Source organism: Micromonospora sp. M42, assembly GCF_000568915.1.
Taxonomy (GTDB): domain Bacteria; phylum Actinomycetota; class Actinomycetes; order Mycobacteriales; family Micromonosporaceae; genus Micromonospora; species Micromonospora chalcea.
On the sequence record NZ_KK037233.1, the window covers coordinates 1,972,635 to 2,030,305 of the forward strand.

48 protein-coding genes (1 of these 48 only partly in view) are annotated in these 57,671 nt (G+C 72.6%); 29 read left to right on the top strand and 19 right to left on the bottom strand.

The annotated features are described in order from the left end of the window. Positions 1–79: 79 nt before the first annotated feature. Both MCBG_RS32955 and MCBG_RS08915 read right to left on the bottom strand, forming a co-directional pair. The gene (locus tag MCBG_RS32955) at positions 80–226 is read right to left on the bottom strand and encodes a hypothetical protein (protein WP_166456378.1); all 147 of its coding nucleotides are present in this window, start codon (positions 224–226) and stop codon (positions 80–82) included. Positions 227–319: 93 nt separating this feature from the next. Continuing rightward, a complete protein-coding gene (locus MCBG_RS08915) occupies positions 320–1,165 on the bottom strand; it encodes a hypothetical protein (RefSeq protein WP_043325064.1) in 846 nt (281 codons plus the stop codon). Positions 1,166–1,558: 393 nt separating this feature from the next. On the opposite strand from MCBG_RS08915, the gene MCBG_RS08920 reads away from it, so the two are divergent. The 3 genes from MCBG_RS08920 to MCBG_RS08930 are packed head-to-tail and all read left to right on the top strand — an operon-like array spanning position 1,559 to position 3,654. Continuing rightward, positions 1,559–2,479, top strand: coding sequence for a proteasome assembly chaperone family protein (locus MCBG_RS08920; RefSeq protein WP_043325065.1), 921 nt, complete (start codon positions 1,559–1,561; stop codon positions 2,477–2,479). Positions 2,480–2,516: 37 nt separating this feature from the next. Beyond that, positions 2,517–3,314, top strand: coding sequence for an exodeoxyribonuclease III (locus tag MCBG_RS08925; RefSeq protein WP_043325066.1), 798 nt, complete (start codon positions 2,517–2,519; stop codon positions 3,312–3,314). 25 nt (positions 3,315–3,339) lie between these two features. Next, on the top strand, positions 3,340–3,654 hold the full coding sequence (locus tag MCBG_RS08930) for an antibiotic biosynthesis monooxygenase family protein (RefSeq protein ID WP_043325067.1): 315 nt from the start codon (positions 3,340–3,342) through the stop codon (positions 3,652–3,654). A gap of 104 nt (positions 3,655–3,758) precedes the next feature. Here the strand turns inward: MCBG_RS08930 and MCBG_RS08935 are convergent, their stop codons facing one another. Both MCBG_RS08935 and MCBG_RS08940 read right to left on the bottom strand, forming a co-directional pair. Beyond that, positions 3,759–4,466, bottom strand: coding sequence for a class F sortase (locus tag MCBG_RS08935; RefSeq protein ID WP_223201427.1), 708 nt, complete (start codon positions 4,464–4,466; stop codon positions 3,759–3,761). Positions 4,467–4,798: 332 nt separating this feature from the next. Beyond that, positions 4,799–5,380: a hypothetical protein gene (locus MCBG_RS08940; protein ID WP_043325069.1), complete on the bottom strand. Its 582-nt coding sequence runs from the start codon at positions 5,378–5,380 to the stop codon at positions 4,799–4,801. A 79-nt stretch (positions 5,381–5,459) separates the two neighbouring features. Between MCBG_RS08940 and trmB the strand changes: the two genes are divergently transcribed. The 4 genes from trmB to MCBG_RS08960 all read left to right on the top strand — a co-directional run bounded on the left by trmB (position 5,460) and on the right by MCBG_RS08960 (position 11,005). After that, a complete protein-coding gene (gene trmB / locus MCBG_RS08945; RefSeq protein ID WP_043325070.1) occupies positions 5,460–6,146 on the top strand; it encodes a tRNA (guanosine(46)-N7)-methyltransferase TrmB in 687 nt (228 codons plus the stop codon). Between the two features lie 61 nt (positions 6,147–6,207). After that, positions 6,208–8,712, top strand: a complete 2,505-nt coding sequence (locus MCBG_RS08950) for a DEAD/DEAH box helicase (protein ID WP_043325071.1) — start codon at positions 6,208–6,210, stop codon at positions 8,710–8,712. 119 nt (positions 8,713–8,831) lie between these two features. Further along, positions 8,832–9,479: a hypothetical protein gene (locus MCBG_RS08955; protein ID WP_043325072.1), complete on the top strand. Its 648-nt coding sequence runs from the start codon at positions 8,832–8,834 to the stop codon at positions 9,477–9,479. A gap of 266 nt (positions 9,480–9,745) precedes the next feature. Then, positions 9,746–11,005: an Nramp family divalent metal transporter gene (locus tag MCBG_RS08960; RefSeq protein ID WP_043325073.1), complete on the top strand. Its 1,260-nt coding sequence runs from the start codon at positions 9,746–9,748 to the stop codon at positions 11,003–11,005. 56 nt (positions 11,006–11,061) lie between these two features. Here MCBG_RS08960 and MCBG_RS08965 read toward each other — a convergent pair whose 3' ends face one another. From MCBG_RS08965 to MCBG_RS08980, 4 genes are all read right to left on the bottom strand, one after another. Continuing rightward, positions 11,062–12,006 carry an ABC transporter substrate-binding protein gene (locus MCBG_RS08965; protein ID WP_043325074.1) on the bottom strand — a complete coding sequence of 315 codons (945 nt, stop codon included), beginning with the start codon at positions 12,004–12,006 and terminating at the stop codon, positions 11,062–11,064. Between the two features lie 32 nt (positions 12,007–12,038). Then, positions 12,039–12,881: an ABC transporter ATP-binding protein gene (locus tag MCBG_RS08970; RefSeq protein ID WP_043325075.1), complete on the bottom strand. Its 843-nt coding sequence runs from the start codon at positions 12,879–12,881 to the stop codon at positions 12,039–12,041. Continuing rightward, on the bottom strand, positions 12,878–13,867 hold the full coding sequence (locus MCBG_RS08975; protein ID WP_223201136.1) for a FecCD family ABC transporter permease: 990 nt from the start codon (positions 13,865–13,867) through the stop codon (positions 12,878–12,880). The genes MCBG_RS08970 and MCBG_RS08975 overlap by 4 nt, the downstream gene beginning before the upstream one ends. Before the next feature lie 152 nt (positions 13,868–14,019). Continuing rightward, positions 14,020–15,066, bottom strand: coding sequence for a FecCD family ABC transporter permease (locus MCBG_RS08980; RefSeq protein ID WP_043325076.1), 1,047 nt, complete (start codon positions 15,064–15,066; stop codon positions 14,020–14,022). Positions 15,067–15,168: 102 nt separating this feature from the next. On the opposite strand from MCBG_RS08980, the gene MCBG_RS08985 reads away from it, so the two are divergent. Continuing rightward, positions 15,169–15,528, top strand: a complete 360-nt coding sequence (locus MCBG_RS08985) for a YciI family protein (RefSeq protein ID WP_013285335.1) — start codon at positions 15,169–15,171, stop codon at positions 15,526–15,528. A gap of 35 nt (positions 15,529–15,563) precedes the next feature. Here MCBG_RS08985 and MCBG_RS08990 read toward each other — a convergent pair whose 3' ends face one another. Next, complete coding sequence (locus tag MCBG_RS08990; RefSeq protein ID WP_043325077.1) at positions 15,564–16,037, bottom strand: cytidine deaminase family protein; 474 nt, start codon at positions 16,035–16,037, stop codon at positions 15,564–15,566. 136 nt (positions 16,038–16,173) lie between these two features. On the opposite strand from MCBG_RS08990, the gene hrpA reads away from it, so the two are divergent. Then, positions 16,174–20,169 carry an ATP-dependent RNA helicase HrpA gene (gene hrpA / locus MCBG_RS08995; protein WP_043325078.1) on the top strand — a complete coding sequence of 1,332 codons (3,996 nt, stop codon included), beginning with the start codon at positions 16,174–16,176 and terminating at the stop codon, positions 20,167–20,169. A gap of 36 nt (positions 20,170–20,205) precedes the next feature. Here the strand turns inward: hrpA and MCBG_RS31110 are convergent, their stop codons facing one another. Together MCBG_RS31110 and MCBG_RS09005 are read right to left on the bottom strand one after the other, a co-directional pair. After that, the gene (locus MCBG_RS31110) at positions 20,206–21,861 is read right to left on the bottom strand and encodes a D-glucuronyl C5-epimerase family protein (RefSeq protein ID WP_051611076.1); all 1,656 of its coding nucleotides are present in this window, start codon (positions 21,859–21,861) and stop codon (positions 20,206–20,208) included. Between the two features lie 101 nt (positions 21,862–21,962). Then, entirely contained in the window at positions 21,963–22,901 is a 939-nt protein-coding gene (locus MCBG_RS09005; RefSeq protein WP_043325079.1) for a LysR family transcriptional regulator, read from the bottom strand. A gap of 35 nt (positions 22,902–22,936) precedes the next feature. Between MCBG_RS09005 and MCBG_RS09010 the strand changes: the two genes are divergently transcribed. The 6 genes from MCBG_RS09010 (at position 22,937) to MCBG_RS09035 (ending at position 29,850) form a co-directional block, all read left to right on the top strand. Next, positions 22,937–23,668 (top strand): succinate dehydrogenase cytochrome b subunit, encoded by a 732-nt coding sequence (locus tag MCBG_RS09010; RefSeq protein WP_176722908.1) that lies wholly within the window; start codon positions 22,937–22,939, stop codon positions 23,666–23,668. Between the two features lies 1 nt (position 23,669). After that, the gene (locus MCBG_RS09015; protein WP_043325081.1) at positions 23,670–25,607 is read left to right on the top strand and encodes a fumarate reductase/succinate dehydrogenase flavoprotein subunit; all 1,938 of its coding nucleotides are present in this window, start codon (positions 23,670–23,672) and stop codon (positions 25,605–25,607) included. Then, positions 25,604–26,356: a succinate dehydrogenase/fumarate reductase iron-sulfur subunit gene (locus tag MCBG_RS09020; RefSeq protein WP_030499798.1), complete on the top strand. Its 753-nt coding sequence runs from the start codon at positions 25,604–25,606 to the stop codon at positions 26,354–26,356. Before MCBG_RS09015 ends, MCBG_RS09020 begins: the two co-directional genes overlap by 4 nt. Before the next feature lie 143 nt (positions 26,357–26,499). Further along, a complete protein-coding gene (locus MCBG_RS09025) occupies positions 26,500–27,684 on the top strand; it encodes a zinc-dependent alcohol dehydrogenase (protein ID WP_043325082.1) in 1,185 nt (394 codons plus the stop codon). Continuing rightward, positions 27,681–28,622, top strand: a complete 942-nt coding sequence (locus MCBG_RS09030; RefSeq protein WP_043325083.1) for an SDR family NAD(P)-dependent oxidoreductase — start codon at positions 27,681–27,683, stop codon at positions 28,620–28,622. Before MCBG_RS09025 ends, MCBG_RS09030 begins: the two co-directional genes overlap by 4 nt. Positions 28,623–28,704: 82 nt before the next feature. Then, the gene (locus MCBG_RS09035; RefSeq protein ID WP_043325084.1) at positions 28,705–29,850 is read left to right on the top strand and encodes an MBL fold metallo-hydrolase; all 1,146 of its coding nucleotides are present in this window, start codon (positions 28,705–28,707) and stop codon (positions 29,848–29,850) included. A 34-nt stretch (positions 29,851–29,884) separates the two neighbouring features. Here MCBG_RS09035 and MCBG_RS09040 read toward each other — a convergent pair whose 3' ends face one another. Beyond that, complete coding sequence (locus tag MCBG_RS09040; protein WP_043330360.1) at positions 29,885–31,396, bottom strand: deoxyguanosinetriphosphate triphosphohydrolase family protein; 1,512 nt, start codon at positions 31,394–31,396, stop codon at positions 29,885–29,887. A 62-nt stretch (positions 31,397–31,458) separates the two neighbouring features. Between MCBG_RS09040 and MCBG_RS09045 the strand changes: the two genes are divergently transcribed. Both MCBG_RS09045 and MCBG_RS09050 read left to right on the top strand, forming a co-directional pair. Continuing rightward, entirely contained in the window at positions 31,459–33,924 is a 2,466-nt protein-coding gene (locus MCBG_RS09045; RefSeq protein WP_084789467.1) for a Tex family protein, read from the top strand. Between the two features lie 430 nt (positions 33,925–34,354). Further along, positions 34,355–34,789, top strand: coding sequence for a hypothetical protein (locus tag MCBG_RS09050; protein WP_043325086.1), 435 nt, complete (start codon positions 34,355–34,357; stop codon positions 34,787–34,789). Here MCBG_RS09050 and MCBG_RS09055 read toward each other — a convergent pair. Further along, positions 34,752–35,762 (bottom strand): DUF389 domain-containing protein, encoded by a 1,011-nt coding sequence (locus MCBG_RS09055; protein WP_043325087.1) that lies wholly within the window; start codon positions 35,760–35,762, stop codon positions 34,752–34,754. The genes MCBG_RS09050 and MCBG_RS09055 overlap by 38 nt on opposite strands. A gap of 116 nt (positions 35,763–35,878) precedes the next feature. Here MCBG_RS09055 and MCBG_RS09060 point away from each other — a divergent pair, with 116 nt between their 5' ends. The 4 genes from MCBG_RS09060 to MCBG_RS09075 all read left to right on the top strand — a co-directional run bounded on the left by MCBG_RS09060 (position 35,879) and on the right by MCBG_RS09075 (position 39,938). Further along, positions 35,879–37,315 (top strand): D-glucuronyl C5-epimerase family protein, encoded by a 1,437-nt coding sequence (locus MCBG_RS09060; RefSeq protein ID WP_181373701.1) that lies wholly within the window; start codon positions 35,879–35,881, stop codon positions 37,313–37,315. 142 nt (positions 37,316–37,457) lie between these two features. Beyond that, positions 37,458–38,159 (top strand): sugar transferase, encoded by a 702-nt coding sequence (locus MCBG_RS09065; protein WP_051611081.1) that lies wholly within the window; start codon positions 37,458–37,460, stop codon positions 38,157–38,159. Then, positions 38,156–39,295, top strand: a complete 1,140-nt coding sequence (locus tag MCBG_RS09070) for a DegT/DnrJ/EryC1/StrS family aminotransferase (RefSeq protein WP_043325088.1) — start codon at positions 38,156–38,158, stop codon at positions 39,293–39,295. The genes MCBG_RS09065 and MCBG_RS09070 overlap by 4 nt, the downstream gene beginning before the upstream one ends. A 4-nt stretch (positions 39,296–39,299) precedes the next feature. Beyond that, positions 39,300–39,938: an acetyltransferase gene (locus MCBG_RS09075; protein ID WP_043325089.1), complete on the top strand. Its 639-nt coding sequence runs from the start codon at positions 39,300–39,302 to the stop codon at positions 39,936–39,938. A gap of 49 nt (positions 39,939–39,987) precedes the next feature. Here MCBG_RS09075 and wecB read toward each other — a convergent pair whose 3' ends face one another. After that, positions 39,988–41,112 (bottom strand): non-hydrolyzing UDP-N-acetylglucosamine 2-epimerase, encoded by a 1,125-nt coding sequence (wecB, locus tag MCBG_RS09080; RefSeq protein ID WP_043325090.1) that lies wholly within the window; start codon positions 41,110–41,112, stop codon positions 39,988–39,990. A gap of 211 nt (positions 41,113–41,323) precedes the next feature. On the opposite strand from wecB, the gene MCBG_RS09085 reads away from it, so the two are divergent. Genes MCBG_RS09085 through MCBG_RS09095 form a run of 3 tightly spaced genes read left to right on the top strand, consistent with a single transcriptional unit; the run spans position 41,324 to position 44,576 of the window. After that, positions 41,324–42,373, top strand: coding sequence for a polysaccharide biosynthesis protein (locus MCBG_RS09085; RefSeq protein ID WP_043325091.1), 1,050 nt, complete (start codon positions 41,324–41,326; stop codon positions 42,371–42,373). Further along, positions 42,370–43,674, top strand: a complete 1,305-nt coding sequence (locus tag MCBG_RS09090) for a glycosyltransferase family 4 protein (protein WP_051611083.1) — start codon at positions 42,370–42,372, stop codon at positions 43,672–43,674. Before MCBG_RS09085 ends, MCBG_RS09090 begins: the two co-directional genes overlap by 4 nt. Further along, positions 43,671–44,576: a dTDP-4-dehydrorhamnose reductase family protein gene (locus MCBG_RS09095; RefSeq protein WP_051611085.1), complete on the top strand. Its 906-nt coding sequence runs from the start codon at positions 43,671–43,673 to the stop codon at positions 44,574–44,576. The genes MCBG_RS09090 and MCBG_RS09095 overlap by 4 nt, the downstream gene beginning before the upstream one ends. A 40-nt stretch (positions 44,577–44,616) precedes the next feature. Here MCBG_RS09095 and MCBG_RS09100 read toward each other — a convergent pair whose 3' ends face one another. From MCBG_RS09100 to MCBG_RS09110, 3 genes are all read right to left on the bottom strand, one after another. Continuing rightward, on the bottom strand, positions 44,617–45,918 hold the full coding sequence (locus MCBG_RS09100; RefSeq protein ID WP_051611087.1) for a glycosyltransferase: 1,302 nt from the start codon (positions 45,916–45,918) through the stop codon (positions 44,617–44,619). A 95-nt stretch (positions 45,919–46,013) separates the two neighbouring features. Then, a complete protein-coding gene (locus MCBG_RS09105) occupies positions 46,014–47,378 on the bottom strand; it encodes a lipopolysaccharide biosynthesis protein (protein ID WP_043325092.1) in 1,365 nt (454 codons plus the stop codon). 3 nt (positions 47,379–47,381) lie between these two features. Then, a complete protein-coding gene (locus MCBG_RS09110; protein ID WP_043325093.1) occupies positions 47,382–48,791 on the bottom strand; it encodes an O-antigen polymerase in 1,410 nt (469 codons plus the stop codon). A 197-nt stretch (positions 48,792–48,988) separates the two neighbouring features. On the opposite strand from MCBG_RS09110, the gene MCBG_RS09115 reads away from it, so the two are divergent. After that, positions 48,989–49,918 carry an NAD(+)/NADH kinase gene (locus tag MCBG_RS09115; RefSeq protein WP_043325094.1) on the top strand — a complete coding sequence of 310 codons (930 nt, stop codon included), beginning with the start codon at positions 48,989–48,991 and terminating at the stop codon, positions 49,916–49,918. Between the two features lie 3 nt (positions 49,919–49,921). Here the strand turns inward: MCBG_RS09115 and pgm are convergent, their stop codons facing one another. Both pgm and glgC read right to left on the bottom strand, forming a co-directional pair. After that, entirely contained in the window at positions 49,922–51,565 is a 1,644-nt protein-coding gene (gene pgm / locus MCBG_RS09120; protein ID WP_043325095.1) for a phosphoglucomutase (alpha-D-glucose-1,6-bisphosphate-dependent), read from the bottom strand. Positions 51,566–51,598: 33 nt separating this feature from the next. Next, the gene (gene glgC / locus MCBG_RS09125) at positions 51,599–52,831 is read right to left on the bottom strand and encodes a glucose-1-phosphate adenylyltransferase (RefSeq protein ID WP_043325096.1); all 1,233 of its coding nucleotides are present in this window, start codon (positions 52,829–52,831) and stop codon (positions 51,599–51,601) included. A gap of 94 nt (positions 52,832–52,925) precedes the next feature. Between glgC and glgA the strand changes: the two genes are divergently transcribed. The 4 genes from glgA to glgB form a co-directional block, all read left to right on the top strand. Then, positions 52,926–54,119 (top strand): glycogen synthase, encoded by a 1,194-nt coding sequence (gene glgA, locus MCBG_RS09130; protein WP_043325097.1) that lies wholly within the window; start codon positions 52,926–52,928, stop codon positions 54,117–54,119. A gap of 89 nt (positions 54,120–54,208) precedes the next feature. After that, positions 54,209–54,937, top strand: coding sequence for a class I SAM-dependent methyltransferase (locus MCBG_RS09135; protein WP_043325098.1), 729 nt, complete (start codon positions 54,209–54,211; stop codon positions 54,935–54,937). A gap of 297 nt (positions 54,938–55,234) precedes the next feature. Next, a complete protein-coding gene (locus MCBG_RS09140; RefSeq protein WP_043325099.1) occupies positions 55,235–57,331 on the top strand; it encodes an alpha-1,4-glucan--maltose-1-phosphate maltosyltransferase in 2,097 nt (698 codons plus the stop codon). Beyond that, positions 57,319–57,671: the beginning of a 1,4-alpha-glucan branching protein GlgB gene (gene glgB / locus MCBG_RS09145; protein WP_043325100.1), read on the top strand. The gene runs 1,756 nt beyond the window's last position; only the first 353 of its 2,109 coding nucleotides appear in the window; it begins with the start codon at positions 57,319–57,321; its stop codon lies beyond the right edge, outside the window. The genes MCBG_RS09140 and glgB overlap by 13 nt, the downstream gene beginning before the upstream one ends.

Genomic DNA, 57,671 nt, shown 5'->3' on the forward strand with positions numbered 1-57,671 from the left:
GGACGGCGTCGGGCTCCCCGACGGGGGCGGGGTCGGTCACGAAGGGCTCCGGGGGCTCGTGCGGCGGGGGTGACGCGGGTCAGCGCCGGCGCGACTGCAGCCGGGTCGCGATCTGCCGCAGCCGGGCCTGGTTCTCCGGCTTGGACATCTCACGCCGGCCGCGGTCGACCAACTGCTGGCCCCGCGGCGACCGCAGGAAGGCGGTGATCCGTTGCATCAGCGACATGGTGTCCTCCGTCCCGCGGTCCCCTTCATGTGTACCTGGGACCGGCAAGCCCCGTGATACCCGAATCGGCCCTTCGGCAACCACTCGTCCGGCTCAGCCCAGGATCTCGGCCACCACCTCGCCGGCCCGCCACTCATGCTGGGCGTACGCGTCCGGGAACGCCGAGATCTGCACCGCCTGGGCGGCCACCGACAGCGGCAGGTCCTGCCAGCCGGGGATCTCCTCCAGCGCGGACAGGAAGGCCTTCGTCGCGTACTCCGGGTCCATGAGCTGCTCGACGGTGCCCCAGCCGCTGCTCGGCCGCTGCTGGAACAGCCCGACCGAGTCGTGGTCCCAGCCGATGGCCTGGTGCGGGTAGTTCTGCGACTCGGTCAGCACGCCGCTGGCGTAGTTGAGCAGCGTGCTCTCCTGCATCGCGGTCGCCACCGCGATGACCAGGGCCCGGCGCGGCACGCCCATCTCCTTGCCGGCCTGCACGATCTTCTTGGCGTTGTTCATCTGGGTCCGGTCCAGGCCGGCGACCGGGACGATCTGCCGGACCGTCTTCGTCGGCTTCGGCTTGGGCTTGGCGGTCGCCTTCGGGCTCGCCGTCGCGGACGGGGCGGCGGTGGTCGGCGCGGTGGTCGGGCGGGCGCTCGCGCGGGAGGCGACGTCGGCCTCCGCGCGCTCGGCGACCTCCGCCGAGGGCGCCGGGGCGGCGGCGCGCTCCGGCGCGCCGAAGCCGGCCTGGCTGACGCCGACCAGGCCGAGGCAGCAGGCCGCGCCGGTGGCGACCGCGAGCTTGGTCCGGCCGGGCCGGGGGTTCATGGGGGCCCAGAAGCGGGTACGCCGGAAGAGTCCCTGGAGCCTCGTCGAACGGTTGGTGGAGGGGGTATCGTCCGAACGGTCAGCCGGGCGGCCGGGGCCGAACGGGTCGTCGAGGGTGCCGTCGCTACGCATCCGACGAGGCTAGGCGGGGCAAACCGGGATCACCCAGGCCTGTTGAGTGGCCCTCGCCACACTTCGGCCGACCCGGGCCGGACACTCGCGGCCTGCCGCGCCCAGCCGACGACAGACCTCGGGAACCCGGCGAATCACCCGCCGGCCACGCGCCGAAACTCTCCCGGCACGAACCTCGTAGATGTCCCGCTCCCGCCCGGTGATCGACTAACTCGTCCGTTCGGACGATCCGGATGTCGGCCGCCGGACCGGGGCGTAGCCGAATCGTGATCACCATCCGGGCATCAGAGGTGTCCGTAACGGAATGGACCACACCCCCCGGTACGTTTGCCGAACCGGGGAGACCGCACGTTCGGCGCTCCCCCGTACGCGTCGACAGGGAGGACCCCACCGGTGCTCGATCCACACGAGCTCTACGAACTCACCGACGAGCTGCCCGAGCTCGGCCAGCCGGTGCTGATCCAGGCGCTCACCGGCTTCGTCGACGCCGGCAACGCCACCCGGCTCGCCCGGGAACAGCTGCTCACCTCGCTCGACGCCCGGACGATCGCCCGCTTCGACGTCGACCAGATCTTCGACTACCGCTCGCGCCGCCCGGTGATGACGTTCGTCGAGGACCACTGGGCCGACTACGACGCCCCGGCGCTGGAGCTGCACCTCCTGCGCGACGACGACGAGACCCCGTTCCTGCTGCTCACCGGCCCCGAGCCGGACCTGCAGTGGGAGCGTTTCGTGGCCGCCGTCGCCGGCCTCTGCGCCCGCCTCGACGTCCGGCTCACCGTCGGGCTCAACTCGATCCCGATGGCGGTGCCGCACACCCGGCCCAGCGGCGTCACCGCGCACGCCACGCGCAAGGACCTGATCGCCGGCCACGAGCCGTGGCTGCAGAAGGTGCAGGTGCCGGCCAGCGTCGGTCACCTGCTGGAGTACCGCCTCGGCGAGCAGGGCCGCGACGCCCTCGGGTTCGCCGCGCACGTGCCGCACTACGTGGCCCAGGCCGAGTACCCGGCCGCCGCCGAGGCGCTGCTGTCCGCCGTGTCCCGCAGCACCGGCCTGCTGCTGCCGGTCGAGGACCTGCGCACCGCCGCCGAGGCGGTCCGGGTGGAGATCGACCGCCAGGTCACCCAGACCGAGGAGGCGGCCACGCTGGTGCAGGCGCTGGAGGAGCAGTACGACGCGTTCGCCCGCGGCCGGGGCGAGAAGAGCCTGCTCGCCGGCGAGACCGGTCCGCTGCCCACGGCCGACGAGCTCGGCGCCGAGCTGGAGCGCTTCCTGGCCGAGCAGACCCGCCCCGGCGACACCCCGGAGCGCTGAGGCGGCGGGACGGGCGGCGATGCGGCAGGCTGGGGCCATGCGCCTGGCGACCTGGAACGTCAACTCGGTGAAGGCCCGCCTGCCCCGGCTGCTCGACTGGCTGGCCACCACGAAACCCGACGTCGTGTGCCTGCAGGAGACCAAGTGCCCCGACGGGGCGTTCCCGGTCGCCGAGGTGGGCGAGCTGGGCTACGAGGTGGCCAGCCACAGCGACGGCCGGTGGAACGGTGTCGCCGTCCTGTCCCGGGTCGGGCTCGCCGACGTGGCGGTCGGCTTCCCGGGCGAGCCCGGCTTCCCCGAGCCCGAGGCCCGCGCCATCTCGGCCACCTGCGACGGGCTGCGGGTCTGGTCGGTGTACGTGCCGAACGGCCGCACGCCGGACGACCCGCACTACGCGTACAAGCTGGCCTGGTTCGCGGCGCTGCGCGACGCCCTGGAACCGGAGGTCGCCGGGCCCCTGCCGGTGGCCGTCTGCGGCGACTTCAACGTCGCGCCCACCGACGCCGACGTCTGGGACCCCGCGCTGTTCGCCACCTCCACCCACGTCACCCCGGCCGAACGGGCCGCCCTGGCCGCGCTGCGTGACCTCGGGCTGGAGGACGTGGTGCCGACGCCGATGAAGGGGCCGCACCCGTTCACGTACTGGGACTACCGGGCCGGGATGTTCCACCAGAACAAGGGCATGCGGATCGACCTGGTGTACGCGAGCGCGCCGTTCGCCCGCGCGGTCCGCTCCGCGTACGTGGACCGGGAGGCCCGCAAGGGCAAGGGTCCCTCGGACCACGCCCCGGTCGTGGTCGACGCCGACCTGACGCCGGCCGTCGAGACGTTCTGAGTCCGAGGCTCGTTAGGGTGGACGTATGGCAGTCGTGAAGATCAACGCGATCGACGTCCCGCCCGGCGCCGGCGAGGAGCTGGAGAAGCGGTTCGCGGCCCGGGCCGGCGCGGTGGAGAACTCCCCCGGTTTCCTCGGCTTCGAGCTGCTGCGCCCGGTCGCCGGGGAGAGCCGCTACTTCGTGTACACCCGCTGGGAGAGCGAGGAGGCGTACCAGGCGTGGGCGCAGGGCCCGTCCCGGGCCGCGCACGCCGAGGGCGGCGAGCCGCGCAAGCCGGTCGCCACCGGCGCGAACCTGCTGGAGTTCGAGGTGGTCCAGCAGGTCCCCGCCAAGCCCTGACCCCTTCCCCCTCCCCATCCCCCTTCTCCGTCGATCATGAAGTTAGCGGCGCTCGACGTCCGTTTTGTCACCGCCAACCTCATGATCGACGGGGCGGTGGCCCGTCAGGATGCCAGGGACGCGAAGACGATCACGTTGTCCTGGTAGCCGGTACGGCCGCCGACCCACTCGCCGCCGCAGGTGATCAGGCGCAGCTCGGCCGGACCTGAGTCGCCGTAGACCCGCGCGGCGGGCAGGTTCGCCTTGTCGAAGTACTCGACGCTGTCCACCTTGAACGTCACCACGCTGCGGTCCGCGCGGGTCACCTGGATCCGCGCGCCGGTTTTGAGCGAGCGCAGCCGGTAGAACACGGCCGGGCCGCTCTTGGTGTCGACGTGGCCCACGATGATCGCCCGACCCGGGTCGCCGGGCACCGCTCCCCTGTCGTACCAGCCGGTCTGGTCGTGCTCGGTCAGCGGCGGCACGTCCACCGAGCCGTCCTTCGCCTGCCCGACCGGGGTGACCGGCGCGTTGACCTTGATGGCCGGCACCGCCAGGCGTACCGGCCGGCTCGCCGGCTTCCGGGCCGGAGCGGCAGCGCTCGCCGGGGCCGCCGCCGCGCCCGAACCGCCCGATCCGCTCGACTCGGTCGACGCGTCGGCGAAGTCGAACGGCCCGGCTGTGCGCCCCAGCCCGGCCCCGGTGGCGAACACACCGACCAGCACCAGCACCACTGCCAGCGGCTTCGACCAGGAGCCCCGGCCCCGGCCCCGCCCGCCCGGCGATGCCGGTGGCGGCTCGACAGGCGGCGGCCCGGCGGGGCGTGGGCGCAGGGCCGGCGGATCGGCCGACGGCGGATACCACGGTCGCGACGCGGCGGGCGGCGGCATCCACGGCCGCGACCCGGAGACCGGCACGGCAGACGATCCGGTCCCGGCGGACGGACCCGTCCCGGCGGCAGACCCACTCCCCGAGCGCGGGCCGGTCCGGGGCGCGGCGGCCGGATCAGCCCTGGAGAACCGGGCGGCGTCGGCGGGCGGCCCGGCCCGGGACGGCCGGGCCGAGCCCGTGGGCGGCGCGGCGGGCGGGGGCAGAGCCACGAACGGCCAGCCGGAGCGCCGGGATGCGGCGGGCGGCGGGACGAAGTGCTCGGCCATGGCGGGCCTCAGCGTCCGGCGGCGCCACGGGCGTGGCGGCGGGACGCGGCCACACCGAGCCCGGCGCCGACCATGGTCACTGCCAGTCCGACCGGCACCAGCAGGCCGCCGAGGCCGGGACCGGCCGTGCCGCCGAACCCGGTCGCCGGGCCGCGGCTGGGCAGGTGACTGGGCGGGTGGGTCGGCTGCCGGGTGGGCTGCCCCTGCTTGACCACCTGGAGCATGGTGGAGGCGGTCTCCCCGCCCGGGCACTCCAGCTTGACCCGGTAGTTGCCGGGCCGGGTGCGCTCGTGCACCATCGGCGTGGCGGTGAGCAGGCCGCGCTGCGGCTGCACCTGGATCTTGCCGAACGCGTCCGAGGTGACGATCGCCGGCACGGTGTTGTTCCGGCAGCTCGCCCGGATGCCGACCAGGTAGCCGGGCGACACGGTGCCCGGGGTGACCTCCACGAAGATCACGTCGGCCGGGGGCTGTTCCGGCACCGGCTCGGCGGCGCGCGGCGCGGCCTGGGCGGGCAGCGCGCCGACCAGCGGGGCGGCGCACGCGGCGACCGCGACCAGCAGCGCCTCACGTACCCTGAACGACCCCATGACCCCTCCCGGCGTACGGGATGAATCCTCTCACCCCCGGCCGCACATCACATCCGATCCGGGCTAGGCTCGGCTCGTTGTGACCCTCACCGACCTTCCCGCCGCCCGCATCCGCACCTTCCATCCGCGTCGCGGGCGGATGAGCGACCGGCAGCGCGACGCGCTGGACCGGCTCTGGCCCGCGTACGGCCTCAGGATCGCCGCCCTCGACGGGCCGTGCGATCCGGCGGCGCTGTTCGGACGGCGGGCGCCGCTGGTGCTGGAGATCGGCTCCGGCATGGGCGACGCCACCGCCGCCATGGCGGCGGCCGACCGGGACCGACACTATCTGGCGGTCGAGGTCCATACGCCGGGAATCGCCAACCTGCTCGACCTGGTGGAACGCCACGGTCTGGACAACGTACGGGTGGCCGAGGGCGACGCGCTGGACCTGGTCCGTGCCATGCCGGAGGGCTGCCTGGACGCGGTGCACGTCTTCTTCCCGGACCCGTGGCCGAAGACACGCCACCACAAGCGGCGGATCATTCAGCCGGCGCACGTGGCGCTGCTGCGCTCCCGGCTGGCCCCGGGCGGCACGTTGCACTGCGCGACGGACTGGGCCGAGTACGCCGGGTCGATGCGCGAGACGCTCACCGCCGACCCGGAGCTGGTCGACGTACACGGCGGCTACGCGCCGCGTCCGGCGCACCGGCCGGTGACGAAGTTCGAGCGCCGCGCGCTGACCGCGGGCCGGGAGGTCTTCGACCTGATCCACCGGCGGCGCTGAACCCGTTGCGCTGAACCCGGTTGGCGCGGCGCGGTGTGATCCAGGCACGATGGGAGCCGCCATGACTCTCACCGCCGCGCTGCCGAAGACCGCCGATCCCGACACCCTCTACGACGCGTTCGCCTCCTGGGCGTCCGAGCGCGGCCTGAATCTCTATCCCCATCAGGAGGAGGCGGTCATCGAGATCGTCTCCGGCGCGAACGTGATCATGAATACGCCGACCGGCTCGGGCAAGAGCCTGGTGGCGATCGCGGCGCACTTCGCGGCGCTGGCCGACGACCGCACGACCTTCTACACCGCGCCGATCAAGGCGCTGGTCTCGGAGAAGTTCTTCGCGCTCTGCGAGGTCTTCGGCGCCGAGAACGTCGGCATGCTCACCGGCGACGCCAGCGTCAACGCGGACGCGCCGATCATCTGCTGCACCGCGGAGATCCTGGCCAACCTGGCGCTGCGCGAGGGCCGCCGCGCCGACGTCGGCCAGGTAGTCATGGACGAGTTCCACTTCTACGCCGAGCCGGACCGGGGCTGGGCGTGGCAGGTGCCGCTGATCGAGCTGCCGCAGGCCCAGTTCGTGCTGATGTCGGCCACGCTCGGCGACACCACCCGCTTCGTCGACGACCTGAGCCGGCGCACCGGGCGGCCGACCGCCGTCGTCCGCTCGGCCGAGCGGCCGGTCCCGCTCCTCTTCTCGTACGCGACCACGCCGCTGCACGAGACGCTCGAGGAACTGCTGGAGACCAAGCAGGCCCCGGTGTACGTGGTGCACTTCACGCAGGCCGCCGCGCTGGAACGCGCCCAGGCGCTGATGAGCGTGAACGTCTGCACCCGCGCGGAGAAGGACATGATCGCGCAGGCGATCGGCAACTTCCGGTTCACCTCCGGCTTCGGCAAGACGCTGTCCCGGCTGGTCCGCCACGGCATCGGCGTGCACCACGCCGGCATGCTCCCGAAGTACCGCCGCCTGGTCGAGACGCTCGCCCAGGCCGGCCTGCTCAAGGTCATCTGCGGTACGGACACGCTCGGCGTCGGCATCAACGTGCCGATCCGCACCGTGCTGTTCACCGGTCTCTCGAAGTACGACGGGGTGCGGACGCGCCTGCTGAAGGCCCGCGAGTTCCACCAGATCGCCGGCCGGGCCGGACGGGCCGGGTTCGACACGCTGGGCCGGGTCGTGGTGCAGGCCCCCGAGCACGTGATCGAGAACGAGAAGGCCCTCGCGAAGGCCGGTGACGACCCGAAGAAGCGTCGCAAGGTGGTGAAGAAGAAGCCGCCGGAGGGCTCGATCGGCTGGGGTGAGCCGACGTTCCAGCGCCTGGTCGAGGCCGAGCCGGAGCCGCTCACGTCCAGCTTCCAGGTCAGCCACTCGATGCTGCTCAACGTGATCGGCCGTCCCGGCGACGCGTTCGCCTCGATGCGGCACCTGCTCACCGACAACCACGAGGACCCGGCCGCGCAGCGCCGGCACATCCGCCGGGCCATCGCCATCTACCGCGCGCTGCGGGCCGGCGGCGTGGTCGAGGAGCTGCCCGAGCCGGACGAGACCGGCCGCCGGGTACGCCTCACCGTCGACCTCCAGCTCGACTTCGCGCTCAACCAGCCGCTGTCACCGCTGGCGCTGGCCACAGTGGAACTGCTCGACCGGGAGTCACCGTCGTACGCGCTCGACGTGCTCAGTGTGATCGAGTCGATCCTGGACGACCCGCGCCAGGTGCTGTCCGCGCAGCAGTTCAAGGCCCGCGGCGAGGCGGTCGCCGCGATGAAGGCCGAAGGCATCGAGTACGAGGCACGCCTCGAACTGCTCGACGAGGTGACCTGGCCCAAGCCGCTGGCGGAGCTGCTGGAGTCCGCGTACGAGATGTACCGGCAGGGCCACCCCTGGGTCGCCGACCACCAGCTCTCCCCCAAGTCGGTGGTCCGCGACATGTACGAGCGGGCCATGACGTTCCCCGAGTACGTGCAGTTCTACGGGCTGTCCCGCTCCGAGGGGCTGGTGCTGCGCTATCTCGCCGACGCGTACAAGACGCTGCGGCAGACCGTCCCGGAGGACGCGAAGACCGAGGAGCTGGTCGACCTCATCGAGTGGCTGGGCGAGCTGGTCCGCCAGGTCGACTCCAGCCTGATCGACGAGTGGGAGCGGCTGCGCAACCCGTCGGACGTGGCCGAGGTGGCCGCCTCGCTGGACGACCGGCCGCCGGCGGTCACCCGCAACGCTCGGGCGTTCCGGGTGCTGGTGCGCAACGCGATGTTCCGTCGCGTCGAGCTGGCCGCGCTGCGCCGCTGGGACCTGCTCGGCGAGCTGGACGCCGGCGACGGCTGGAACGCCGACGCCTGGGCCGACGCGCTGGAGCCGTACTTCGAGACGTACGACGCGATCGGGGTGGGGCCGGACGCGCGCGGGCCGGCGCTGCTGATGATCGAGCAGGGCCGCGAGAAGTGGACCGTACGGCAGATCCTGGACGACCCGGACGGCGACCACGACTGGGGCATCAGCGCCGAGATCGACCTCGCCGCCTCCGACGAGACCGGCGCGGCGGCGGTCCGGATCACCGACGTCGGCCAGCTGTAGGACTACGCGAAAAAGGGCCGCCCGGGATGTCCGGGCGGCCCTTTTCGTGCCCTGGGCGATGTCAGACCCGTCGATTAGAATGTATGTACTAATCGAGCTGTTGACCTGGGAGGATGCTCGTGACTGCGCCCACCTCCGCGACCCCTGTCACCCCCTACGCCACCCTCCTCGGATTCACCCGGTACGTCGACCGCACCGGGCCCACCAAGGCCACCTTCGTCGGCGGGCTGCGCCGGCAGCGGGCCAGCCGGCACGGCTTCAACCCGCACGGCCAGTTCGTCAAGGCGCTCAAGGCCGACGTCGCGTTCCACACCGGCGGAACCCACCTCGCGCAGGTCGCCGACCTGGTCAAGCCGCGCTGGCGCCCGCTCTACGAGGCGCTGGTTCCGGGCGCGACCCGCTGGCTGCAGTCGCTGGGCGAGCCGGCCGGCGTCGACCTGGCGCAGACCCGCGACGCGCTGGCGATGCTGGGTGACCTGCCCGTGAAGATCAACCCGCAATTCGGTGTGCGGTACGCCGACGGCCGGGCCGAGGCGATCCGGCTGCACTTCGACGAGGCGCCGCCGAGCGAGGAGGCGACCCTGGCCACGCTGCACCTGATGGCCCGGCACATGGACGCGGTACTGCCGCACGCCGAGCCGGTCCTGGTCGACGTGCGGCGAGGCGAGGCGCACCGGATGCCCGCCGACGTCAAGCCCGAGCAGATCGAGCAGTGGCTGGCCGGTGAGGCAGCCGCGTTCCGCGCCATCTGGTCCACCGCCGCCTGACCGACCGATCCGATCCGGCTCACCGCCGCCCCACCGAACGGCCGTCCCGCACCCGGGACGGCCGTTCGGCGTGCTGCGCCCGGGGCGATCGACCGGGCCGGAGCAGCCGCCGCGGCGGGGCGACACCGTCCCTCGTGTGCGCTTTCCCCTCTGGGCTCAGGTTAGTGGCATATGTGAGTAATAGTCGGGAACAACCCGCCTGACTCCGCCTCGCCCCCGCCGGTCGTCGTCTCGTCCCGCCGCCCGTCGTCCGTCGAGGAGCACCAGTGGTAACAAACGACTCGCCTGTCGTACCCCCACTGCGGACCGCCCGCGCCGCGCGCCCGGTACGCGGACGCCTCATCCTGCTCGGGCCCGCGTTCGTAGCGGCGGTCGCCTACGTCGACCCCGGCAACTTCGCCACCAACTCCACCGCCGGGGCCCGGTACGGCTATCTGCTGGTCTGGGTGGTGGTGGCGGCGAACCTGGCCGCCATGCTGGTGCAGACGCTCACCGCCAAGCTCGGCCTGGCCACCGGGCGCAGCCTGCCCGAACTGTGCCGGGAGCACCTGCCCCGGCCGCTGAACCGGGTCATGTGGGCGCAGGCCGAACTGGTAGCCATGGCCACCGACCTGGCCGAGGTGATCGGCGGGGCGGTCGCGCTGTACCTGCTGTTCGGCGTCCCGCTGCTGCCCGGCGGCCTGATCGTCGGCGCCGCCTCGTCCGCCATCCTGGCGCTGCGCTCCAGAGGTTTCCGGACGTTCGAGATCGCCATCGCGGTGCTGCTCGGGGTGATCGTGCTGGCGTTCGCGGTCAACCTGGTCACCGCGCAGCCGGACGTGTCCGACGCCGCGGCCGGCCTGCTGCCCCGCATGCAGGGCACCGACAGCATGCTGCTCGCCGCCGGCATCCTGGGCGCGACGGTGATGCCGCACGTCATCTACGTGCATTCGGCGCTGACGCCGAACCGCCTGCCCGCTGAGGGCGAGGCGCAGCGACGGGTGATCGCCAAGGGCCTGCGGGTCGACGTGCTGATCGCGCTCGGCGTCGCCGGGGCGGTCAACCTGGCCATGCTGCTGGTGGCGGCGAGCAGCTTCCACGGCACGTCGATCCCGGGCACCGACACCCTCGAAGGTGTGCACGCCGGGCTCGCCACCACGCTCGGTACGGCCGCGGCGGTCGGCTTCGCGGTCGCGCTGCTCCTGTCCGGCCTCGCCTCCACGAGCGTCGGCACGTACGCCGGTGAGATCATCATGCAGGGCTTCCTGCGCCGCCGGATCCCGCTGCTGATCCGCCGGATGATCACGCTGCTGCCCGCGCTGGCGGTGCTCGCGATCGGCGTCAACCCGACCCGGGCGCTGGTGCTGTCGCAGGTGGTGCTGAGCTTCGGCATCCCGTTCGCGCTGATCCCGGTGGTGATGTTCACCCGGCGCCGGGACCTGATGGGCAGCCTGGTCAACCGGCGGGCCACCACCGCCGCGGCGGTGGCGATCACGGCGTTCGTGGTGGCGCTCAACGCGTTCCTGCTCTGGCAGGTGGCCGCCTGAAACACGCCAGCGCCCGTCCGGCCTCGTGCGGCTGGACGGGCGCTGGTGATCGGGACTCAGGCGGCCAGGTACTTCTCCAGGTCGTCCAGGATCTTGTTGGCGGCGCCCACGCCGATGCCGGTCATCCAGATCTCGTCGGAGACCACGTGCGCCTTGCCGGCCTTGACCGCGGACAGGCCCTTCCACAGCGTGCCGCCGGTGACCTTGGCCTGCTCGGCGGCGGCCTTCTCGCCGTACGCGGTCACGAACACCACGTCGCCGTCGGCCTCGGCGATGCGCTCCGGGCTGACCCGGTCCATCCGCTTGTCCTCCTTGCCGGCGAGCATCTGCCGCTCGGGGCGGCCCAGCCCGGTGTCGCCGACGACGATGCCGGAGAACGAGTCCGGCCCGTACAGGCGGATCTCGGTCGGCATGAAGCGCACGATGGAGACCTTGCGGGACGCGGCGTCGCCGAGCTTCGCGCCGAAGTCCTTCGCCCGCTTCTCGTACTCGGCCAGCAGGTCCTTGGCCTGCTGCTCCTTGCCCAGCGCCGCGCCGTCGAGGAGGAAGTTCTCCTTCCAGGTGATGCCGACCTTCTCGGTGAACACGGTCGGGGCGATCTTGGACAGCTCGTCGTAGAACTTCTCCTGGCGGAACTTGCTGCCCAGGATGAGGTCCGGGTTGAGCGCGTTGATCGCCTCCAGGTCCGGCTCGGTGAGCACGCCGACCTCGGTGATGCCGGCGAGCTTGTCCGCGCCGAAGTAGGTGGGCCAGCTCTTCGCCTCACCGGCGGTGGCCGCGCCGACCGGGGTGACGCCGAGCGACAGCGCGGTGTCGATCTTGTCGGTGTCGAGCACGACCACGCGCTTCGGCTCGGCCGGCACCTTCGTGGTGCCCATGGCGTGGGTGATCTCCCGGGTCTCCCCGGTGCCGGCGCCGCCGACGGGATCGCTCTCCCCGCAGGCGGTGAGACCGACGCCGAGGGCGAGCGCGGCGGTGAGTGCGACGGCGAGACGACGCATGGTGTTCCTTTCGGTGGTGCGGGTCGGCGCGCTCAGGCGTCGCCGACGGGGGCGCCGGCCGTGGCCGGCGTGGCGGCCGGAACGGCCGAGGTCTGGGTGAGGGCCGGCACCACGAGCGGGGCGCCGCTGACCGGGCAGGGCACGACCACGCAGTCCAGCCCGAACACGTCGCGGACCAGGTCGGCGGTGAGGATCTCGCGCGGCTCGCCGGCGGCGACCACCGCGCCGTCGCGCATGGCGATCAGGTGACCGGCGTACCGGGCCGCCTGGTTGAGGTCGTGCAGCACGGCCACCACGGTCCGGCCCCGCTCGGCGCGCAGCCGGTGCAGCAGGTCCAGCACCTCCACCTGGTGGGCCAGGTCGAGGTACGTGGTGGGCTCGTCCAGCAGCAGCGCGTCGGTGTCCTGGGCCAGCGTCATGGCGATCCACACCCGCTGGCGCTGGCCGCCGGAGAGCGTGTCCACCGCCCGGTCGGCCAGCCCGGCGACATCGGCCAGCCGCATGGCTTCCTCGACCGCCCGGCCGTCCTCGGCCGACCACTGCCGCCACCAGCGCTGGTAGGGCTGCCGGCCGCGCCCGACCAGGTCGGCCACGGTGATCCCCTCGGGCACCAGCGGGCTCTGCGGCAGCACGCCGAGTCGCCGGGCCACGTCCCGGGTGGGCAGGTCCCGGATCGCCGCGCCGTCGAGCAGCACCGCGCCCCGCCGGGGCGTGAGCAGCCGGGCCATGGTGCGCAGCAGCGTCGACTTGCCGCAGGCGTTCGGGCCGACGATCACGGTGAACGTGTCGGCCGGCAGGTCGAGGTCCAGTCCGTCCAGCACGGTCCGGCCCTCGTAGCCGACGACCAGGTCGCGGGTGGACAGCAGCGCGGTCACGAGCGCCTCCCTCGGGTGCGCAGCAGCACGAAGATCAGGTACGGCCCGCCGATCGCCGCGGTCAGCACGCCGGCCGGCAGTTGGGTGGGCGCCAGCAGCCGCCGGGCGCCCAGGTCGGCGAGCACCAGCAGCAACGCGCCCAGCAGCGCGGCGCAGAGCAGCGGCGGTCGCTCGGTCCGGGCCAGCCGGCGGGCCACCTGCGGGGCCACGAGCGCCACGAAGTCCACCGCGCCCACCTGGGCGGTGACCATCGCGGCGGCCAGCACGCCGGTGCCGGCCAGGCCGATGCGCCGGGCCACCGGCCGCAGGCCGATCCCCCGCGCGGTGTCGTCGTCGAGCGTGCTGCTGCGCAGCGCCCAGCCGGCCCAGAGCAGCACCGGCAGCAGCACGGCGAGCGTGCCGGCGATCCAGGCCGCCTCGCTCCACCCCTTGCCGGCGAGCGTGCCGATGAGCCAGATCTGCGCGCGCAGCCCGTCGATCGGGTCGGCGGTGAGCATGACGACCTCGATCAGCGCCCGGAACGCGAACGCCACCGCCACGCCGGCGAGCACGAACCGCTGGGCGGCCAGGCCGTGCCGGGCGCCGAGCGCGAACACCAGCACCGCCGCGGCCAGGCCGCCGAGCAGCGCCGCCGGCGCCACCAGCACCGCCGCCGCCCCGCTGGTCAGCGCGATCGTGGCGGCCAGCCCGGCGCCCTGGGTGACGCCGATGACGTCGGGGCTGGCCAGGGGGTTGCGGGCCACGCTCTGGATCAGCGTGCCGGCCACGCCGAAGGCCGCACCGGCCACCGCCGCGAGGACGGCGCGGGGCAGTCGCAGGTCGCGCACCACGAGGTCGTACGGGGTGCCCGCGCCGGAGAGCGACCGCACCACGTCGACGGGGGCCACGTACGGCGTCCCCAGCGACAGGCTGATCACCACCGCGAGGCAGAGCAGCACGAACAGCACCAGCGCCAGAACGACAGGACGCCACCGGAACGGCACCACCACCGCCGCCCCGACCCGCAGAACCCCGCGCCCGGCCCCCAGCGGCCCACGTCGTTGATCTTGCACTTGCTGCCCCGACCGCGCCGGGATCGCCCCTTTCGCCGGGGCGGCAAGTGCAAGATCGCGGGAGTCTGTGCGGGGGACCGGGGTGGTCATGTCGTCACCGTTTTGGCTCGGTGGACCAGGTAGGCCAGCAGCGGGGCGCCCAGCAGGGCGGTGATGATGCCCGCGGGGATCTCGCCGGGCGGGGCGACCAGGCGGCCCGTCACGTCGGCCGCCAGCACCAGCGCGGGGCCGAGCAGCGCGGCGACCAGCAGCGTCCACCTGTGGTCGGCGCCCACGAGCGCCCGGGCCAGGTGCGGCACCGCCAGCCCGACGAACGCGATCGGCCCGGCTGCGGCCACCGCGGCGCCGGTGAGCAGCACGCCACCGCCACCGGCGGCCAGCCGGACCAGGGCGACCCGGTGGCCGAGCCCCCGGGCCACGTCGTCGCCGAGGGCCAGCGCGTCCAGGCCACGGGCGGCCAGCAGGGCCAGCAGCACCCCGGCCGCCACGAACGGAAGCACCTGACCGGCCACGCCGACGCCCCGGCCGGTCAGCCCGCCGACCACCCAGAAGCGGTACTCCTCGAACGTGCGGGCGTCGATGCTGAGCAGCGCGTACACGATGGCGCCGAGACCGGCGTCGAGGGCCGCGCCGACGAGCGCGAGGGTGACCGGGCTGGCGCCGTCGCGGGCGCGGTTGGCGACCGCGAACACGAGCAGCCCGGTGAGCAGCGCGCCGGCGATACCGAACCAGACGTACCCGGCGAGCGTGCCGACCCCGAACACGGCGATGGCCAGCACCACGCCGAACGAGGCCCCGGCGCTGATGCCGAGGATGCGCGGCTCGGCCAGCGGATTGCGGGTGACCGCCTGGAACAGCACCCCGGCCAGCGCCAGCGCGAGGCCGACGACCAGCCCGAGGACGGTACGCGGCAGCCGCATGTCCCGGACGACAGTGGTCGCGTCGCCACCGTCCGGTGACACCAACGCGTGCCACACCTGGTCGACCGGGATGTGCCGGCTGCCGAGCGCCAGGCTGGCCAGCAGCGCCAGCAGGAGCAGGAGCGCCGCCGCCACGGTGACCGCGACGCGGCGGGGTGCGCCACGGCGGGCGGGGGCCCCGGCCCGCGCGGGCCGGACGGCGACGGTGGTCACGGGGTGGCACGCCTTCCGGTTAGGTACGCCTCACCTTAGCTGACCTGGTAAGGCGCACCTAACCCGCCGGTGTCGATGCCCGGCAACCCCTAGCCTGAGGACATGCGATTCGACAGGCACACGGTGGTGCTCCTGGTCCGTCCGGACGACGCGCCGGACCTGCCGCAGGACGCGCTCGACCGGATCCAGGACGCCCACCTGGCGCACCAGGCCGGGCTGGTGGAGCAGGGCGCGGTGCTCGCGGCCGGGCCGTTCCTGGACGGCGACGACGGACGCGTCCGCGGTTTCGTGGTGCTGTCGGTGGACCCGCAGATGGCCCGCGAGCTGTACGCGAACGACCCGGCGGTCCGCGCGGGCCGGCTCGTCGCGCAGGTCAGCAGCTGGATGGTGCCGGAGGGTCAGGTCCGCTTCGAGCAGGTGCCGGTACCCCGCTCGATGCTGGAGGCCGCGGCCGGCGACTGAGCGTTGCGGCTCAGCGCGCCGGACCGGAGCGCCGGTCAGTCCTCGGCGGCCTGCCGGACGCCCGGCACCACCGGGGTCGGCCACAGCGGGGCACGCGGTCCGGCCGGCACCTCGACCTGCTGGTCGGACCAGACGTACGTCTCGGGGAGCAGGTCGGCGATCGGGACCGCGCGCAGCCCGTCGGGCGGCCCGACGATCACCCGGATCGCCGGGAAGTAGTCGAGCAGCACCTGACGGCAGCGCCCGCACGGCGGGATGACCCCCCGGCCCCGGTCCCCCACCGCGACGATCGTCTCCAGCTCGCCGGCGCCCTGGGTCGCGGCGGCCCCGATCGCCACCACCTCGGCGCACGGGCCGCCGGTGAAGTGGTAGACGTTGACGCCGCTGAACACCCGGCCGTCGGTGCTGCGTACGGCGGCGGCGACGGTGTGGTTGTCGCTGCGGCAGCGCAGCTTCGCCACGGCGGTGGCGGCCTGCACGAGCGCCCGGTCGGTGTCCCGCATGATCATCCCCGCCCCTCGTCGGCCTCGTCGGCCCCCGTCGGCGGCAACTTTATCCCCGCCGGGCGGCCCGCCGGTGACGGCGCGCCCGTCGCCGGTAACCCGGGGGCGGTCCGCCGCGCGGCTGCCTATCCTTGGCGACGACATGCAGAAGCCAGCCGTACCCGCCGCCCCTGACACCGCCCGCGACCTGCACCGCCGCCTCGCCCCGCTGATGTTCCGCGACCAGCGCCGGCTCCAGCGGCGGCTCGACGGCGTGCGCCGGCTGCGTGACCCGCAGCGGCGGGACGCGGCGCTGGCCGAGATCGGGGCCGAGGTGACCCGGGCGGAGGCCCGGCTGGAGTCGCGCCGCGCGGCCGTGCCGGCGATCACCTACCCGGCGCAGTTGCCGGTGAGTGAGCGCAAGGACGACATCGCCGCCGCGATCCGCGACCACCAGGTGGTGATCGTGGCCGGTGAGACCGGCTCCGGGAAGACCACCCAGCTCCCAAAGATCTGCCTGGAGCTGGGGCGCGGGATCACCGGCCTGATCGGGCACACCCAGCCCCGGCGGCTGGCGGCCCGTACGGTCGCCGACCGGATCGCCGACGAGCTCGGCACCGAGCTGGGCGACGTGGTCGGCTACAAGGTGCGCTTCACCGACCAGGTGGGCGAGAACAGCCTGGTCAAGCTGATGACCGACGGCATCCTGCTGGCCGAGTTGCAGACCGACCGGATGCTGCGGCAGTACGACACGCTGATCATCGACGAGGCACACGAGCGCAGCCTCAACATCGACTTCATCCTCGGTTACCTCAGGCAGCTCCTGCCCCGCCGGCCCGACCTCAAGGTGGTCATCACCTCGGCGACCATCGAGACCGACCGGTTCGCGAAGCACTTCGCCGACGCCGAGGGCAACCCGGCGCCGGTGGTCGAGGTGTCCGGACGCACCTATCCGGTGGAGGTCCGCTACCGGCCGCTGGTCGAGGTGACCGAGGCCGAGGAGGAGGACGAGGCCGACGAGGAGAACGTCCGGGACCAGATCCAGGCCATCGGCGACGCGGTCGAGGAGCTGGCCGCCGAGGGGCCGGGCGACATCCTGGTGTTCCTCAGCGGCGAGCGGGAGATCCGCGACACCGCCGACGCGCTGGGCAAGCTGGTCCAGAAGAAGCGGTCGCTGCTCGGCACCGAGATCCTGCCGCTGTACGCCCGGCTGTCCACCGCCGAGCAGCACCGGGTCTTCGCCGCGCACTCCAACCGCCGGGTGGTGCTGGCCACCAACGTCGCGGAGACCTCGCTGACCGTGCCCGGCATCAAGTACGTGGTGGACCCGGGCACCGCCCGGATCTCCCGCTACTCCAGCCGGCTGAAGGTGCAGCGGCTGCCGATCGAGCCGGTCTCGCAGGCCAGCGCCAATCAGCGCAAGGGCCGCTGCGGGCGTACCTCGGACGGCATCTGCATCCGCCTCTACGACGAGCAGGACTTCGACTCCCGCCCGGAGTTCACCGACCCGGAGATCCTGCGCACCAACCTGGCCTCGGTCATCCTGCAGATGACGGCGATCGGGCTCGGCGACGTCGCCGCGTTCCCGTTCATCGACCCGCCGGACCGGCGCAACATCACCGACGGCGTGAACCTGCTGCACGAGCTGGGCGCGCTCGACCCGGCCGAGACCGACCCGGCGAAACGGCTCACCGCGCTGGGCCGGCGGCTGGCACAGCTCCCGGTCGACCCCCGGCTGGCCCGGATGGTCCTGGAGGGCGAACGCAACGGCTGCGCCACCGAGGTGGTGGTGATCGCCGCCGCGCTGTCCATCCAGGACCCGCGCGAACGCCCGGCCGACAAGCAGGCCCAGGCCGACCAGGCGCACGCCCGGTTCGCCGACAAGGAATCCGACTTCGTCGCGTACCTGAACCTGTGGCGCTACCTGCGGGAGAAGCAGCGGGAGCTGTCCTCCAGCGCGTTCCGCCGGATGTGCAAGGCCGAATACCTCAACTACCTCCGGGTACGGGAGTGGCAGGACATCGTCAGCCAGTTGCGCCAGGTGCTGCGAACCTCGGACAAGGGTGAGGGCCGGCGCGGCGCCGGCGCCGACCTGCCGGAGGAGATCGACACCCCGAAGGTGCACCAGTCGCTGCTGCCCGGCCTGCTGTCGCACCTCGGCCTCAAGGACGCGCAGAAGCACGAATACCTGGGCGCGCGGGGCGCGAAGTTCGGGATCTTCCCCGGGTCGGCGCTGTTCAAGAAGCCGCCGCGCTGGGTGATGGCCGCCGAGCTGGTGGAGACGTCCCGGCTGTGGGGGCGGGTGGCCGGGCGGGTCGAGCCCGAGTGGGTCGAGCCGCTGGCCCAGCACCTGGTCAAGCGCAGCTACAGCGAGCCGCACTGGGAGAAGAAGCAGGCCGCGGTGATGGCCTACGAGAAGGTCACGCTGTACGGCATCCCGCTCGTCACCTCGCGCAAGGTGAACTTCGGGCGGATCGACCCGGTGCTCAGCCGGGAGCTGTTCATCAGGCACGCCCTGGTGGAGGGCGACTGGCAGACCCACCACCACTTCTGGCGGGACAACCAGAAGCTGCTGACCGAGATCGAGGAGCTGGAGAACCGGGCCCGGCGCCGCGACATCCTGGTCGACGACGAGACCATCTTCGCCTTCTACGACCAGCGCATCCCCGCCGACGTGGTCTCCGGCCGGCACTTCGACTCGTGGTGGAAGAAGACCCGCCGGGAGCGGCCGGACCTGCTCACGTTCACCCGCGAGCTGCTCGTCAACGACGGCCGGGGCGGGGTGGACGAGGAGGACTTCCCGGACGAGTGGCGGGCCGACGGCGTGACGCTGCCGCTGACGTACACGTTCGACCCGACCGCGCCGACCGACGGCGTCACTGTGGACATCCCGCTGCCGCTGCTCAACCAGGTGCCGGCGGAGAGCTTCGACTGGCAGGTGCCCGGGCTGCGCGAGGAGCTGGTGATCGCGCTGATCCGGTCGCTGCCCAAGCCGGTGCGGCGCAACTTCGTGCCGGTGCCCGACTACGCGCGCGCCGCGCTGGCCGCGATCACGCCGGGCGAGGAGCCGCTGCTGGCCGCGCTGACCCGGCAGCTCCGCCGGATGACCGGCGTGACAGTGCCGCCGGACGCCTGGGACCCGGGGAAGCTGCCGCCGCACCTGCGGGTCACGTTCCGGGTGCTCGGCGAGGACGACAAACCGGTCGCCGAGGGCAAGGACCTGCCGGCGCTGCAACGCGAGCTGCGCCAGGAGGTACGGCAGGTCGTGGCCGCCGCCGCGCCGGACGTGGCCCGTTCCGGGCTGACCGAGTGGTCGATCGGCGCGCTGCCGCGCACCATCGAGCAGGTCCGCGCCGGCTTCGCGGTGACCGCGTACCCGGCGCTGGTGGACGAGGGCGCCACCGTCGGGGTGAAGGTGTTCGACTCGGCCGCCGAGCAGGAGGCCGCGCACTGGGCGGGCACCCGCCGGCTGCTGCGGCTGACGCTGCCGTCGCCGGCGAAGTTCCTCCAGGGGCGGCTGAGCAACGAGGCGAAGCTGGCGCTGTCCCGCAACCCGCACGGCAGCGTGCCGGAGCTGATCGAGGACGCGGCCGGGGCGGCGATCGACAAGCTGATCGGCGACGCGGGCGGCCCGGCCTGGGACGCCGAGGGCTTCGCCGCGCTGCGCGACAAGGTGCGGGCCGACCTGGTGGACACCGTGGTCGAGGTGATGGACCGGGTCCGCCGGGTGCTGGCCGCCGCGTACACGGTGGAGCAGCGGCTCGGCGCGACCCGCAACTTGGCGGTGGTGGCCGCGCTGGCCGACATCCGTGCCCAGCTCACCGGCCTGGTGCACAAGGGCTTCATCACCGAGACCGGCTACGCGCGCCTGCCCGACCTGCTGCGCTACCTGACCGCGATCGAGCGGCGGCTGGACCGGCTGCCCGGCAACCCGCAGCGCGACAAACAGCAGCAGGACCGGATCGCGGTGGTGCAGAAGGAGTACCAGGACATGCTCGCCGCGCTGCCCCCGCCGCGGCGCGCGACCCCGGCGGCCCGCCAGATCCGCTGGATGATCGAGGAGCTGCGGGTGAACGTGTTCGCCCAGGCCCTCGGCACCCCGTACCCGGTCTCCGAGCAGCGCATCTACCGGGCCATGGACGACGCCGAGGGCCGCTGAGCCGCCGCGCCGGCCGACGCCGGCGCGGCGGTCCGGTCAGCGGCGGATCACCGCGCCGAAGCCGAGCCAGCGACCGGCGTACGGCCCCTCCACGAGGCGGACGTGCTCGCGGCCGTTGAGCACCGAGCGGCCGTCGATGGCCACCGCGTCACCGACCCGGTAGGTGGTGGGCACCGACTTCATCAGCCCGGCGGCGTCGATCGAGTACGCCGGTGGCGCGTCGACGGCTATCGTGCCGGGCCGGTGCAGCTTGTAGCCGAACCCGGCGCAGATGCCGACCTGGTACCGGTAGGGCGAGTACTCCTGCACGTAGTAGCCGGCCAGGGTGCCGGCGGTGATCGCGTACCAGATCCCGGTCTGCCGCATGATCTTCACGCGGTCGCCGGAGGGCGCGGCGCTGGCGCGGGCCAGCGTCATCTTCGTCCGCGCGGTCACCGTGCCGGCGCTGTTGAACTTGTACGCGGTGTGCGTGCCGGAGGAGAACCGGATGTTGCCCTTCACGCCGTAGGGCGGGTAGTCGGTGTACCAGAGGTCGGCGAGCTGGGCCAGGTACGTGTCACCGGTGATGGCGTACTGCTGGACGAACTGGAACATGTGGGTGGAGTGGTACTGGCCGGCGTCGATGCCGTGGGTCAGGCAGTAGCGGCTGCGCCAGTGCCGCACCCGGGTCTTCTCCCACACGTCCCGGTAGGTGGTGATCGCGCCCTGCAGCATCAGCTTGGCGTCGGCGTTGCGGGTGAGCACCCAGTAGTCGTACAGGCCGTACGCGGAGAACATGTGCCCGTTGTAGGTGCGGTCGCCGCGGACCGCCTTCGGGTGCGGGTACTCCTCCAGCCACAGCAGACCGTCCACCACGTACACGCCCCACGGCTGGCCGGCCGCCGCGGGCAGCAGGTACGAGGCGAAGGTGGCGTCCGCGGCGCCCTTCCACTTCGTCTCGCCGGTGCGCTGGTAGAGCCGGGTGAACAGGCTCAGCGCCTGCCCCTGGGCCATCATCGAGTACCAGGGCGCCGGGTAGAGGTCGGGGCCGCCGTGCAGCCGGTGGTCGAACGGGTACGGATAGAACCACGCGCCGGAGCGCAGCGTGCGGCGGTCGATCAGGCGCTGCGCCTGCCGCTTCGCCCGGTCCAGGTATGTCAGGTTCCCGGTGATCCGGTGGGCCTCCATCAGGTGCAGGCCGTACTGCGCCTGCGCGACCGGGTGGTCGTAGAGCCGGCCGCCGAGGCGCACCATGCGCACCCCGGTGGAGTCGTGCACACCGGGATCGACGAGCGGGACCGGCGAGGTCATGTGGTAGGGCTCGATGCCGATCGGCAGTTCCCGGATCTCGAAGTCGTCGTACCGGAACTGGAACGGCACCGACGCCGCGCCGGCGTACCGGCGGGTCGGTCCGCCGACGCGGCCGGCGCCCGGGGTGGAGGCCGCGCGCGGGGCCAGCCGGGGCATGTCCCGGGCCGGGATCGCGGACAGATTCGGCAGTGGCTCGACCGGCCCCGGCGGGCCGATCTCCAGGGCCGGGTCGATGACCGGGTCCGCCGGCGCCAGGAGCGAGGTCGCCGGGGACGCCGCGGCCCAGGCGGGGCCACCGCCGAGCAGCGGGACCGAGGCGGCGGCCAGGGAGCCGGCGACGACGGCACGCCGGCTCAGTGCAGGTGTCGGGCCGGCGGCCCCGGACGGGTCTTGATGGCGCATGCGAACCTCCCGTGTCTTCACATGCCGGGCATCAGCCTTCCCATGCTGTTCCGGTCGGCCGGGACGAGCAAGGACATTCGTCGCGACATGTCGGAGATCCGTCAAATGGCGGCAAGCGGCTCGACACCGGCGGGGAGCTGGTCGGCGGCGGTGGCGTCGTGGACGTACTCCAGGAGGATGCGGCGCAGCTCGCGCCCGGCGTGGGTGGGGACCACGTCGCGGCGGCGGGCCACCGCGATGGTCCGGCGGACCCCGGGCGGTACGAGCCGGGTGACCCGGATGCCGGCGCGGCGGGCCACCACGATGCCGGGCACCAGCGCGACGCCGAGCCCGGCCTCGACGAAGCTGAGCACGGCGTCCATCTCTCCGCCGTCGACGGACAGGGTCGGCTCGAACCCGGCCGCCCGGCACGCCTGGAGCGTGGCGTCGCGCAGGTCGTAGCCCTCGCGGAACATGACCAGCGGCTGGTCGCGCAGGTCGGTGATGCGCAGCTCCCCGGCTTCCGAGGCGCCCGGCAGCGGGTCGACCGAGGCGACCACCAGGCTCTCGCGCAGGATCGGGTCGGCGCGCAGCCCCGGGTCGGTGCCGGCCGACGGCATGATGATCAGGGCGAGGTCGAGGTCGCCGCGGAGCAGGTCCCGGACGAGATCCTGCGAGCCGCCCTCCTCCACGCGCAGGTCGATCGTGGGGTGCGCGTCGCGGAACCGGCGCAGCACCGGCGGGGCAAGCGAGGTGGCCAGGCTGGGCGTGGCGCCGAGCCGGACCCGGCCCCGGCGCAGCCCCACCAGTTCCTGCACCTCGCGGGTGGCGGTCTCCACGTCGGCGAGGATCCGCTTGGCCAGCGGCAGCAGCACCTCGCCGGCCGCGGTGAGGGTGATGTTGCCCCTTACCCGTTCGAACAGCGGGGCCCCCAGGTCGGCCTCCAGCGCGTGAATTTGCTTACTCAACGAGGGCTGGGTTATGCCGACAAGATCGGCCGCCTGGGTGAAATGTCGTACTTCGGCGACCGCCACGAAGTACCGAAGCTGATGGAGCTGCATCTACATAGCCTACGGCTATCAACGCTGCGATTTCGATGCATTGGACGCCTGATCGAAGTGCTCCTAGCGTCGTTCGCGTGGTAATCACGAAAACTCGGTCGCCCATCCGCTCCAATGTCGGCCTCAAGGCCGTCATGGCGGTGACGGGCATCATTCTGGTGCTGTTCCTGATCGCGCACATGCTCGGCAACCTGAAGATCTTCACGGGCGAGACCTCGTTCGACCACTACGCGCACTGGCTGCGCGACATCGGCACGCCACTGCTGCCGACGACGTGGTTCCTGTGGATCCAGCGCACCGTGCTCACCGTCGCCGTGCTGGGGCACATCGGCGCGGCCACGCTGCTCGCGATGCGGTCCCGGGCCGCCCGCCCGGTGCGGTACGCGCACCGCCGCAAGATCCACGTGAACTACGCGGCCCGCACGATGCGCTGGGGTGGTGTGATCATCCTGCTCTTCGTGATCTACCACATCCTCGACCTGACCACGGGTCACCTGAACCCGCAGGGCGACCCGGCCAACCCGTACGGCAACGTCGTCGCCGACTTCGCGCCGGAGCGGTGGTACGTCACGCTCTTCTACACCCTCGCGCTGGTGACCCTCGGCTTCCACCTGCGCCACGGCGCGTTCAGCGCGTTCCGCAGCCTCGGCCAGCAGACCCCGAAGGGCGAGCGCCGGGCCAGGATCGCCGCGCTCGTCTTCGCCGTCGCGCTCGTCGGCGGCTACCTGCTGGTCCCGTTCGCCGTGATCACCGGATTGGTGTCCTGACATGGATCTGTACCGCGAAGGCGACCCGATCGCCGACACCCGGGCCCCGGACGGCCCGATCGAGACGCGGTGGGAGCGCCACCGCTTCGAGATGAAGCTGGTCAACCCGGCCAACCGCCGCAAGATGACGGTGATCGTGGTCGGCACCGGCCTGGCCGGCGGTTCCGCCGCCGCCACGCTGGCCGAGCAGGGCTACCAGGTGCGGTCCTACTGCTACCAGGACAGCCCGCGCCGGGCCCACTCGATCGCCGCGCAGGGCGGCATCAACGCCGCCAAGAACTACCGCAACGACGGCGACTCGGTGCACCGCCTCTTCTACGACACGGTCAAGGGCGGTGACTTCCGCTCCCGGGAGTCGAACGTGCACCGGCTGGCCGAGGTGTCGGTCAACATCATCGACCAGTGCGTGGCGCAGGGCGTGCCGTTCGCCCGCGAGTACGGCGGCCTGCTGGACACCCGCTCCTTCGGCGGCGCGCAGGTGCAGCGCACCTTCTACGCCCGGGGCCAGACGGGCCAGCAGCTGCTGCTCGGCGCGTACCAGGCGCTGGAGCGGCAGATCGGCCTGGGCAACGTGGAGATGAACGCCCGCCACGAGATGCTCGAACTGGTGATCGTCGACGGCCGGGCGCGCGGCATCGTGGTCCGCGACATGGTCACCGGCGAGATCAGCACCGAGATGGCCGACGCGGTGGTGCTCGCCACCGGCGGCTACGGCAACGTCTTCTACCTCTCCACGAACGCCAAGGGCTGCAACGTCACCGCCTCCTGGCGGGCGCACCGCAAGGGCGCGTACTTCGCCAACCCCTGCTACACGCAGATCCACCCGACCTGCATCCCGGTCTCCGGCGACCACCAGTCGAAGCTGACCCTGATGAGCGAGTCGCTGCGCAACGACGGCCGGGTGTGGGTGCCCAAGGCCAAGGGCGACCAGCGCAGCCCCCGGGAGATCCCCGAGGACGAGCGGGACTACTACCTGGAGCGGATCTACCCGTCCTTCGGCAACCTGGTCCCCCGCGACATCGCCTCCCGCGCCGCGAAGAACGTCTGTGACGAGGGACGCGGCGTCGGCCCGACCGGCCTCGGCGTCTACCTCGACTTCGCCGACGCGATCAACCGGCTCGGCCGCAAGGCCATCGAGGCCAAGTACGGCAACCTCTTCGAGATGTACGAGCGGATCACCGGCGAGGACCCGTACGAGGTCCCGATGCGGATCTACCCCGCCGTGCACTACACGATGGGTGGCCTCTGGGTCGACTACGACCTGCAGTCGAGCATCCCCGGCCTGTTCGTGATCGGTGAGGCCAACTTCTCCGACCACGGCGCGAACCGGCTCGGCGCCTCGGCGCTGATGCAGGGCCTCGCGGACGGCTACTTCGTGCTGCCGAACACGCTCGCCAACTACCTGGCCTCCTCCGGCCCGCTGGACAAGGTCGACGCGAGCCACCCCGAGGCGGTCGCGGCGCGTACCGACGTCGAGGACCGGATCAAGCGGCTGCTCGCGATCAACGGCGACCGCACCGTGGACTCGTTCCACCGTGAGCTGGGCCAGATCATGTGGGAGCACTGCGGCATGGAGCGCTCCGAGGCCGGGCTGCGCAAGGCGATCGACGAGATCCGCGCGCTGCGCGAGCAGTTCTGGCAGCGGGTGCGCGTGCCGGGCGACGGCGAGGGGCTCAACCAGTCGCTGGAGAAGGCCGGCCGGGTGGCCGACTTCTTCGAGCTGGCCGAGCTGATGTGCATCGACGCGCTGCACCGCGAGGAGTCCTGCGGCGGTCACTTCCGGGCCGAGCACCAGACGCCCGACGGCGAGGCGCAGCGCGACGACGACCGGTTCGCGTACGTGGCGGCCTGGGAGTACACCGGCACCGGTGAGCCCGTGCTGCACAAGGAAGACCTGACCTTCGAATACGTCCACCCCACGCAGCGGAGCTACAAGTGAACCTGACCCTGCGCATCTGGCGCCAGCACGGCCCCGAGGACAAGGGTCGGATGGTGACCTACCCGGTGCAGGACGTGTCCCCGGACATGTCCTTCCTGGAGATGCTCGACGTGCTCAACGAGCGGCTGATCCTCGACGGCGAGGAGCCGGTCGCGTTCGACCACGACTGCCGCGAGGGCATCTGCGGCATGTGCAGCCTCATGATCAACGGTGAGGCGCACGGCCCGCAGCGCGGCACCACCGCCTGCCAGCTGCACATGCGGCAGTTCTCCGACGGCGACACGATCGACATCGAGCCGTGGCGGGCCCGGGCCTTCCCGGTCGTCAAGGACCTGGTGGTCAACCGCAACGCGTTCGACCAGATCATCGCCGCCGGCGGCTACGTCACCGCGCCGACCGGCAGCGCACCGGAGGCGCACTCGGTGCCGGTGCCGAAGGCCGACGCCGACGCCGCGTTCGAGTCGGCCGCCTGCATCGGCTGCGGCGCCTGCGTGGCGGCCTGCCCGAACGGCTCCGGCATGCTGTTCACCGCCGCGAAGATCACCCAGCTCTCGCTGCTGCCGCAGGGCCAGCCGGAGCGCTACACCCGGGTGATCGGCATGGTGGACGCGCACGACGAGGCCGGCTTCGGCGGCTGCACGAACATCGGCGAGTGCGCGGCGGCCTGCCCGAAGGGCATCCCGCTGAACACCATCGGCCGGCTCAACCGGGACTACCTGAAGGCGACCGCCAAGCGCGCCGGCTCCTGACCGGACACGGCACGACCCACGCGACCGCCGCACCCCGCATCCAGGGGTGCGGCGGTCGCGCTCGTACGGGGGCCGCCGCCGATTCAAGCCGCCTCTCGCGGGTAGCAGTCCGATGGACGGCACCGGAGAGGGGACATACAGGCATGAAGGCACTGACCTGGCACGGCAAGCGGGACGTTCGCGTCGAGGACGTCCCGGACCCCCGGATCGAGGAGCCGACCGACGCGATCGTCCGGATCACCTCGACCGCCATCTGCGGTTCCGACCTGCACCTGTACGAGGTGCTCGGGCCGTACCTGAAGCCCGGCGACGTCCTCGGGCACGAGCCGATGGGCATCGTCGAGGAGGTCGGGCCCGGGGTGACCCGGCTCAAGAAGGGCGACCGGGTGGTCGTCCCGTTCAACATCTCCTGCGGCTCGTGCTGGATGTGCGAGCGGCAGCTCTACGCCCAGTGCGAGACCACGCAGGTCAAGAGCCAGGGCAAGGGCGCGTCCCTGTTCGGCTACACCTCGCTGTACGGCTCGATCCCCGGCGGCCAGGCCGAGTACCTGCGCGTGCCGCAGGCCCAGTTCGGCCCGATCACGATCCCGGACACCGGCCCGGACGAGCGCTGGCTCTACCTCTCCGACATCCTGCCCACCGCCTGGCAGGCGGTGAAGTACGCGGACGTCCCGCCCGGCGGCACGCTCGCCGTGTTCGGGCTCGGCCCGGTCGGGCAGTTCAGCGCCCGGATCGGCCGCCACCTCGGCGCGGGCCGGGTGATCGGGCTGGACCTGGTCCCCGAGCGGCTGGAGATGGCCCGCCGGCACGGCATCGAGGTGCTCGACGTCAGCCAGCTCGACGACGTGCCCGGCACGCTCATCGACCTGGTCGACGGGCGCGGCCCGGACGCGGTGATCGACGCGGTCGGCATGGAGGCGCACGGCGCGCCGCTGGGCAAGATGGCCCAGACCGCCGCCGGACTGCTCCCGGACAAGCTGGCCCAGGCGATGACCGACAAGGCCGGCGTGGACCGGCTCGTGGTGCTGCACGCCGCGCTCAAGGCGGTACGGCGCGGCGGCACCGTGTCGATCTCCGGCGTGTACGGCGGCGAGCAGGACCCGATGCCGCTGATGGAGATGTTCGACAGGGGCATCCAGCTGCGCATGGGCCAGTGCCACGTACGCCGCTGGGTCGACGAGATCATCCCGCTGCTGGAGCGCGACGACGACCCGCTGGGCGTCGAGGACCTGCGGACCCACCGGCTGCCGCTGACCGACGCGCCGCGGGCGTACGAGATGTTCCAGAAGAAGGAGGACGGCTGCGTCAAGGTCGTGCTCGCGCCGTGACCCGGACGGTGGTCGTCACCGGCGCGACCAGCGGGATCGGCCGGGCGACCGCCCTGGAGCTGGCGGGCCGCGGAGACCGGCTGGTCCTCGCGGCCCGCTCCCCCGCCACGCTCGACGAGGTGCGCGACGAGTGCCGGGCCGCGGGCGCGCGGGCGATCGCCGTACCGATGGACGTGACCGAGCCCGGCGCGGTGGCCGCGCTCGCCGACGCGGCGCAGGCCGAGTACGGCCGCGTCGACGCCTGGGTGCACACCGCCGCGGTGATGTCCTACGGCCGCTTCGACGAGACGCCGGCCGAGGTGTTCGAGCAGGTGGTCCGCACCGACCTGCTGGCCGCCGCGGCGGTGGCCCGGGAGGCGCTGCTCCGGTTCCGGGCCGGCGGCGGCACGCTCGTGCTCACCGGCTCGGTGCTCGGGCACATCACCGCTCCCTACATGAGCGGCTACGTGGCCGCCAAGTGGGGCCTGCAAGGGCTGGCCCGCACGCTCCAGCAGGAGGCACGGGAGACGCCGGGCGTCGCGATCTGCCTGGTCAACCCGGGCAGCGTGGACACGCCCGTCTACCGGCAGGCGGCCAACTACCTGGGCCGGGTCGGCCGTCCGCCGCCGCCGATCGCCTCGCCCGAGCGGGTGGCGCGGGCCATCGCGCACTGCCTCGACCGGCCGCGCCGCGAGGTGTCGGTGGGGCGGCTCAACGTGGTCATGCGCTTCGGCTTCACCGCCCTGCCCGGGGTGTACGACGCGCTGGTCGGACCGCTGATGCGCCGGGCCGGGCTGACCCGGCAGCCGATCGCCGCCCACCGGGGCATCGTGTTCACGCCGAACCCGGCCGGTGAGGCGGTCCGCGGCGGGTGGCTGCCGGAGGTGTCCCAGGTGGTCCGGGCCGTGGGCGGACGCGCGGCGACTGTGGCGTCCGCGGTACGCCGCCGGCTGCCCTGACCGTGGCGTGGGTGGACGGCGTGCGGGCGGACCGGGACGACTGTGGTTACCGTGTACGGCGGGACACGGCGGAGGGACGAATATGCGGGAAGCAACGGGGCAGGAACCGGACCGGACGCGCGGCGGGCGGGTGTGGAAGCTCGCCGGGCTGGCCGCCGTCGCCGGGCTGGCCTGGGCGGCGCGGGACGTACCGGCGCAGCTCGGCGGACGGCTCACCGGCGCCCGGGCGGAACGGGCGGCCCGGTCACCGCGCTTCCGCGACGGCACCTTCCACAACCCGGCCGGCGCCAGCGCCACGATGGTCGCCGACCCGGGCCGCAACCTGCTCCGGGAGCTGGTCTTCGGCAAGCAGAAGCGGCGGCCGGGCAGCCCGGTGCCGCTGCTGCGCCCCGGCGCCGCGCCGGCCGCCGACCCGGCCCGCGAGCTGAACGTCGTCTGGTACGGCCACGCCTCCACGCTCGTCGAGATCGAGGGGCAGCGGGTGCTGCTCGACCCGGTGTGGAGCGACAGGTGCTCCCCGTCCGGGCTGGTCGGCCCGCGGCGCATCCACGAGCCGCCGGTCCGCCTCACCGACCTGCCCCCGCTCGACGCGGTGCTGATCTCACACGACCACTACGATCACCTCGACATGGAGACCGTCCGCACGCTGGCCGATCTCCAGTCCGCACCGTTCGTGGTGCCGCTCGGCGTCGGCGCCCACCTGGCCCGCTGGGGCGTACCCGAGCACCGCATCGTCGAGCTGGACTGGTCGGAGAGCCACCGGGCCGGCGGGCTGACGCTCACCGCCACCGCCGCGCAGCACTTCTCCGGGCGCGGACTGCGCCGCGACGGCACGCTGTGGAGCTCCTGGACGATCACCGGTACGCACCGGAAGGTCTTCTACACCGGCGACTCCGGCTACTTCGACGGATACGCCGCGATCGGCGCCGAGCACGGCCCGTTCGACGTGACGCTGATGCAGATCGGCGCGTACGACAGGGCGTGGCCGCACATCCACATGTTCCCGGAGGAGGCGGTCGCCGCCCACCTCGACGTACGCGGCGGACTGCTGGTGCCGGTGCACTGGGGCACGTTCAACCTGGCCCTGCACGACTGGTCCGAGCCGGTGGACCGGCTCTGGGCCGAGGCGAAGGCGCGCGACGTGCGGCTCGCAGTGCCGCGCCCGGGCGAGCGGGTGGTGGTCGACGAGCCGCCGGCGGTGGACGGCTGGTGGCAGTCGGTCGCCTGACCCGGCGCTGCCGCACCTCGCGCTCTGACCCCGCTCAGAGCACGAAGGCGTCGGTCCAGAGCGCGCCGGAACGGCCCGACAGCGCGTCCAGCATGGCCACCGCCTGACCGTCGGTGAGCTGCGCGACGAAGTCGACGATCGCCCGGCCCCGGGCCCGGCCGATCCGGTCCGGGGTACGCGGGTGCAGCTCCGCCTCGGCCAGCTCCACCAGGTCGTGCAGCCGTCGCGGCAGCCGGGACTCCTCGTCCGGGTCCAGCAGCCACTCCCAGAGCGCCTCCACCAGCGTGCCCAGCAGCCGGGCCTGGCCGCGCTGGTGCAGCGCCAGGTCCGGGCGGGCCAGCACGAACCGGTGGTGCACGAACTTGAGCACCTGCACCTCGTGCCACTGCGCCTTGGCCAGCAGCACGTACCCGGAGCGGACGTGCGGGTCCGGGGTCACCGTGATGGCGTCCACGAAGCGGGTGGACCAGCGGGCGGAGAACCGGGCGACGTACTGCTCCGCCTCGATCGAGCCGTCGAACGGCAGCGCCAGCAGCCCCTCCACCAGCTCCTCGCGGACGTGTTCGACTGCGGCGGCGAACGCCTCGTCGTCCGCGATCCAGCCGTCCTTGCGGTGCAGTTGCCGGCGCAGCCGCTCGATCGCCGCGCCAGGGCGCCGGCCCGCCGCCTCCAGCGCGGACGCGGTGATCGACCGCAGGTGCCCGCACTCGCGCTGCCAGGCCATCAGCTCGGCCGCCACCGCGCCCTGCTGGAGCACCCCGACACGGTAGAAGTCCTCCACGTCGTGGATCGCGTACGCGATGTCGTCGGCGGTGTCCATCACCGACGCCTCGGGCGTCTGCTGCCAGTCCGGGATGCGGCCGGCGAACGGCTCCCGCGCCTGACGCAGGTCGTCCAGCTCGGTGCGATAAGCGCCGAACTTCACCGACCCGCTCTCCGGGTCCTCCGGCGGGGCCGCCGCGCCGCGGGGCGCCGGGTCGAGGTGCCGGGGGTGCGGGTCGGGATGGTCCAGGCGGGTCCACGGGTACTTCAGCATGGCGGCCCGGACCGCCGCGGTCAGGTCCAGCCCGGTGGTCGCCGCGCCGCGGATCTCGGTGCTGGTGACGATCCGGTACGACTGGGCGTTGCCCTCGAAGCCGTCGGCCAGCCCGAGCCGCTGCCGGGCCAGCCGGTCCAGCACCCGCTCCCCCAGGTGCCCGAACGGCGGGTGGCCGAGGTCGTGCGCGAGCGCGGCGGCCTCCACCACCTCCGGGTCGCAGCCGCCGAGCTTGTCCAGCAGGTCCCGGTACGCCGGGTCGGCCATGAGCCGCTCGGCGATCGCCCGCGCCACCTGGGCGACCTTGAGGCTGTGGGTGAGCCGGTTGTGCACCAGAAGCCCCGACCCGCCGGGACTGATCACCTGGGTGACGCCGTTCAGCCGGGCGAAGAACGGCGAGCCGACGATCCGGTCCCGGTCGGCCCGGAACGGGCCGGCCGCCAGGTCGCCGAGCGCCCGGGCGCTGCCCCCGAAGAGCCGCCGGGCCCGCGGATCCGCAGGTGCCTCCATGATCGCCACGCTAGCGCAGCGGGCGGCGGGCCGGGCACAGCCGGTCGGAGGCGAACGGCACAATGCAGGGCGGAAACCACCCGAGAAGGCGGATGAAAATCGTGACCCAGTCAGTGCACCAGCGGATCGCCGAGGAACTCGGCGTCGCCGAACGTCAGGTGCGGGCAGCAGTCGAGCTGCTCGACGGCGGCGCCACAGTGCCGTTCATCGCCCGCTACCGCAAGGAGGCCACCGGCCTGCTCGACGACGCGCAGCTGCGCACACTGGAGGAGCGCCTGCGCTACCTGCGCGAGCTGGACGAGCGGCGCGCGGCGGTGCTGGAGTCGATCCGCAGCCAGGGCAAGCTCGACGAGGCGCTGGAGGCGCAGATCCTCGCCGCCGACTCGAAGTCGCGCCTGGAGGACATCTACCTGCCCTACAAGCCGAAGCGGCGCACCCGCGCGCAGATCGCCCGCGAGGCCGGGCTGGAGCCGCTCGCGGACACGCTGCTCGCCGACCCGGCGCAGGACCCGAAGGCGGTCGCCGCCGGGTTCGCCGACCCGGACAAGGGCGTCGCGGACGCCGCCGCCGCGCTGGACGGCGCGCGGGCCATCCTGATCGAGCGCTTCGCCGAGGACGCCGACCTGATCGGCACGCTGCGCGAGCAGATGTGGTCGCGGGGCCGGCTGGTCTCCCGGGTACGCGAGGGTCAGGAAACCGCCGGGGCGAAGTTCGCCGACTACTTCGACTTCGCCGAGCCGTACCCGAAGCTGCCCTCGCACCGCATCCTCGCCATGTTCCGGGGCGAGAAGGAGGGCGTGCTGGAGCTGACCATGGATCCGGAGGCCGACGGGGACGCCGACGCGAACCCGGGCCCCAGCCGGTACGAGGCCGCCGTGGCGGGACGCTTCGGCGTCAGCGACCAGGGACGGCCCGCCGACAAGTGGCTGGCCGACACGGTGCGCTGGGCCTGGCGTACCCGGATCCTCATCCACCTCGGCGCGGACCTGCGGATGCGGCTGTGGCAGGCGGCCGAGGAGGAGGCCGTTCGGGTCTTCGCCACCAACCTGCGTGACCTGCTGCTGGCGGCGCCGGCCGGCGCGCGGCCCACCATGGGTCTGGACCCGGGCCTGCGCACCGGCGTGAAGGTGGCGGTGGTCGACGCCACCGGCAAGGTGGTCGCCACCGACACGATCTACCCGCACGAGCCGCGCCGGCAGTGGGACGCCTCGCTGCACACGCTCGCCACGCTCGCCGCCGCGCACGGCGTCGAGCTGGTCGCGATCGGCAACGGCACCGCCAGCCGGGAGACCGACAAGCTCGCCGCCGACCTGATCAAGCAGCACCCCGAGCTGAAGCTGACGAAGGTGGTGGTCTCCGAGGCGGGCGCGTCGGTCTACTCCGCCTCGGCGTACGCCTCGCAGGAGCTGCCCGGCCTGGACGTCTCGCTGCGCGGCGCGGTGTCGATCGCCCGCCGCCTCCAGGACCCGCTGGCCGAGCTGGTGAAGATCGACCCGCGGTCGATCGGCGTCGGGCAGTACCAGCACGACCTGTCCGAGGTGAAGCTGTCCCGCTCGCTCGACGCGGTCGTCGAGGACTGCGTCAACGCGGTCGGCGTGGACGTCAACACCGCCTCCGCGCCGCTGCTCACCCGGGTGTCCGGCATCGGCGCCGGGCTGGCCGAGAACATCGTGCTGCACCGCGACGCCAACGGGCCGTTCCGCACCCGGGCGGAGCTGAAGAAGGTGCCCCGGCTCGGGCCGAAGGCGTTCGAGCAGTGCGCGGGCTTCCTGCGCATCCCCGGCGGCGACGACCCGCTGGACTCCTCCAGCGTGCACCCCGAGGCGTACCCGGTGGTGCGCCGCATCCTCTCCTCCACCGGGCAGGACCTGCGCGCGCTGATCGGCAAGTCGGCCATCCTGCGCGGCCTGCGCGCGACCGACTTCGTCGACGACACGTTCGGCCTGCCCACCGTCACCGACATCCTCGCCGAGCTGGAGAAGCCGGGTCGTGACCCGCGTCCGGAGTTCCGTACTGCGACGTTCGTCGAGGGCGTGGAGAAGATCAGCGACCTGACGCCCGGCATGGTGCTGGAGGGCGTGGTGACGAACGTGGCCGCGTTCGGCGCGTTCGTCGATGTGGGCGTGCACCAGGACGGGCTGGTGCACGTCTCGGCCATGTCGCACACCTTCGTCAAGGATCCGCGCGACGTGGTGAAGTCCGGCGACGTGGTGAAGGTCCGGGTGCTCGACGTGGACGTGCCGCGCAAGCGGATCTCGCTGACGCTGCGGCTGGACGACGAGGCGCCAGCCGGCGGCGGGCGCCCGGCGGGCGGCGACGGCCGGGGCGGCTCCGGTCCGCGGCCGGGCGGCCAGGGCCGGGGCGGCCAGGGCGGCGGCCAGGGTCGCGGCGGGCAGGGCGGCGGCCAACGCGGTGGCGGGCAGGGCGGCGGGTCGCGCGGTGGCCAGCAGCAGCGGCCCGGGCGCGGTGGCGGCGCCCCGCTCAACGACGCCATGGCGGAGGCGCTGCGACGGGCCGGGCTGGCCTGACACGTCCCGCTGCCGGGCCGAGGTCACGAACGCCTCAGCCCGGCAGCCCCCCGGGGAACAGCGACGCGCCGGCCCGTGTCGCGGTCACGCGCCCCGGCAGGGCGACGGCCGCGGGGACGGGCCGAGGCACCGGCATGGAACCCTTGATCAACACGATCTCGCCGAGGTGGTGGCATCAGAGGCTCCGCGACACCACCACTTCGGCGAGCTGGAGTTGATCACACCGGGCAGCGCGCCGGGAAAGGGACGGGTCACGCCTGCCGGAGCCGCGAACACCACTCACCAGGCGCGTTGTTGACCAAGGAGTTTGTGGCCTGTTCAGGGCGTTCGACTGACACAAACCCCTTGATCACCGCAGCCTCGGCGGTGCGCGCGCCGGGCCCGACGGCCTGTGCGCCGGGCGGGGCCGGTTCCGCGTACTCTCGCGGTCGTGGGCGGTGAGGACGACGAGCGGTGGCGGGAGCGGCGACGCCACGCGGTGCGGGCGCACGCGGAGGCCGCCGCCCGCGAACGCGAGGCCGAGCAGGCGGAGGCCGCTGAGCTGGTGGCCCGGTTCGCCGCCGAGGCGCTGCGGCGCGGGCTGCGCGCCGGCCGGCTGACCGCGACCGGGCACGACGGGCGCGGTCGCTACCGCACGCGGATCACCGGCTGGTACGTGGACCGGGCGCACAGCCGCGCGGTGGACACCGACGGGCGTTTCTACCTGCTCACCGTGCCGCCGGGCCTGCGGGCGCGGCTGCTCGGGGCGGACCCGCCGCCCAGTCCGCCGCCGCTCGTGGTCGGCCGGGGCGGCCGGGACGGCGAGTCGGTGCCGCTGGCGACCCTGCTCAGCCGTCGTCTCGACGCGGGCGACGACTGGCGCTGACCGGGGCCGGACGCCGGTCTGCCCGCTGCCGGGGCACCGCGTGCGCGGCCCGCCGGGCGACGTGCCGCCACCAGCACAGCTGGACCACGAGCGTGAGCAGCCCGGCGAGCACGATCGCGGCCAGGTTGATCACCAGTTGGAGGGCGGAGCCGGCGGCCTCGTGCCACACCCCGTACGCGGACGCGACGGCCACGTTCGCCGCCGCCGGCACGGTGGTCACCGAGATCAGCACACCCACCAGCGAACCGGACTTCTTCGAGGTCAGCGACAGCATGCCGGCCACGCCGGCGAGCAGGCCCACCACCCAGGACAACGCGTCCGGACGCCAGATGAAGTCGGTCATCGGCCGTTCCGCCAGCAGCATGTCCCGGTCGACCAGGCCGGCCGCGGTGAGCGCCCAGGTGCTCAGCGCGGTGGCCGCCATGGCGACGAGGAAACCGACCGTCAGCGCCTTGACCGAGTGACCGACCACGCGCGGCTGACGCCGCAGCAACGCCACGCAGAGCGCGGCGAGCGGACCGAACTCGGGGCCGACCACCATCGCGCCGACGATCAGGATGGGCTGGTCCAGCAGCACGCCGATCCCGGCGATCATGGTGGCCACCACGATCAGGGCGAGGAACGTGCCGGTGAGCACCGTCTGCTCGCCGGTCTTCGCGGCGATCTCGTCCCACACCACGGCGTCCTCCCCGTGGCCGGGGGCTTCCTCGGCGGCCCGGTCGGCCGCCTCGGACAGGGTCAGCTCGACGTCGTCGGCGGCGATCCCGCCGCGTACGTCCACGTCGAGGTCCTGCAGGCGGCGCAGGACGTGGTCCGCGCTCTCCCGGACCACGTCGCAGAGGATCAGGTCGCCGGCGGGCCGGCGGGCGGCCCCGGTGAGAACTACCAGGTGGGTCACGCCGGGCTCGGCGCCGAGCAGGTCCACGACGGCCGACGAGCGGTCGCCCGGCGCGATGATTCGCAGGTGCAGCACCGGCGCACTCTACTGCGGGGCGACAACGCGCAGAAGCATGTCGGAAAGCCGATATTTTCCACGGCTCTGGCGAATCTCGTCCCTACCGTCACCTTATGGGCACCCAGTTCTCCCACATGAGAAAGACTTTGCTGGCACTGGCGCTGACCATGGGCGCCGTGGCCTCGACAGCCGGTCCGGCGGAAGCGGCCGGCGTCCCGGCGGTCCGCGGCGCGGCGGACGTGAGCGGCTATGCGCGCGACGGGTTCCGGCCACAGTTCATCCCGGACGCCGGCCTGCCGTACAACGACAGCGCGCTGGCGCCGCGGGTGGATCCGAACCCGCACGACGAGCACGGTGTCCGCCTGTTCCAGTACAACGGACAGACGTACGACCATCCCGTCGCCCAGGCGCAGTGGGGACTGAGCAACCTGCGCACCTATCTCGCCAACCGCGACCGGCTCTTCCTCGACCGGGCGGTGGCGCAGGCTCAGCGGAACATCGACCGCAGGGTCGAGTCGCGCGCGGCCTGGTGGTACCCCTACGAGTTCGACTTCCCCCGGTGCGCCCAGATGCCGGTGATCCACGCGCCGTGGTTCAGCGCGATGGCGCAGGGACAGCTGCTCAGCCTCTTCACCCGCCTGGCGGCGGTCACCGGGGAGCAGAAGTGGCGTCAGGCCGCGGACCGGACCTTCGCCAGCCTCCTGCTTCCGCCGCAGACCGGGCTGCCCTGGGCCAGCTGGGTGGACGACGCCGGGCACCTGTGGTTCGAGGAGTACCCGCTGACGCCGGGAGTGACCGGCGAACGCGTGCTGAACGGCCACATCTTCGCGCTCTACGGCGTGTACGACTACTGGCGGCACACCTCGGACCAGCGGGCCGCCGCCCTGTTCGACGGCGCCGCCACCACGCTGCGCCGGCACGTGCCGACCACGTTTCGCGCGCCGCAGTGGGCCAGCCGCTACTCGATCGGCTGTCCCTCCTCGTACGCGGGCTACCACCCTGTGCACATCGGACAGCTGCTGAAGACGTACGAGATGACCCGCGCTCCGGTCTTCGCCGCCATGGCCGACCTGTTCCGCGAGGACTACCCGGCGCCGGCCGTGTCCGGCACCGTCATCTTCTCCGGTGGGGCGCACGTCGGCTACCGGTTCTCCTCCGCAGGCGCGGTGCTGGAGCAGAAATCCCTGACTCTGTCCCGGCAGTCCCAGGCGAACGCCGACCAACGCGTCCGCATCCTCGGGCGCGGCATCTACTACCGGATCACGAACGGGGCCTTGGCCGGGTTCCTCATTCCTGAGACGCCAGGCGAGCGATATCTGCTCGGCGCGGTCGTGCGGCACACCTACACGCCGCAGCGGACCCTGTCGTTCGGTCCCGGCACCTACACCGCGCACATGTACGGGCCGGGCTGGCAGGTCACCGAGAGCAAGACGTTCACCTTCCCCCGCAGCTCGGCCGCGCCGTTCGGCGCGACCGCCTGGGTGAACGGGACGATGAGCTACCAGATCACGGCCGGGGTGTACGCCGGGTATTGGCTGCCGGCCGCCGACGGGTTGACGCCCGCCACCTGACCAGGCGAAGTGTCGATCTCCCGCACCCGTGTCCTCGCGCGGTCCCGCACGGTTGATCCGAGAGATCGGTACCACCTGTTCCCGATCGCGGCTTCCTGCCGCGCCCGGACGGGTGGTCGGGTACCTGTGCGGAGGTGGGGGCATGTCGCTTCCCGATGTGCGTCACGGATCGCTCTCGACCGGCCGGTCCGACCGGTCGAAGCGGTTCCTCGACGTGCTCGCGGCCGTCGTTCTGCTCGCGGTGACGGCACCGGTGCTGGCGACCGTCGCCGTTCTGGTGGCCGTCCGGCTGGGCCGCCCGGTGCTGTTCCGCCAGCGGCGCGCCGGGCGCCACGGCGCGCTATTCGAGGTGGTCAAGTTCCGGACCATGCGGGAGCCGGACCACCGGCGTGGCCTGGTCTCCGACGCCGACCGGCTGACGCCGTTCGGTCGCCGGCTCCGCGCCACCAGCCTCGACGAGTTGCCCACGCTCTGGAACGTGCTCCGCGGCGACATGAGCCTCGTCGGCCCGCGCCCCCTGCTGCCGGAGTACCTGGGCCGCTACACCCCCGCCCAGGCGCGCCGGCACGAGGTGCGACCCGGCGTCACCGGCCTGGCCCAGGTCAGCGGCCGCAACGAGCTGAGCTGGGAGGACAAGTTCGCCCTCGACGTGGAGTACGTCGACAACCGCTCACTGCGGTTGGACCTCGCGATCCTCGCCGCCACCGTCCGCACCGTGCTGCGGCGGGAGGGCATCTCGGCAGCCGGCTCGGCCACCGCGCCGGAGTTCCTCGGAACCGTGCCGGACGGAGCGGCGGCGGGAGACACCGCGCGTACCACGGTGCGGCCGGGCAGGCTGTCATGAGCGGCCTGGTCCACCTGTCCGCGCCGGACGTCGGTCCGCTGGAGGAGTCCTACCTGATCGCCGCGCTGCGTTCCGGCTGGGTGGCGCCCATCGGCCCCGACCTCGAGGAGTTCGAGCGGGAGATCGCGTCGCGGGTCGGCACGCGGGGCGCGGTGGCGGTCAGTTCCGGCACCGCCGCGCTGCACCTGGGCCTGCTCGGCGTCGGCGTGAGCGCCGGAGACGCGGTGGTCGTACCCACGCTGACATTCGTCGCCACCGCGAACGCGGTCCGGTACACCGGCGCACGGCCGGTCTTCGTCGACTGCGACCCGGGCACCGGGAACATCGACGTGTTGCTGCTGGCCGAGGCGCTGGACCGGCTACGCGGCCGGGGCGAACGGGTGGGCGCTGTCGTTCCGGTGGACATGTTCGGCAGTTGCGCCGACTACACCCGGCTGCTTCCGATCTGCGCCGAGGCGGGCGTACCGGTGGTGGAGGACGCCGCGGAGGCACTCGGGGCGACGCACCGCGGCCGGCCCGCCGGCTCGTTCGGGCGGGTCGGCGCGCTCTCCTTCAACGGCAACAAGATCATGACCACCTCCGGCGGTGGCATGCTCGTCTCCGACGACCTGTCCCTTTTGGCCCGCGCCCGGCATCTCGCGACGCAGGCACGCGAGCAGACGCCCCACTACGAGCACCGCGAGACCGGGTACAACTACCGGCTCAGCAACCTGCTCGCCGCCCTCGGCCGCGCGCAACTCGTACGGCTCGACGGCATGATCGGCCGGCGCCGGCGTCTGCGGAACCGCTACGCCGAGCTGTTCGCGTCCGTTCCGGGCGTCGAACTCGTCGGTGCGGCCGACGACACCTCGAACTGCTGGCTGACAGTGATCCGGGTACGCCCCGACCGCGCCGGATGGCAGGCGGCCGAGCTGGCTGAACAGCTGCGGAAGCGGGACATCGAGACGCGGCCGGTCTGGAAGCCGATGCACCAGCAGCCGGCCTTCGCCGGGGCGGAGAGCGTCCTCAGTGGCGCCGCCGACGACCTGTTCGTCCAGGGGCTGACCCTGCCGAGCGGCAGCGCGCTCACCGAGCCGCAGATCAGCACGGTGCTGGCCGCGATCGGCGAGTTCCTGTCCGCCCGGATCGGGACGTAGCCGCATGACGCCCCTGCTGATCGTGGGGTGCGGTGGCCACGGGCGGGAGCTGCTGACCATCGCCCGGGCGGTGGTGGCGGCCGGCGGACCGGACTGGCAGCTGATCGGCTTCGTCGACGACCACCCCTCGGAGGAGAACCTCAAGCGGGTGCAGCGCCTGGACGTGCCGTACCTCGGCGGTGTCGCGTGGCTGCGCGAGGCACCGCCGCAGACTCATCACGTCATCGGCATCGGTGACCCGAGGATCCGCCGGGCGGTGGCGGCGAGGATCGACGCCTATGACCTTCCGGCCGCCAGCCTCGTGCACCCGGACGCCACCATCGGCCCGGACAACCGGTACGGCCCGGGGTTCGTCGCCTTCGCGGGCGCACGTGTCACCACGAACGTCACCATCGGCCGGCACGTCCACCTCAACCAGAACGTCACCGTCGGGCACGACAGCACCCTCGGCGACTTCGTGTCAGTCAACCCGCTCGCCGCCGTCTCCGGTGACTGCCACCTGTCCGAGGGCACGCTCGTCGGCACCAACGCCGCGGTGCTCCAGGGCCTGCGGGTCGGCCGGGACAGCACCGTCGGCGCCGGTGCCTGCGTGGTACGCGATGTCGGCGAGCGGACGGTCGTGAAGGGTGTGCCGGCCCGCTGATCCGGCGCTCCCGCGGCGGGCGGCGCCGGCACCGCCCGCCGTATCGGGGTCAGCGACGGATGCCCGCCCAGTCGTGGTGCCGACGGACCGTGGAGAGAATGAAGTCGACCACCCGGCGTGACGTGTCGGTGACCTGGTAGTCGGCCGGACAGGGCACGCCCTCCGCCTGGTGCTGGCGGACGGTCACCCGGACCGCCTCGGTCACGCCCGCGGGATCAAGCCCGGTCATGATGATGCCTCCGGCGTCGAGGGCCTCCGGACGCTCGATCGACTCCCGGAGCGTGACGGCGGGGAATCCCAGGATCGCCGCCTCCTCGCTGATCGTCCCGCTGTCCGACAGCGTGCAGTACGCGCTGGTCTGCAGGTGGACGTAGTCGGGCAGGCCGAAGGGCTCGTGGAAGACGATGCCGTCGAGCAGGTCCGCCTCCGGCGCCAGCGCCTCCAGCCGGTTGCGCGTGCGGGGATGCGTGGAGACGAGGACCGGGAACCCCCATTCGTCCCGGACCGCGTACAGGCATTCCAGCAGCCGGGCGAGCCGGTCCGGGCGGTCGACGTTCTCCTCGCGGTGCGCGCTGACGAGGAAGTACCGGCCCGCGTTCAGCCCGAGCCGGCTCAGCACCGTGGACGCCGCGATCGCGGGCCGGTAGTGCTCCAGCACCTCCCGCATGGGCGAGCCGGTGTGCAGGATCCGCCGTGGATGCAGGCCCTCGGCCAGGAGGTTACGACGCGCGTGTTCGCTGTAGACCAGGTTGAAGTCGGCGATGTGGTCGACGAGGCGACGGTTGGTCTCCTCCGGCACGTTCAGGTCGAAGCACCGGTTGCCCGCCTCCATGTGGTAGACCGGCACCTTCATCCGCCGCGCCATCAGGGCGCCGATGCTGCTGTTGGTGTCCCCGAGAACGAGCAGGGCGTCCGGGCGCAACTCGGCGATCGCGGACTCCATGCCGATCAGCACGCCACCGAGTACGCGCCCCAGGGACGCGGTGTCTACCTGCAGGAAACGATCGGGCTCGCGGATCCGCAGTTCCTTGAAGAAGACGTCGGAAAGAGTGCTGTCCCAGTTCTGCCCGGTGTGCACGAGCACGTGCTCCACAGTGTCGTCGAGGCGCGCGATCACCCGGGAGAGCCGGATTATCTCCGGCCTGGTCCCCACCACCGTCATCACCCGTGTCATGAACTGCCTTTCGCCCAGCCGGCCCAGCTTCCACCAGCGACCTCTGCTCGTTGGATCAACGAGCAGGCGACGCGCCCGGTGGCGGCCGGACGGGAGCAGCCGACGGATTACGCCGCTTATTGCCGCTATCTCCAGCTTTGGCTCGTTATGAGGAAGTAACGTGCAGTTGCGATGTGAGCTCCCGTCAGGCACGGGGGAGACTGGAGGAGATGTGGCTTCCTCGCTTTCGGGCCGGCGCTTCCTGATCACCGGCGGCACCGGCTCGTTCGGCCAGACCATGGTCGTCCGCCTGCTGAAGGCCGGCGCCGAAGAGGTACGGGTGCTCAGCCGTGACGAGTCCAAGCAGGACGCGATGCGGCACCGGCTCCGGGACGACCGGGTCCGCTACTACGTCGGCGACGTCCGCGACCACGACAGCACGCTGAAGGCCACCCGGGGAGTCGAGTACGTCTTCCACGCGGCGGCTCTCAAGCAGGTGCCCTCCTGCGAGTTCTTCCCGCTCGAAGCGGTCCGGACCAACGTCCTGGGCAGCGCCAACGTCGTGGACGCCTGCGAGCGCAACGGCGTCGAGGCGCTGGTGCTGCTCAGCACCGACAAGGCCGTCTACCCGGTGAACGCGATGGGCATGACCAAGGCGCTGATGGAGAAGGTGGCGCAGGCCCACGCGCGCAACAACCCCGGTGCCCGTACCCGGGTCTGCTGCGTCCGGTACGGCAACGTGATGTACTCCCGCGGCTCGGTGATCCCGCTGTTCGTCGAGCAGATCCGCGGCGGCGTGCCGCTCACCGTGACCGAGCCGACGATGACCCGCTTCCTGATGTCGCTGGAGCAGTCGGTCGAACTCGTCGAACACGCCTTCCACCACGGCCAGCCGGGTGACGTGTTCATCCGCAAGGCGGACGCCTGCACGATCGAGGACCTCGCCGTGGCCCTGTGCAACCTGTTCGGCGTGCCGGCGAAGTTCGACGTGCTGGGCATCCGGCACGGCGAGAAGCTGTACGAGACGCTGGCCAGCCGCGAGGACCTGGCCCGCGCCGAGGACTTCGGTGACTTCCTCCGGGTGCCGGTGGACAGCCGCGACCTGAACTACGGCCTGTACTTCGACGAGGGCGACACGAACCGGGAACACCGCGTCGACTACCACTCCCACAACGCGCGCCGGCTCGACGTCGCGGAAGTGATGGAACTGCTGGTCAGCCTGCCGGAGCTGCGCGCGCAGCTCGACCAGGCCGGCCTGCCGACCGCCGCCGCTCCGGCATGAGCGCCGACCTGGACCGCGGTGGCGTCGACGCCACCCGGATCGCCCTCGTCACGCAGTGGTTCCCGCCGGAGCCGACAGGCATCCCGCTGGGCATCGCGCGGTCGCTCGAAAACCGCGACTTCGCGGTGGACGTGCTGACCGGGGTGCCGAACTACCCGACCGGCGTCGTGCCCGCCGGCTACCGCGCGCACCGGCGGAGCGTGGAGGACCTCGACGGGCTGCGCGTGCTGCGCGCCCCCCTCTACCCGAGCCACGACCGGTCCACCGTCAGGCGGGCCGCCAACTACCTCAGCTGGGCCGCCTCCTCCACTGTCGTCGGTCGCGGGCTGCTGCGCTCGGCGGACGCGAGCCTGGTCTACGGCTCCCCCATCACCGCGGCCACCGCTGCGATGGCCGCCCGGATGCGCTGGCGGACCCCGTACGTCCTCATGGTGATGGACCTCTGGCCGGACTCGGTCTTCGCCACCGGCTTCCTCACCGAGGGCGCGGGCAGACGGCTGGCGGCCGCCGCTCTCGGCGGGCTGACCGACCGCGTCCACCGCTGGGCCGACCACATCACCGTCCCCTCCCCCGGCCTACGGAGGACGCTGATCGAGCGAGGCATCCCGGCGGACAAGGTGTCGGTCGTCTACAACTGGGCCGACGAGAAGGTCATGCAGCCGGCCGAGCCGGACCCGACGTTCCGGGCCCGGCTCGGCCTCGGCCGGGACGACTTCGTCGTCATGTACGCCGGCAACCTCGGCGCCGCGCAGCGCCTCGACGTGGCGGTCACGGCGATGGAGCATCTGCGGGACCTGCCCGACGTACACCTCGTACTCGTGGGTGGCGGAGTGGAACGGGAGTCGCTGCGGGAACGGGTCAAGGCCGGCGGGCTCGCCACGGTGCACTTCGCCGACCAGATCGCGCCGGAGCGGATCGCGGCCGCCATGGCGGCCGCCCAGTTGCAGTTGATCTCGCTCGCCGACGAGCCGCTGTTCCACATCACCCTCCCGGGGAAGGTGCAGGCGATCCTGGCGAGCGGCCAGCCGGCTCTGGTGTGCGCTCCCGGTGACGCCGCCCGAATCGTGACCGGCGCCGAGGCGGGGTTCGCGGCGCCTCCCGGCGATCCCGCCGCGCTGGCGGCGGTGATCCGGCAGGCCCGCTCCACCCCACCAGACCGGCTGCGCGACATGGGCCACGCCGCCCGGCGCCACTATCTGGCCCACATGAGTGAAGAGATCAACGCGCAGGTGCTCGCCGATCTGCTGACCGACGCCGTCCGGCGGCGCGGCGACGGCCGCGGCCGGAGGAGGAAGCCATGACACGCGTACTCGTTCTCGGTGTCACCGGGATGCTGGGGCACACCCTCCTGCGGGAGTTCGACCGGGATCCCGGCATCGCCGTGCACGGCGCCTGCCGGACCGTCGACCTGACCGGCCTGCTGCCGCCCGGGCTCGCCGCCCGGGTGGAGACGGGCGTGGACGCGGACGACGTCGACGGCGTCGACTCGCTGCTCCAGCGCGTACGGCCGGACGTGGTGGTCAACTGCGTGGGAGTCGTCAAACAGCGTCCGGAGGTGCAGGACGCCGTCGGTACGGTACGGCTCAACGCGCTGTTCCCCCATCTGCTGGCCCGCCTGTGCCAGACGGCGGGCGCGCGTCTCGTCCACGTCAGCACGGACTGCGTCTTCTCGGGTGACCGCGGCAACTACGTCGAGACCGACCTGCCCGACCCACCCGACCTGTACGGGCGGTCGAAGCTGCTGGGCGAGGTCGGCGGCCCGCACGCGCTGACGCTCCGGACCTCGATCATCGGTCACGAGCTCGCGTCGAGCCGTTCCCTGGTCGACTGGTTCCTCAGTCAGGTGGGCACGGTGCGTGGCTACACCAAGGCCGTGTACAGCGGCGTGACCACCGTGGAACTCGCCCGCGTCCTGCGCACCGTGGTGCTTCCGCGTACCGATCTCGCGGGGCTCTACCACGTCGCGGCGGCGCCGATCACCAAGTACGACCTGCTTCGGTTGGTGGCGTCCGAATACCGGTGGACGGGCGACATCGTCCCCTACGACGGCTTCGTCTGCGACCGGTCGCTGTCGGCCGAGGCGTTCGCCGCCGCGGCCGGCTACCGGCCGCCCTCCTGGCCGCAAATGGTCGCCGAGTTGCGTGCCGCCCGGTCCCGCTGGCAACTGCCGGCGGGCGTGACGGGGACGGGCGCGACGGCCTGAGCCGTGGGCGCCGCCCGGCGGCGCGGCGCCCACGGTCCGATCAGGTACGAGCCCGACGTGCGCCCGCAACGTCGGAGAGAAGGTCCAGGTAGCGCGCCAACTGGTCGTCCCGGTACAGCCCGTCGAGCGCGGACGGCGGAATCTCGGCGAGGCGTCCGTTCCGGTCCTTCTCGGCCAGCCAGATCCGCAACTGCTCGGCGATGCGCGCCGGGTCGCTGAGGACGACGCCGGCGTCACGGGAGCGCAGGATGTCCGCCACGATTCCGGTCGGGTGCCCGATCATGAGGATGGGACGCCGGGCACGCAGGTAGTCGAAGAACTTCCCCGGCACCGTGCCGGCGTCGCGCGGGTCGTTCCACATCACCAGCACCAGGACGTCGGCCTCCGCCTGCACCCGCCACGACTTCTCCGCCGACACCTCACCCAGGTTGGTCACCGAGTCCGAGACGCCGGCGCGCTCGGTGGCGGCCTGCGCCACCCCGTTGTCCTCACCCGCGAAGACGACATGGACACGCCGGGCCTCGGGGCCGAGGAGCGCCACCGCGTCCAGCAGTGGCGAGGGATCTCGCTTCCCGGGGTTGAGCCGCCCGGTGTGCGTCAGCGTCAGGGGCGGCGATCCGTACGCGTCCACGGTGGTTGGTTGCTCGGCCGGCCCGCCCACCGGGCCTGGTGGGCGCGGGTCGATGCCGTTCATGACCACAGTCGTGCCGATCCCGAACGTCGAGCGCATGATGTAGGCCAGCGGCTCGGAGATCGTGACGCATGCGGCGGCGGACCGGAGCAGGCGCCGTTCCATCCAGTGGTCGAGCTTCCGCCGTATCCGGGTCCGGCCGTACGGCCAGTAGTCGTTGCCGACCGTCCACAGGTCACGGTAGTCCGCCACCCACGGCACCTTCAGGCGGCGGGCGATGGCAGCGGCGACAAGATACGCCGACGCCGGCGGGCCGGTCACCATCACGACGTCGGGTCGCCAGTCCCCCCGGTCGCGCAGGAATGCGCGCACGGCGGGCACGACCCAGTTCACGCAGGCGTCCGGGATCAGCACCTCGCGTCCCAGCGTCCCCAGGACGGTCAGCGCCGGACGGCGGCCCACCCTGGCCTGGGCCTCCGCCCGGCGTACCGAGGACACGACCCGGGTCGAGTCGGGCACCGGCGCCACCCGGAGAACGTCGCTCTCGGGCACGCCGGATGATCCGGCGCTGGGCGGCGTCGCCGTCAGGACGCGGACGTCCCACCCCTGGGCGGCGGCGAAGCGCGCCAGCTCACCGGGCCGGCGGGCGCCGACCGATTCCGACGGCGGGAAGACGTACGCGATGATCAGAACGCGGGGTCGCGGATGCAACTCGGGCTCGCCTCTCAAAGGTCACTGTTTCTCCCCGTGTTCAACGACCTGAGGCGTACGCGGTGATGCCGACCTTTTGTCGTCATGTGGGCGGTTCACACCGGCTCCCGGGCCCGCCTCGGCGTCGTCGCGCCCGCGTCCGGCCGGTCCGCGACGCGCGCGTGCGCCCGTACCGTCGTCAGCGAGAGCAGCCAGCAGGCGGTGTAGGACACGGCGGCGGCGATCCCGAACGCCCAGACGGCGGCGAGAGCCGACCCGCCGAGCAGCCAGGTGCCCGCGACCGCGCCGACGACGACCACGACCCGGCCGGTGTCCCAGGCGAGTTGCAGATTCTGCCGGCCGAACACGACCAGCGTCTGCGACAGCGGGGACGCGACCAACTGCGCGGCCACGCCGACGGCCAGAGCCTGCGCGTAGGCGCCACTGCTCGCCCACTGGGCGCCGAACACCAACCGGAAGATCGCGGGCGCCGCCAGGAGCGCGACGACCGCCGCCGGAACCGCGATCATGATCAGTTGCCGGCTCGCCCGGAGGAACATCGCCCGGGCCTGCTGCGGCGCCTCCCGTGCCAGCCGGGCGAGTTCGCCGAGGTAGACCTGGGCGACAGCGGTGCCCGCCAGGGCCACCGGCGCCGCCAGGACCCGCTGGGTGAGCCCGAGCCATCCGGCCACGGTGCCGCCGTACCAGAACGCGATGAGCAGGACCGGAAGCTGGTTTCCCAGCACGTTGACCAGCCCGGACGGCGCGAGCACGAGCGGGAACCGGCGGTAGCGCCGCATGGTCCGCCACAGCCGCCGGGGATGGAACCCGGCACGTGTCGCGGGATCACGCAGGCGAGCGCCGGGCGCCAGCATCAGCGCACCGGTCACCTGCCCGGCCGCGAGGCCGAGGGAGAGCCCGCCCGCTCGTACGCCGGCCGCGCCGAAGAGCACCTGCGCGGCGAGCGTGGCGACGGCCTGAAGGAAGTTGCGCCGCCCGATCGCGGCGTAACGGCGGTGGCGGACGGCGAGCTGGTTGAGCACCAGGAGGCAGCCCATCGCGGCCGCCGCCCACGGGACCAGCCAGAGCCAGACGCGCAGGGCGGGCTGATCGTAGGCGTCGGCGATCGGCCGACCGGCCAGCGCCACCGCCAGCGTGCCGAACGTGCCGGTCACCAGGGCGCAGACGAGCCCGAGCGCCACCAGCGCGTCGGCGTCCCGGTCCTCAGCGGGCAGTGGGACGGCCATCTCCAGGCGCAGTGCCGCGACCGCGCCGACGGTTGCGACCAGCGTTGCGATCACGGTGAAGACGCCGAAGTCCGCCGGCGTGTAGAGGCGCGCCAGAACCGGCGCCGCGGCGAGCAGGAGCACCTGCCCGCCGACGGTGCCCGAGGCGATGCTCAGTACGCCGCGACGCGCTCCGGTCAGACGCGACCGGGAGACGCCGGGGCGTCCTGCCCGCCGAGGCTGTTCGGCGCGCACGCGCTATCGTTCCGCCCCGACCGGTGTGCGTCTCTCCGGCCCGGCCACCGGTCGTCCCGGTTGCCACCTGACCGGCTCGTGGCCCGGGGCGACCGGCGCTGCGGACGCGGCCCGCCGCGCCCGCGCCGACAGCGCCGTCTGCTCCGGCTTGATCCGGCCGCCCCAGTACCAGAGCGCCAGGTAGGCGACGAGCCCGGTGTTGAGGAGCGTCTCCGGACCACCGACAGCCCAGGTCCCCAGGACGACGGTCATGCCGGCGTACCCCATCAGTTCCAGGGAGTTGTAGCTGGGCCGGCGCAGTCCGTTGAAGGTGATCTTCTGCAGCAGCAGGGCGAGGGCCGCCGCGCCTACCAGTACGCCGACAGTGCCGAAGTTGTGGTGGATGGATCCCCACAGCGATGGTGGCGACGTGCCGACCGTCGAGCCGTAGAGCGTCGCGAACACCTCGTTGGCCAGGCTGCTGCCCCGGTCGCCGGGCAGGATGCCGGACAGCGAGCGGAGCCATTCGCCGCCGTGGCGGACAGGTAGCTGCGACGTGTAGTTGAAGGCGGCGAGCCCGGAGAGCTGGTTGTCCTCCATGAAACGCCGGTACAGCTCCCGCGCGGCGGCCGTGACCGGATGCCCGTCCCCGTCGCCGCTGCGACCCAGCACCTGCGTCGCGACGAAGACCACCGGTGCGCCGAGCACCGGGACGAGCAGCACCCACCGGGACATCGCGCGCCCGACCGCGAGGAACGAGTAGACGACAAGGGTCAGCAGGAACAGGAAGAACGCTCCGCGCTGGCCGGTGCCGATGAGCGCCAGTGTCGCCAAGCCGAGCGGGAAGAGCGCGAAGACCCGGCCCGCCAGGCCCCGCCGGTTGAAGAACCACACCGCGAGGACCACGGCCAGCGAGGGCAGCAGGACGTTACGGAACTGGTTCGCGTACCCGGGGAAGAAGTAGTTCTCTCCCGCGTACGACTGGAGCCGGAGCGTGCTGACGTTCTCCGTCTGACCGGTGAGCACTCCCCGCAGGCCCACGACGAAGGCGCTGTAGCCCACGGCGGCGAAGTACGCCGCGGTGGCGGCCATCGACAGCGCCGTCACGATCAGCACGCTGGCCGTCGGGCGCACCAGACGGAACGTGTAGGGCGCGCGGTCGCCCACCTTGCGCGGTACCGAACGTCGGCCGGCCCGCAGGCACATGAACGTCACCATGCTCACCAGGAGGTACACCGCCACCGCGCCGAGCACGAGCCGGCCGTAGAAGGTCTCGGTGGTGGAGTCCGGATCAACCAGTTGCACCGTCCCGAGGGCCATCAGCAGCTGCGAGACGACGAAGAGCCCGTCCGGGGTGAGCAGACCGTACGTGCGAACCGCGACGACGTAGTGCAGGACGGCCAGCAGAACCACCGCGACGAGAAGCAACATCATGACTTGCGGAATCCGTTCATTTTCTGGAGTCGTCCCGTGGGAGCGCGCACGCTCCGCTCGCCCCACCACGGCGGCACACAGGCTCAACGACCGCTCCCCCGGCAGGTCACGCCGCGTCGCGACGGCGACGGCGATCCGGTCTCGACCGGGTGCTTGTACGCCCACCACGCCCACCGTCCGTGTGATGAGCTGTACCGGTGGCGGGAGATGTGCTGGGGCTGGTGCTGCACCCCACCCGGGACGTCTCCGAGGTGGTGCGGATCATCGTGGACTGGGCGGCCCGGCACCGGATCACCCTCGCCGTACGCGCCGAGGACCGTACGCGCGTGCCGGCCGCGGTGGAGGCGGTCGCCGCGGACGAGCTGGCCGACCGCTGCGCCGCGCTGATCAGCATCGGCGGCGACGGCACCATGCTGGGCGCGCTGCGGATGGCCGTACGCGACCCGAAGCCGGTGCTCGGCGTCCACCTGGGCCGGGTCGGCTTCCTGGTCGAGGTGGAGCCGCCGGACCTGCCCCGGGCGCTGGAGCGGCTGGTGGAGCACGACTTCACAGTCGAGTCGCACGCCTGCCTGGCCTGCGACGTCTGCGGCGACGACGTGGTGGCGTTCAACGACATCGCCCTGGTCCGGCAGCCCGGCGCCGGGTTCGTCACGGCCACGCTGGCGGTGGACGGCCAGCGGTACGGCTACTACCGCTGCGACGCGTTGGTGGTGAGCACGCCGACCGGCTCGACCGCGTACAGCTACGCCGCCGGCGGCCCGTTGATCTCACCGGCCACGGAGGCGATGGTGGTGACGCCGTCCGCGCCGATGGCCGGGATCTCCCGCTCGGTGCTGCTCTCCGCGCACGAGACGGTGCACCTGGAGCTGCGCGCGGACTCGGCGCCGGTGGCGGTGGAGATGGACGGGCTGCTGATCCGGCAGGCGGCGACCGAGGGCTCGGTGCACATCCGGTACGTCAAGGACGCCGGCCGGGTGGTCCGCCTCGACCCGCGCCGCTACCAGGAGCGCAACCAGCTCAAGTTGAGCCTGCTGGACCTGCCGCTGCTGCCGGACCAGCTGCGCGAGCTGTTGCCGGACGGGTTGCGGGAGCAGCTCAACCGCCGGGAGCTGCCCCCGCCCCGGTGACCGTCAGGACGCCCCGAGCACCCCGTCGACGAGCGCCTTGGCCTCCTCCTGGATCCGGGCCAGGTGCTCCGGACCCTGGAACGACTCGGCGTAGATCTTGTAGACGTCCTCGGTGCCGGACGGGCGGGCGGCGAACCAGCCCGACTCGGTGGTCACCTTGAGGCCGCCGATCGCGGCGCCGTTGCCGGGCGCGGTGGTGAGGATCGCGGTGATCGGCTCACCGGCCAGCTCGGTGGCGGTGACCTGCTCCGGCGACAGCTTGGCCAGGACCGCCTTCTCCTCGCGCCCGGCCGGGGCGTCGATGCGGGCGTACGCGGGCGCGCCGAAGCGGTCGGCCAGCTCGGCCCAGTGCTCGCTGGGCGTACGCCCGGTGGTGGCGATGATCTCGGCGGCGAGCAGGCAGAGCAGGATGCCGTCCTTGTCGGTGGTCCAGGTGCCGCCGTCGCGGCGCAGGAACGACGCGCCGGCGCTCTCCTCGCCGCCGAAGCCGACGGCGCCGTCGAGCAGGCCGGGCACGAACCACTTGAACCCGACCGGGACCTCCAGCAGCGGGCGGCCGAGGTCGGCCGCGACCCGGTCGATCATCGAGGAGGAGACGAGCGTCTTGCCCACCGCCGCGGCCGGGCCCCACTGCTCCCGGGTACGGAACAGGTGGCCGATCGCGACGGCCAGGTAGTGGTTGGGGTTCATCAGGCCGCCGTCGGGCGTGACGATGCCGTGCCGGTCGGCGTCGGCGTCGTTGCCGGTGGAGACCGCGTAGTCGTCCCGGGCGGCGATCAGCGAGGCCATCGCGTTCGGCGACGAGCAGTCCATCCGGATCTTGCCGTCGCCGTCGAGCGTCATGAACCGCCACGTCGGGTCCACCAGCGGGTTGATCACCGTCAGGTCGAGGCGGTGCCGGTCGGCGATCTCCCCCCAGTACGCCACGCTCGCCCCGCCCATCGGGTCCGCGCCGATGCGCACTCCGGCGTCGCGGATCGCGTCGATGTCCAGCGCGGCGGGCAGGTCGTCGACGTACCGGGCGAGGAAGTCGTACCCCCCGGTGGTGTCGGCGGCGCGCGCCCGCGCGTACGGGATGCGTCTCACCTCCTTGAGCCCGGCGGCGAGGATCGCGTTCGCGCGGTCCTGGATCCACTTCGTGGCGTCGGTGTCGGCGGGCCCGCCGTGGGTGGGGTTGTACTTGAAGCCGCCGTCGGACGGCGGGTTGTGCGACGGGGTGATCACGATGCCGTCGGCGAGGCCGCTGGTGCGGCCCCGGTTGTGGGTGAGGATGGCGTGCGAGACGGCGGGCGTCGGGGTGTAGCCGTCACGGCTGTCGCGCAGCACGGTGACGCCGTTGGCGGCGAGCACCTCCAGCGCGTCGGCCTCGGCCGGCGCGGAGAGCGCGTGGGTGTCCCGGCCGAGGAACAGCGGCCCGTCGAGGCCCTGCTCGCGCCGGTAGTCGCAGAGCGCCTGGGTGACGGCGAGGATGTGGTCGGAGTTGAACGCGCGGCGCAGGCTGGACCCGCGGTGCCCGGAGGTGCCGAAGGAGACCTGCTGCGCCGGGTCGTCCGGGTCCGGGTGCTCGGCGTAGTAGGCGGTGACCAGCCGGGGCACGTCGACCAGATCGTCGGGCTGCGCGGGCTGGCCGGCACGGGGGTGGGCCACTGCGGGATCCTCCTCGGGTTGCGGTGGTGCTGCTCAGGGCTCGACGCGCTGGCCCTTGCCGATCACGACGATGCCGTTGTCGGACACGGTGTAGCGCTGGCGGTCCTTCTCCAGGTCGACGCCGATCTCGGCGCCCTCCGGGACGTGGACGTTCTTGTCCAGGATCGCGCGCCGGACGACCGCGTGGCGGCCGATCTGGACGCCCTCCATCAGCACGGCGCCGTCGACGTGCGCCCACGAGTGGACCTTCACCTTCGGCGACACGATCGAGTTCTCCACCAGCGAGCCGGAGATCACCGAGCCGGGCGACACCATCGAGCTGACCGCGCGGCCGACCCGCTCGCCCCAGGCGTGCACGAACTTGGCCGGCGGGTACGGCGGCTGCTCGGTGTAGATCGGCCACTCGAAGTTGTAGAGGTTGAACACCGGGTGCACGTTGATCAGATCCATGTGCGCGTCGTAGAACGAGTCGAGCGTCCCCACGTCCCGCCAGTAGCCGCGGTCCCGGTCGGTGCTGCCCGGCACCTCGTTGTCCTTGAAGTCGTAGACGTTCGCCTCGCCGCGCTCGACCAGCATCGGGATGATGCTGCCGCCCATGTCGTGCTTGCTGGTCTTGTCCGCCGCGTCGCGCTCGACCGCCTCGCACAGCGCCTTCGTGGTGAACACGTAGTTGCCCATCGAGGCGTAGATCTGGTCCGGCGCGTCGGGCAGCCCCACCGCGTCGGTGGGCTTCTCCCGGAACGCGCGGATGCGCTTGCCGTCCTCGCCGACCTCGATCACGCCGAACTGGTCGGCCATCGACAGCGGCTGCCGGATGCCGGCGACCGTCACCCCGGCGCCGGAGGCGATGTGGTCGTCGACCATCTGCCGGGGGTCCATCCGGTAGATGTGGTCGGCGCCGAAGACGATCACGTAGTCGGGCTGCTCGTCGTTGATCAGGTTGAAGCTCTGGTAGATCGCGTCGGCCGAGCCGGCGAACCACCACGGGCCGCGGCGCTGCTGCGCCGGCACCGGCGTGACGTAGTTGCCGAGCAGCGTCGACATCCGCCAGGTCTTGGTGATGTGCCGGTCCAGCGAGTGCGACTTGTACTGGGTCAGCACGACGATCTTGAGGAAGCCGGCGTTCGCCAGGTTGGACAGGACGAAGTCGACCATGCGGTACATCCCGCCGAAGGGGACGGCGGGCTTCGCCCGGTCGGTCGTCAGGGGCATCAGGCGCTTGCCCTCCCCGCCGGCCAGGACGATCGCGAGCACCTTGGCAGCCATGCTCAGACGCTAACGACCCGGAACCGACTTCACCACTCGGACGCCCACACTTGCGCACCGCGTGCGACACGCCGCTCTGCACTAGGGTGCGGGCATGGCACCGATGCGCGTCGACCTGCTCACCCGCGAGTACCCGCCGGAGGTGTACGGCGGCGCCGGCGTGCACGTGGAATACCTCGCCCGCGAGCTGCGCCGGCTCGCCGACGTGCGGGTGCACTGCTTCGGCGCGCCGCGCGACGAGCCCGGCGTCACCGCGTACGCCGAGCCGGCCGCGTTGGCCGGCGCGAACGCCGCGCTGCGGGTCATGGGCGTCGACCTGGAGATGGCCGCCGGCACGGCCGGCACCGACGTGGTGCACAGCCACACCTGGTACGCGAACCTGGCCGGGCACACCGCGAAGCTGCTGCACGGGGTGCCGCACGTGGTCACCGCGCACAGTCTGGAGCCGCTGCGCCCGTGGAAGGCCGAGCAGCTCGGCGGCGGGTACGCGCTCTCCTCCTGGTGCGAGCGGACCGCGTTCGAGGCGGCCGACGCGATCATCGCGGTGAGCGCGGGGATGCGCCGCGACGTGCTCACCGCGTATCCGGCGGTTAACCCGGACCGGGTCCGCGTGGTCTACAACGGCATCGACACCGCGCAGTACGCCCCGGACCGGAACACCGACGTGCTCGACCGGCTCGGCATCGACCCGTCCCGGCCCAGCGTGGTCTACGTCGGGCGGATCACCAAGCAGAAGGGCCTGCCGTACCTGCTGCGCGCCGCCCGCGAGCTGCCCGCCGACGTCCAGCTGGTGCTGCTGGCCGGCGCACCTGACACGCCGGAGATCGGCGCGGAGGTCGAGGAGCTGGCCGCCGAGCTGCGCGCGAAGCGGTCGGGGGTCGTCTGGGTGGCGGCGATGCTGCCCAAGCACGAGGTGATCCAGGTGCTCACGCACGCCACGATCTTCGTCTGCCCGTCCGTGTACGAGCCGATGGGCATCGTCAACCTGGAGGCGATGGCCTGCGAGACGGCGGTGGTGGCGACCGCCACGGGCGGCATCCCGGAGGTGGTGGCAGACGGCGAGACCGGGCTGCTGGTGCCGATCGAGCAGGCCGGTGACGGCTCCGGCACGCCGCTGGACCCGGAGCGTTTCGTGGCCGACCTGGCCGCGCGCATGAACGAGCTGCTGGCCGACCCGGAGCGGATCGCCGCGTTCGGGGCGGCGGGGCGGCGGCGGGCCGTGGAGCACTTCTCCTGGGACGCGATCGCCCGCCAGACGCTCGAGGTCTACCGCTCGGTGGGCGGGTAAGGAAGGGCACCTTCTTAACGCCTGCGGTAGAGGAAGGGCCCCTTCTCAACAGCCCGCCCCTCGCGGTCGGCGGCGGATACAGTCCCCGGATGCCGGATGCGATCTTCGCCCATCCTCGGCTCGCGCCGGTCTACGACGCGTTCGACGGCGACCGGGACGACCTGGACGCGTACCTCGCGATCGCCGACGAGCTGGACGCGCGCGTGGTGCTCGACCTCGGCTGCGGCACCGGGAACCTGGTCCTGCTGCTCGCCCGGCACGGCCGTACCGTCGTGGGGGTCGACCCGGCCAGGGCGTCCCTCGCCGTCGCCCGGTCGAAGGACCGCGAAGGCCGCGTGCGCTGGGTGCACGGCGACGCCACGACGCTGCCACCGCTGCGCGCCGACCTGGCCGTGATGACCGGCAACGTGGCGCAGGTGTTCTGCGCCGACGACGACTGGGCGCGCACCCTGCGGGGCGTCCACGCGGCGCTGCGGCCCGGCGGGCATCTCGTGTTCGAGACGCGGCGTCCCGAGCGCCGCGCGTGGGAGGAGTGGGCGGCGGACACCGCGCCGGTGACCCGGGACGTGCCGGGCGTCGGGCCGGTGGAACGACGTCTCGAGGTCACCGCTGTGGACCTGCCGTTCGTGTCCTTCCGGTTCACGTACCGGTTCCCGGCCGACGGCGCCGTCGTCACGTCGGACTCGACGCTGCGGTTCCGCGACCGGGACGAGGTCGAGGCGAGCCTGGCGGCCGCCGGCTACCGGGTGCTCGACGTGCGGGACGCGCCCGACCGCGCCGGCCGGGAGTTCGTCTTCGTCGCCCAGCGGCCGACCTGAACGTCGCCGTCGGCGGGCCAGAGCGCCCGCAGCCCGCCGACCCTGTGCCCGAGGCGCGGAAAGAGGCCGTTCGTGGCACGGGGCCGGCCGCCGGAAGTCCGCCACCCGTTCGGTGGAACGCCATGGGTGCCTCAGCGCCCTTTTGACACCCATAGCGTTCCACTCACCGCAGCCCACGCTCGTTCGGTGGAACGGCACGGGTGCCTCACCGGCACGAACTCGACGCCCTCGTGAGCGGGTTGAGGGCTCAGGTGAAGTCGCCGAGCGCGAGAGGATCTCGCGCAGTAGGTTGAGCGGGTGACTGGACGGTTCCCGATCGAAGACGTCTCCCCCGTCGTCTCCTGCGGTCGCTACCCGGCCAAGGCGGTGGTCGGCGAGGTCGTGCCGGTGTCGGCGCGGGCCTACCGCGAGGGCCACGACGCGCTCGGGTGCAACGTGGTCTGGCTCGGCCCGGACGGCGCGGCCCGCCCGTTCACCCGGATGCGCCCGGGCGAACCCGGCCAGGACCGCTGGCACGCCACCATCCGCCCGGACGCGGTTGGCCTGTGGCGCTTCGCCGTGGAGGCGTTCCAAGATCCGTACTTAACCTGGCAGAACGCGGTCACCAAGAAGCTCGCCGCCGGCCAGGGCGCGGCCGAGCTGGCGAACGACCTGGCCGAGGGCGTACGGGTGCTGACCGCCGCGCTGGAGCTGGTGCCGAAGGCCGACCGGGATCGCGTACGCGAAGCCGCGCGGGCCCTGGCCGACGACGGCCTGGACCTGCCGCGGCGGGTGAGCGCGGCGCTGGACCTGGCCGACCTGCTCTGGGAGCACCCGGTCCGTGAGCTGGTCACCACCGGCGAGGAGCGCACGCTCTGGGTGGACCGGCCGCGGGCGCTCTTCTCCGCCTGGTACGAGTTCTTCCCCCGCTCCGAGGGCGCGGTCCCGGCGACAGTCGACGCGCCCGCCCGTTCCGGCACGTTCGCCACCGCCATGGAGCGGCTGCCGGGTGTCGCGGCGATGGGTTTCGACGTGCTCTACCTGCCGCCGATCCACCCGATCGGCCGGGTCAACCGCAAGGGCCGCAACAACGCGCTCACCGCCGGGCCGGACGACGTGGGCTCGCCGTGGGCCATCGGCGCGGCCGAGGGCGGCCACGACGCCATCCACCCCGATCTGGGTACGCCTGAAGACTTCCGCGACTTCGTCGCGGCCGCCGCCGAGCAGGGTCTCGAGGTGGCGATGGACCTGGCGTTGCAGTGCGCGCCGGACCACCCGTGGGTCACCGAGCACCCGGAGTGGTTCACCACCCGCGCCGACGGCAGCATCGCGTACGCGGAGAACCCACCCAAGAAATACCAGGACATCTATCCGCTGAACTTCGACAACGACCCCGAGGGCATCCGGGCCGAGGTGCTGCGGGTGGTGCTGCACTGGGTCGGCGAGGGCATCCGGATCTTCCGGGTGGACAACCCGCACACCAAGCCGTTCGACTTCTGGCACTGGCTGATCGCCGAGGTCAAGAAGGTCGACCCGGACGTGCTGTTCCTGGCCGAGGCGTTCACCCGGCCGGCGATCATGCACGGGCTCGGCAAGATCGGCTTCACCCAGTCGTACACCTATTTCACCTGGCGCACGACGGCGGCCGAGATGCGGGAGTACTGCGAGGAGCTGGTCGCCTCGGTCGACTGGATGCGGCCGAACTTCTGGCCGAACACGCCGGACATCCTGCACTCGTCGTTGCAGCACGGCGGCCCGCCGATGTTCAAGATCCGGGCGGTGCTGGCCGCGCTGCTCTCCCCCTCGTGGGGCATGTACGCGGGGTTCGAGCTGTTCGAGCACGTGGCCCGGCCGGGCGCCGAGGAGTACCTGGACAACGAGAAGTACGAGCTGCGGCCCCGGGACTGGGACGCCGCGCTGGCGCAGGGCCGGTCGTTGGCGCCGTTCATCACCACGCTGAACCGGGTACGCCGGGACAACCCCGCCCTGCACCAGCTGCGCAACCTGCGGTTCCACGACATCGACAACCCGGCGCTGCTGTGCTGGTCGAAGCACGACCTCCAGACCGGCAACACGGTGATCGTGGTCTGCTCGTTCGACTCCCGCGAGGTGCAGTGGGGCAACACCACGCTCGACATGCCGGCGCTCGGGCTGGACTGGCACGAGCGGTTCACCGTGCGCGACGAGCTGACCGGCGCCGAGTACGACTGGGGGCAGCGCAACGCGGTACGCCTCGACCCGTACCTGCAACCGGCGCACGTGCTCACCGTGCGCCGCCCGGCCGCACCGGCCCCCGCCGAACCGGAGCAGCCGGCCGCACCAGACCTGACAGTCGAAGACGTACCCGCCGACCTCTCCGGCGGCACCGCCCCGACCGCACCGGCCGACAAGGACGACGCCCGATGGACCAGCTGATCACCGGCGAGGTACACGACCCGCACGCCGTGCTCGGCGCGCACCCGGCCGGCGGGAGCACCACGATCCGGACGCTGCGCCGGGGCGCCGGCGAGGTGACGCTGCTCGTCGACGGCGAGGCGCACCCGATGAAGCGGGTGCACGACGCCGGTGTCTTCGAGGCGGTGCTCCCCGGCGAGGTGCTCGACTACCGGGTCGAGGTGGACGGCACGACGCACGACGACCCGTACCGTTATCCGCCCACGCTCGGCGACCTCGACCTGCACCTGATCGGCGAGGGCCGGCACGAGCGGCTCTGGGCGGCGCTCGGCGCCCGGGTCTTCGACGAGGGCGTCGCGTT

Excerpts from the sequence above, each read along its gene's own strand:
- MCBG_RS32955 (WP_166456378.1), bottom strand. The coding sequence starts at position 226 with ATGTCGCTGATGCAACGGATCACCGCCTTCCTGCGGTCGCCGCGGGGC.
- MCBG_RS08915 (WP_043325064.1), bottom strand. The coding sequence starts at position 1,165 with ATGCGTAGCGACGGCACCCTCGACGACCCGTTCGGCCCCGGCCGCCCG.
- MCBG_RS08925 (WP_043325066.1), top strand. The coding sequence starts at position 2,517 with ATGCGCCTGGCGACCTGGAACGTCAACTCGGTGAAGGCCCGCCTGCCC.
- MCBG_RS08930 (WP_043325067.1), top strand. The coding sequence starts at position 3,340 with ATGGCAGTCGTGAAGATCAACGCGATCGACGTCCCGCCCGGCGCCGGC.
- MCBG_RS08940 (WP_043325069.1), bottom strand. The coding sequence starts at position 5,380 with ATGGGGTCGTTCAGGGTACGTGAGGCGCTGCTGGTCGCGGTCGCCGCG.
- MCBG_RS08950 (WP_043325071.1), top strand. The coding sequence starts at position 6,208 with ATGACTCTCACCGCCGCGCTGCCGAAGACCGCCGATCCCGACACCCTC.
- MCBG_RS08965 (WP_043325074.1), bottom strand. The coding sequence starts at position 12,006 with ATGCGTCGTCTCGCCGTCGCACTCACCGCCGCGCTCGCCCTCGGCGTC.
- MCBG_RS08985 (WP_013285335.1), top strand. The coding sequence starts at position 15,169 with ATGCGATTCGACAGGCACACGGTGGTGCTCCTGGTCCGTCCGGACGAC.
- MCBG_RS08990 (WP_043325077.1), bottom strand. The coding sequence starts at position 16,037 with ATGATCATGCGGGACACCGACCGGGCGCTCGTGCAGGCCGCCACCGCC.
- hrpA (WP_043325078.1), top strand. The coding sequence starts at position 16,174 with ATGCAGAAGCCAGCCGTACCCGCCGCCCCTGACACCGCCCGCGACCTG.
- MCBG_RS31110 (WP_051611076.1), bottom strand. The coding sequence starts at position 21,861 with ATGCGCCATCAAGACCCGTCCGGGGCCGCCGGCCCGACACCTGCACTG.
- MCBG_RS09005 (WP_043325079.1), bottom strand. The coding sequence starts at position 22,901 with ATGCAGCTCCATCAGCTTCGGTACTTCGTGGCGGTCGCCGAAGTACGA.
- MCBG_RS09010 (WP_176722908.1), top strand. The coding sequence starts at position 22,937 with ATGCATTGGACGCCTGATCGAAGTGCTCCTAGCGTCGTTCGCGTGGTA.
- MCBG_RS09015 (WP_043325081.1), top strand. The coding sequence starts at position 23,670 with ATGGATCTGTACCGCGAAGGCGACCCGATCGCCGACACCCGGGCCCCG.
- MCBG_RS09025 (WP_043325082.1), top strand. The coding sequence starts at position 26,500 with ATGAAGGCACTGACCTGGCACGGCAAGCGGGACGTTCGCGTCGAGGAC.
- MCBG_RS09035 (WP_043325084.1), top strand. The coding sequence starts at position 28,705 with ATGCGGGAAGCAACGGGGCAGGAACCGGACCGGACGCGCGGCGGGCGG.
- MCBG_RS09040 (WP_043330360.1), bottom strand. The coding sequence starts at position 31,396 with ATGGAGGCACCTGCGGATCCGCGGGCCCGGCGGCTCTTCGGGGGCAGC.
- MCBG_RS09045 (WP_084789467.1), top strand. The coding sequence starts at position 31,459 with ATGCAGGGCGGAAACCACCCGAGAAGGCGGATGAAAATCGTGACCCAG.
- MCBG_RS09060 (WP_181373701.1), top strand. The coding sequence starts at position 35,879 with ATGAGAAAGACTTTGCTGGCACTGGCGCTGACCATGGGCGCCGTGGCC.
- MCBG_RS09065 (WP_051611081.1), top strand. The coding sequence starts at position 37,458 with ATGTCGCTTCCCGATGTGCGTCACGGATCGCTCTCGACCGGCCGGTCC.
- MCBG_RS09070 (WP_043325088.1), top strand. The coding sequence starts at position 38,156 with ATGAGCGGCCTGGTCCACCTGTCCGCGCCGGACGTCGGTCCGCTGGAG.
- MCBG_RS09075 (WP_043325089.1), top strand. The coding sequence starts at position 39,300 with ATGACGCCCCTGCTGATCGTGGGGTGCGGTGGCCACGGGCGGGAGCTG.
- wecB (WP_043325090.1), bottom strand. The coding sequence starts at position 41,112 with ATGACACGGGTGATGACGGTGGTGGGGACCAGGCCGGAGATAATCCGG.
- MCBG_RS09090 (WP_051611083.1), top strand. The coding sequence starts at position 42,370 with ATGAGCGCCGACCTGGACCGCGGTGGCGTCGACGCCACCCGGATCGCC.
- MCBG_RS09095 (WP_051611085.1), top strand. The coding sequence starts at position 43,671 with ATGACACGCGTACTCGTTCTCGGTGTCACCGGGATGCTGGGGCACACC.
- MCBG_RS09110 (WP_043325093.1), bottom strand. The coding sequence starts at position 48,791 with ATGATGTTGCTTCTCGTCGCGGTGGTTCTGCTGGCCGTCCTGCACTAC.
- glgC (WP_043325096.1), bottom strand. The coding sequence starts at position 52,831 with ATGGCTGCCAAGGTGCTCGCGATCGTCCTGGCCGGCGGGGAGGGCAAG.
- glgA (WP_043325097.1), top strand. The coding sequence starts at position 52,926 with ATGGCACCGATGCGCGTCGACCTGCTCACCCGCGAGTACCCGCCGGAG.
- MCBG_RS09135 (WP_043325098.1), top strand. The coding sequence starts at position 54,209 with ATGCCGGATGCGATCTTCGCCCATCCTCGGCTCGCGCCGGTCTACGAC.